56 protein-coding genes, 1 tRNA gene, 1 other RNA gene and 1 pseudogene (2 of these 59 running past the window's edge) are annotated in these 54730 nt (G+C 66.1%); 23 read left to right on the forward strand and 36 right to left on the reverse strand.

What is annotated here, in order from left to right; translation table 11 throughout:
- The 3 genes from AC3WT0_RS04050 to AC3WT0_RS04060 all read left to right on the forward strand — a co-directional run.
- Positions 1-520, forward strand: the 3' portion of a protein-coding gene (locus AC3WT0_RS04050) for a lipopolysaccharide biosynthesis protein (protein ID WP_492751673.1). Its footprint begins 986 nt before the window's first position; 520 of the gene's 1506 nt are visible here — the last part of the coding sequence; the start codon falls outside the window, past its left edge; it ends in the stop codon at positions 518-520.
- 207 nt (positions 521-727) lie between these two features.
- Positions 728-1498 (forward strand): sterol desaturase family protein, encoded by a 771-nt coding sequence (locus AC3WT0_RS04055; protein WP_492751674.1) that lies wholly within the window; start codon positions 728-730, stop codon positions 1496-1498.
- A gap of 150 nt (positions 1499-1648) precedes the next feature.
- Complete coding sequence (locus AC3WT0_RS04060; protein WP_492751675.1) at positions 1649-2803, forward strand: N-acetyltransferase; 1155 nt, start codon at positions 1649-1651, stop codon at positions 2801-2803.
- A gap of 133 nt (positions 2804-2936) precedes the next feature.
- Here the strand turns inward: AC3WT0_RS04060 and AC3WT0_RS04065 are convergent, their stop codons facing one another.
- The 3 genes from AC3WT0_RS04065 to xth all read right to left on the reverse strand — a co-directional run bounded on the left by AC3WT0_RS04065 (position 2937) and on the right by xth (position 5244).
- Positions 2937-3365, reverse strand: coding sequence for a hypothetical protein (locus AC3WT0_RS04065; protein WP_492751676.1), 429 nt, complete (start codon positions 3363-3365; stop codon positions 2937-2939).
- A 344-nt stretch (positions 3366-3709) separates the two neighbouring features.
- Positions 3710-4471, reverse strand: coding sequence for a glutaminyl-peptide cyclotransferase (locus tag AC3WT0_RS04070; protein WP_492751677.1), 762 nt, complete (start codon positions 4469-4471; stop codon positions 3710-3712).
- Positions 4468-5244, reverse strand: a complete 777-nt coding sequence (gene xth, locus AC3WT0_RS04075) for an exodeoxyribonuclease III (protein WP_492751678.1) — start codon at positions 5242-5244, stop codon at positions 4468-4470. The genes AC3WT0_RS04070 and xth overlap by 4 nt, the downstream gene beginning before the upstream one ends.
- A gap of 113 nt (positions 5245-5357) precedes the next feature.
- Here xth and AC3WT0_RS04080 point away from each other — a divergent pair, with 113 nt between their 5' ends.
- Complete coding sequence (locus tag AC3WT0_RS04080; protein WP_492751680.1) at positions 5358-5948, forward strand: hypothetical protein; 591 nt, start codon at positions 5358-5360, stop codon at positions 5946-5948.
- 16 nt (positions 5949-5964) lie between these two features.
- Here the strand turns inward: AC3WT0_RS04080 and erpA are convergent, their stop codons facing one another.
- From erpA to glnE, 4 genes are all read right to left on the reverse strand, one after another.
- Entirely contained in the window at positions 5965-6282 is a 318-nt protein-coding gene (gene erpA / locus AC3WT0_RS04085; RefSeq protein WP_492751682.1) for an iron-sulfur cluster insertion protein ErpA, read from the reverse strand.
- Between the two features lie 58 nt (positions 6283-6340).
- Positions 6341-7063 (reverse strand): M23 family metallopeptidase, encoded by a 723-nt coding sequence (locus AC3WT0_RS04090; protein ID WP_492751684.1) that lies wholly within the window; start codon positions 7061-7063, stop codon positions 6341-6343.
- Positions 7064-7326: 263 nt separating this feature from the next.
- A complete protein-coding gene (locus tag AC3WT0_RS04095) occupies positions 7327-7785 on the reverse strand; it encodes a peroxiredoxin (RefSeq protein WP_492751685.1) in 459 nt (152 codons plus the stop codon).
- Entirely contained in the window at positions 7782-10475 is a 2694-nt protein-coding gene (gene glnE / locus AC3WT0_RS04100) for a bifunctional [glutamate--ammonia ligase]-adenylyl-L-tyrosine phosphorylase/[glutamate--ammonia-ligase] adenylyltransferase (protein WP_492751687.1), read from the reverse strand. The genes AC3WT0_RS04095 and glnE overlap by 4 nt, the downstream gene beginning before the upstream one ends.
- A 116-nt stretch (positions 10476-10591) precedes the next feature.
- On the opposite strand from glnE, the gene AC3WT0_RS04105 reads away from it, so the two are divergent.
- Positions 10592-10753: a hypothetical protein gene (locus AC3WT0_RS04105; protein ID WP_492751689.1), complete on the forward strand. Its 162-nt coding sequence runs from the start codon at positions 10592-10594 to the stop codon at positions 10751-10753.
- A 67-nt stretch (positions 10754-10820) separates the two neighbouring features.
- On the opposite strand, the gene AC3WT0_RS04110 is transcribed toward AC3WT0_RS04105, so the two are convergent.
- From AC3WT0_RS04110 to AC3WT0_RS04120, 3 genes are read right to left on the reverse strand one after another with little or no spacing between them, the layout of a single operon-like run.
- Positions 10821-11483, reverse strand: coding sequence for a sigma-70 family RNA polymerase sigma factor (locus AC3WT0_RS04110; RefSeq protein WP_492751690.1), 663 nt, complete (start codon positions 11481-11483; stop codon positions 10821-10823).
- Between the two features lie 49 nt (positions 11484-11532).
- On the reverse strand, positions 11533-11664 hold the full coding sequence (locus AC3WT0_RS04115; RefSeq protein WP_492751692.1) for a hypothetical protein: 132 nt from the start codon (positions 11662-11664) through the stop codon (positions 11533-11535).
- A gap of 60 nt (positions 11665-11724) precedes the next feature.
- Positions 11725-12522: a response regulator gene (locus AC3WT0_RS04120; protein WP_492751694.1), complete on the reverse strand. Its 798-nt coding sequence runs from the start codon at positions 12520-12522 to the stop codon at positions 11725-11727.
- Positions 12523-12769: 247 nt separating this feature from the next.
- On the opposite strand from AC3WT0_RS04120, the gene AC3WT0_RS04125 reads away from it, so the two are divergent.
- From AC3WT0_RS04125 to AC3WT0_RS04135, 3 genes are all read left to right on the forward strand, one after another.
- Positions 12770-12940 carry a NepR family anti-sigma factor gene (locus AC3WT0_RS04125; protein ID WP_492751696.1) on the forward strand — a complete coding sequence of 57 codons (171 nt, stop codon included), beginning with the start codon at positions 12770-12772 and terminating at the stop codon, positions 12938-12940.
- 45 nt (positions 12941-12985) lie between these two features.
- Positions 12986-14533 (forward strand): sensor histidine kinase, encoded by a 1548-nt coding sequence (locus tag AC3WT0_RS04130; protein WP_492751698.1) that lies wholly within the window; start codon positions 12986-12988, stop codon positions 14531-14533.
- Between the two features lie 294 nt (positions 14534-14827).
- Positions 14828-14959: an entericidin A/B family lipoprotein gene (locus tag AC3WT0_RS04135; protein ID WP_492751700.1), complete on the forward strand. Its 132-nt coding sequence runs from the start codon at positions 14828-14830 to the stop codon at positions 14957-14959.
- A gap of 5 nt (positions 14960-14964) precedes the next feature.
- Here the strand turns inward: AC3WT0_RS04135 and AC3WT0_RS04140 are convergent, their stop codons facing one another.
- Positions 14965-15525 carry a DUF6456 domain-containing protein gene (locus AC3WT0_RS04140; protein WP_492751701.1) on the reverse strand — a complete coding sequence of 187 codons (561 nt, stop codon included), beginning with the start codon at positions 15523-15525 and terminating at the stop codon, positions 14965-14967.
- Between the two features lie 90 nt (positions 15526-15615).
- Here AC3WT0_RS04140 and AC3WT0_RS04145 point away from each other — a divergent pair, with 90 nt between their 5' ends.
- The gene (locus AC3WT0_RS04145) at positions 15616-16179 is read left to right on the forward strand and encodes a helix-turn-helix domain-containing protein (RefSeq protein WP_492751702.1); all 564 of its coding nucleotides are present in this window, start codon (positions 15616-15618) and stop codon (positions 16177-16179) included.
- 199 nt (positions 16180-16378) lie between these two features.
- Here AC3WT0_RS04145 and AC3WT0_RS04150 read toward each other — a convergent pair whose 3' ends face one another.
- Positions 16379-18346, reverse strand: a complete 1968-nt coding sequence (locus tag AC3WT0_RS04150) for a ribonucleoside-diphosphate reductase subunit alpha (RefSeq protein ID WP_492751704.1) — start codon at positions 18344-18346, stop codon at positions 16379-16381.
- A 357-nt stretch (positions 18347-18703) separates the two neighbouring features.
- On the opposite strand from AC3WT0_RS04150, the gene AC3WT0_RS04155 reads away from it, so the two are divergent.
- A complete protein-coding gene (locus AC3WT0_RS04155; protein ID WP_492751705.1) occupies positions 18704-18967 on the forward strand; it encodes a hypothetical protein in 264 nt (87 codons plus the stop codon).
- Positions 18968-19051: 84 nt separating this feature from the next.
- Here AC3WT0_RS04155 and AC3WT0_RS04160 read toward each other — a convergent pair whose 3' ends face one another.
- Both AC3WT0_RS04160 and AC3WT0_RS04165 read right to left on the reverse strand, forming a co-directional pair.
- The gene (locus AC3WT0_RS04160) at positions 19052-19384 is read right to left on the reverse strand and encodes a YbaB/EbfC family nucleoid-associated protein (protein WP_492751706.1); all 333 of its coding nucleotides are present in this window, start codon (positions 19382-19384) and stop codon (positions 19052-19054) included.
- Position 19385: 1 nt separating this feature from the next.
- Positions 19386-20978: a DNA polymerase III subunit gamma/tau gene (locus tag AC3WT0_RS04165; protein WP_492751708.1), complete on the reverse strand. Its 1593-nt coding sequence runs from the start codon at positions 20976-20978 to the stop codon at positions 19386-19388.
- 231 nt (positions 20979-21209) lie between these two features.
- On the opposite strand from AC3WT0_RS04165, the gene AC3WT0_RS04170 reads away from it, so the two are divergent.
- Entirely contained in the window at positions 21210-21866 is a 657-nt protein-coding gene (locus tag AC3WT0_RS04170; protein ID WP_492751710.1) for a PEPxxWA-CTERM sorting domain-containing protein, read from the forward strand.
- A 48-nt stretch (positions 21867-21914) separates the two neighbouring features.
- Here the strand turns inward: AC3WT0_RS04170 and AC3WT0_RS04175 are convergent, their stop codons facing one another.
- Positions 21915-22649, reverse strand: a complete 735-nt coding sequence (locus tag AC3WT0_RS04175) for a queuosine precursor transporter (protein WP_492751712.1) — start codon at positions 22647-22649, stop codon at positions 21915-21917.
- A 59-nt stretch (positions 22650-22708) separates the two neighbouring features.
- Between AC3WT0_RS04175 and AC3WT0_RS04180 the strand changes: the two genes are divergently transcribed.
- Positions 22709-22785 (forward strand) — tRNA-Arg (locus AC3WT0_RS04180).
- Between the two features lie 138 nt (positions 22786-22923).
- Here the strand turns inward: AC3WT0_RS04180 and AC3WT0_RS04185 are convergent.
- The 4 genes from AC3WT0_RS04185 to AC3WT0_RS04200 form a co-directional block, all read right to left on the reverse strand.
- A complete protein-coding gene (locus tag AC3WT0_RS04185; RefSeq protein ID WP_492751714.1) occupies positions 22924-23172 on the reverse strand; it encodes a hypothetical protein in 249 nt (82 codons plus the stop codon).
- 57 nt (positions 23173-23229) lie between these two features.
- Entirely contained in the window at positions 23230-24483 is a 1254-nt protein-coding gene (locus tag AC3WT0_RS04190) for a dihydrolipoamide acetyltransferase family protein (protein WP_492751716.1), read from the reverse strand.
- A 110-nt stretch (positions 24484-24593) separates the two neighbouring features.
- Complete coding sequence (locus AC3WT0_RS04195) at positions 24594-25598, reverse strand: alpha-ketoacid dehydrogenase subunit beta (RefSeq protein WP_492751858.1); 1005 nt, start codon at positions 25596-25598, stop codon at positions 24594-24596.
- A 35-nt stretch (positions 25599-25633) separates the two neighbouring features.
- Positions 25634-26917 carry a thiamine pyrophosphate-dependent enzyme gene (locus tag AC3WT0_RS04200; RefSeq protein WP_492751718.1) on the reverse strand — a complete coding sequence of 428 codons (1284 nt, stop codon included), beginning with the start codon at positions 26915-26917 and terminating at the stop codon, positions 25634-25636.
- A 319-nt stretch (positions 26918-27236) separates the two neighbouring features.
- On the opposite strand from AC3WT0_RS04200, the gene AC3WT0_RS04205 reads away from it, so the two are divergent.
- Complete coding sequence (locus AC3WT0_RS04205; RefSeq protein ID WP_492751719.1) at positions 27237-28388, forward strand: acyl-CoA dehydrogenase family protein; 1152 nt, start codon at positions 27237-27239, stop codon at positions 28386-28388.
- Between the two features lie 101 nt (positions 28389-28489).
- Here the strand turns inward: AC3WT0_RS04205 and AC3WT0_RS04210 are convergent, their stop codons facing one another.
- The 7 genes from AC3WT0_RS04210 to AC3WT0_RS04240 all read right to left on the reverse strand — a co-directional run bounded on the left by AC3WT0_RS04210 (position 28490) and on the right by AC3WT0_RS04240 (position 34933).
- Positions 28490-29128, reverse strand: a complete 639-nt coding sequence (locus tag AC3WT0_RS04210; protein ID WP_492751720.1) for a hypothetical protein — start codon at positions 29126-29128, stop codon at positions 28490-28492.
- 2 nt (positions 29129-29130) lie between these two features.
- Positions 29131-30774, reverse strand: coding sequence for a helicase HerA-like domain-containing protein (locus AC3WT0_RS04215; RefSeq protein ID WP_492751721.1), 1644 nt, complete (start codon positions 30772-30774; stop codon positions 29131-29133).
- A 201-nt stretch (positions 30775-30975) separates the two neighbouring features.
- Positions 30976-31791, reverse strand: coding sequence for a ferredoxin--NADP reductase (locus AC3WT0_RS04220; RefSeq protein ID WP_492751722.1), 816 nt, complete (start codon positions 31789-31791; stop codon positions 30976-30978).
- Between the two features lie 273 nt (positions 31792-32064).
- Positions 32065-32162: signal recognition particle sRNA small type (gene ffs, locus AC3WT0_RS04225), an RNA gene on the reverse strand.
- 244 nt (positions 32163-32406) lie between these two features.
- Positions 32407-32742, reverse strand: coding sequence for a 2Fe-2S iron-sulfur cluster-binding protein (locus AC3WT0_RS04230; protein WP_492751724.1), 336 nt, complete (start codon positions 32740-32742; stop codon positions 32407-32409).
- Complete coding sequence (locus tag AC3WT0_RS04235; protein WP_492751725.1) at positions 32739-33860, reverse strand: cysteine desulfurase family protein; 1122 nt, start codon at positions 33858-33860, stop codon at positions 32739-32741. The genes AC3WT0_RS04230 and AC3WT0_RS04235 overlap by 4 nt, the downstream gene beginning before the upstream one ends.
- A complete protein-coding gene (locus AC3WT0_RS04240) occupies positions 33857-34933 on the reverse strand; it encodes a cysteine desulfurase family protein (RefSeq protein WP_492751726.1) in 1077 nt (358 codons plus the stop codon). Before AC3WT0_RS04240 ends, AC3WT0_RS04235 begins: the two co-directional genes overlap by 4 nt.
- A 100-nt stretch (positions 34934-35033) precedes the next feature.
- On the opposite strand from AC3WT0_RS04240, the gene AC3WT0_RS04245 reads away from it, so the two are divergent.
- Positions 35034-35687: an alpha/beta hydrolase gene (locus tag AC3WT0_RS04245; RefSeq protein ID WP_492751728.1), complete on the forward strand. Its 654-nt coding sequence runs from the start codon at positions 35034-35036 to the stop codon at positions 35685-35687.
- A gap of 149 nt (positions 35688-35836) precedes the next feature.
- On the opposite strand, the gene AC3WT0_RS04250 is transcribed toward AC3WT0_RS04245, so the two are convergent.
- From AC3WT0_RS04250 to AC3WT0_RS04280, 7 genes are all read right to left on the reverse strand, one after another.
- Positions 35837-36805: a hypothetical protein gene (locus tag AC3WT0_RS04250; RefSeq protein WP_492751729.1), complete on the reverse strand. Its 969-nt coding sequence runs from the start codon at positions 36803-36805 to the stop codon at positions 35837-35839.
- 203 nt (positions 36806-37008) lie between these two features.
- On the reverse strand, positions 37009-38208 hold the full coding sequence (gene metK / locus AC3WT0_RS04255; protein ID WP_492751730.1) for a methionine adenosyltransferase: 1200 nt from the start codon (positions 38206-38208) through the stop codon (positions 37009-37011).
- Positions 38209-38272: 64 nt separating this feature from the next.
- Complete coding sequence (gene lnt, locus AC3WT0_RS04260) at positions 38273-39766, reverse strand: apolipoprotein N-acyltransferase (protein ID WP_492751731.1); 1494 nt, start codon at positions 39764-39766, stop codon at positions 38273-38275.
- Between the two features lie 71 nt (positions 39767-39837).
- Complete coding sequence (locus tag AC3WT0_RS04265) at positions 39838-40593, reverse strand: hypothetical protein (RefSeq protein WP_492751732.1); 756 nt, start codon at positions 40591-40593, stop codon at positions 39838-39840.
- A gap of 69 nt (positions 40594-40662) precedes the next feature.
- Complete coding sequence (locus tag AC3WT0_RS04270) at positions 40663-41940, reverse strand: acetamidase/formamidase family protein (protein WP_492751733.1); 1278 nt, start codon at positions 41938-41940, stop codon at positions 40663-40665.
- Between the two features lie 61 nt (positions 41941-42001).
- Entirely contained in the window at positions 42002-42169 is a 168-nt protein-coding gene (locus AC3WT0_RS04275; protein ID WP_492751735.1) for a hypothetical protein, read from the reverse strand.
- Positions 42166-43107 carry a threonine ammonia-lyase gene (locus AC3WT0_RS04280; RefSeq protein ID WP_492751736.1) on the reverse strand — a complete coding sequence of 314 codons (942 nt, stop codon included), beginning with the start codon at positions 43105-43107 and terminating at the stop codon, positions 42166-42168. Before AC3WT0_RS04280 ends, AC3WT0_RS04275 begins: the two co-directional genes overlap by 4 nt.
- A 151-nt stretch (positions 43108-43258) precedes the next feature.
- Here AC3WT0_RS04280 and AC3WT0_RS04285 point away from each other — a divergent pair, with 151 nt between their 5' ends.
- Entirely contained in the window at positions 43259-44449 is a 1191-nt protein-coding gene (locus AC3WT0_RS04285; protein WP_492751737.1) for a type III PLP-dependent enzyme domain-containing protein, read from the forward strand.
- Positions 44450-44530: 81 nt separating this feature from the next.
- Positions 44531-45580, forward strand: coding sequence for a 1,9-bis(guanidino)-5-aza-nonane synthase (locus AC3WT0_RS04290; protein ID WP_492751739.1), 1050 nt, complete (start codon positions 44531-44533; stop codon positions 45578-45580).
- 87 nt (positions 45581-45667) lie between these two features.
- Here the strand turns inward: AC3WT0_RS04290 and AC3WT0_RS04295 are convergent, their stop codons facing one another.
- Positions 45668-46408, reverse strand: a complete 741-nt coding sequence (locus AC3WT0_RS04295; RefSeq protein WP_492751740.1) for a Bax inhibitor-1/YccA family protein — start codon at positions 46406-46408, stop codon at positions 45668-45670.
- A 109-nt stretch (positions 46409-46517) separates the two neighbouring features.
- Between AC3WT0_RS04295 and thpR the strand changes: the two genes are divergently transcribed.
- Both thpR and AC3WT0_RS04305 read left to right on the forward strand, forming a co-directional pair.
- Positions 46518-47051 carry an RNA 2',3'-cyclic phosphodiesterase gene (gene thpR, locus AC3WT0_RS04300; RefSeq protein WP_492751741.1) on the forward strand — a complete coding sequence of 178 codons (534 nt, stop codon included), beginning with the start codon at positions 46518-46520 and terminating at the stop codon, positions 47049-47051.
- A gap of 171 nt (positions 47052-47222) precedes the next feature.
- Positions 47223-48416: a hypothetical protein gene (locus AC3WT0_RS04305; RefSeq protein ID WP_492751743.1), complete on the forward strand. Its 1194-nt coding sequence runs from the start codon at positions 47223-47225 to the stop codon at positions 48414-48416.
- A gap of 48 nt (positions 48417-48464) precedes the next feature.
- Here AC3WT0_RS04305 and AC3WT0_RS04310 read toward each other — a convergent pair.
- Positions 48465-48955 (reverse strand): annotated as a pseudogene (locus AC3WT0_RS04310) (low molecular weight protein-tyrosine-phosphatase).
- 56 nt (positions 48956-49011) lie between these two features.
- Between AC3WT0_RS04310 and AC3WT0_RS04315 the strand changes: the two are divergent.
- Both AC3WT0_RS04315 and AC3WT0_RS04320 read left to right on the forward strand, forming a co-directional pair.
- The gene (locus AC3WT0_RS04315) at positions 49012-50571 is read left to right on the forward strand and encodes a spinster family MFS transporter (RefSeq protein ID WP_492751745.1); all 1560 of its coding nucleotides are present in this window, start codon (positions 49012-49014) and stop codon (positions 50569-50571) included.
- Complete coding sequence (locus tag AC3WT0_RS04320) at positions 50568-51218, forward strand: YoaK family protein (RefSeq protein ID WP_492751860.1); 651 nt, start codon at positions 50568-50570, stop codon at positions 51216-51218. Before AC3WT0_RS04315 ends, AC3WT0_RS04320 begins: the two co-directional genes overlap by 4 nt.
- Here the strand turns inward: AC3WT0_RS04320 and AC3WT0_RS04325 are convergent.
- Entirely contained in the window at positions 51205-51717 is a 513-nt protein-coding gene (locus AC3WT0_RS04325) for a superoxide dismutase family protein (protein ID WP_492751861.1), read from the reverse strand. The genes AC3WT0_RS04320 and AC3WT0_RS04325 overlap by 14 nt on opposite strands.
- 100 nt (positions 51718-51817) lie before the next feature.
- Here AC3WT0_RS04325 and wecB point away from each other — a divergent pair, with 100 nt between their 5' ends.
- The 3 genes from wecB to AC3WT0_RS04340 all read left to right on the forward strand — a co-directional run.
- Positions 51818-52948, forward strand: a complete 1131-nt coding sequence (gene wecB, locus AC3WT0_RS04330) for a non-hydrolyzing UDP-N-acetylglucosamine 2-epimerase (protein ID WP_492751746.1) — start codon at positions 51818-51820, stop codon at positions 52946-52948.
- The gene (gene wecC / locus AC3WT0_RS04335; RefSeq protein ID WP_492751747.1) at positions 52926-54221 is read left to right on the forward strand and encodes a UDP-N-acetyl-D-mannosamine dehydrogenase; all 1296 of its coding nucleotides are present in this window, start codon (positions 52926-52928) and stop codon (positions 54219-54221) included. The genes wecB and wecC overlap by 23 nt, the downstream gene beginning before the upstream one ends.
- Before the next feature lie 295 nt (positions 54222-54516).
- A protein-coding gene (locus AC3WT0_RS04340) for an NRAMP family divalent metal transporter (RefSeq protein WP_492751748.1) crosses the window boundary here: on the forward strand, positions 54517-54730 show its beginning. Its footprint extends 1082 nt past the window's final position; 214 of the gene's 1296 nt are visible here — the first part of the coding sequence; its start codon is at positions 54517-54519; its stop codon lies off the right edge, out of view.

Here is a 54730-nt window from a genome sequence, read left to right on the forward strand (position 1 = left end):
CGGGCGCGACATATTGAGCCTGTTCGCGCCCGAGGCGATGGCCGCGCTGCCGCTGCTCGTCATCCTCGTCTTCGGGCGCGGGCTGGAAACGATCGTCGGCCCCGCGACTCCGGTGATCGAGATGATCGGCCACCGCGCGCTGCCGCTGGTCAACACCGTCGCGGGCTTCGCCGCCTGGGCGCTCGTCGGCTGGTGGCTGATCCCCGGCCAGGGCGCCGTCGGCATGGCGATCGCGGTCAGCATCGGCACCGTGCTCGTCGCCTGGATGGCCAGCCTCGAGCTCAGGATCAGCGACGGGCTCAGGGTGTTCGATCGCGGCACCTGGCGCGCGCTGGGCGCGGGCGTGCTTTCGGTGCTGTTCCTCGCCGCGCTCGGCTTCATCACCTTGCCTGCGCCGGTGCGCGCGACGATGCTGCTGATCGCCTTCTTCCCCGCCTTGTGGTTCGGGCTGCGCATGGGGCTGGGCCGCGAGGACCGGCTGGCGCTCGGCAAGGTCGGCAAGCGCCTGCGGCTTGCCTGACCCCCGTCATTGCGAGCGGAGCGAAGCAATCCAGTACGATGCCGGGCGTATGGACTGGATTGCTTCGCTCCGCTCGCAATGACGGACATGGGCAAATCGTCCCACCCCGCTTGCCCTGCCCGGATTGTGGCATCATATCCCGATCAAGGCCGCAAAAGTGCCGCATTGCCTGTCCAGTGAGGCGGCATCGAATATGAGGACATTATCGTGAAAGCTGTCGACGCACAGGGCGCTGGCTTCTGGAAGAAGTCGCACCATCTCGATCGCATGACCTTGCGGGAACTGTGGATCGCCTATTTCCAGTATCCCGCGATCATCGCCTATATCCTGCTCGCCATCGCCGCGATCGGCCTGTGGGCGTGGCATCCCGCGAGCCTGCTCCAGACCGTCGCGTCGATCGTCGTCGCGATGCTGGCCTATCCGCTCGCCTGGTATCTGATCCACCGCTACGTCCTGCACAGCAACTGGATGTTCAAGGTGCCCGCGCTCGCCTCGACCTGGAAGCGCATCCACTATGATCATCATCAGGATCCGAACCATCTCGAGGTGCTGTTCGGCGCGCTGCACACCACCGTGCCCACGATCGTGCTGGTCACGGCGCCTGTCGGCTATCTGATCGGCGGGATCGGCGGCGCCGCGATCGCGACGGCCACGGGCATGCTCACCACCTGCTTCTACGAGTTCTGCCACTGCATCCAGCATCTCTCGTACAAGCCGAAGAGCAAGTGGATCGCGATGATGAAGCAGCATCACATGATGCACCACTTCCACGACGAAGATGGCAATTACGGCATCACCACCTTCTTCTGGGACAAGCTGTTCGGCACTTATTATTCGCGCTCGGGCGAGCGGAAGAAGAGCCCGACCGTCTTCAACCTCGGCTACACGACCGAGGTGGCGGAACGTTATCCGCAGGTCGCGCGCCTCTCGGGCGGCGTCGCCACGGGTCACCCGCGCTACCGCGAAAACCAGAAATAACGGTTCGCCCTCGCGGCCGGGTTCGCTCCGTTCGAGCCGGGCCTGTCGAAGCCTTCACTTTCCTTTTCGCCGGCGAAGAAGGATAGGGCTTCGACAGGCTCAGCCCGAACCGCGATGGAACGTCGCCGCCAGAACGGAATATCACCGCGCATGACCAGCCCGCTCAGCATCACGCCCGCCGACGACAAGGCCGGCCGCGCCGCCTTCGTCGATTTCGCCTTCAGCCATTATGCGAACGATCCCAATTGGGTGCCTCCGCTGCGCGGCGAGGCGATCGGGGTCATCACGCCGGGCAAGAATCCCTTCTTCGAACATGCCGATGTGCAGCTCTTCCTCGCCCGTCGCGACGGGCGCGTGGTCGGCCGCATCGCCGCGCATATCGACAGGCTCGCGCTCGCCCAGCCCGCCGAACAGGGCATGGGGCCCGGCACCGGCTTCTGGGGCTTCCTCGACGCCGAAAACGAGGCCGATGCCCATGCGCTGATCGCGACCGCCGAGGCGTGGCTGCGCGGCAAGGGCATGACGCGCGTCCTCGGCCCCGTCAGCCTTTCGATCTGGGAAGAGCCCGGCCTGCTCGTCGACGGCTTCGATCATCCGCCGACGGTGATGATGGGCCATGCCGATCCGCGCTATCGCGGCTGGATCGAAAGCGCGGGCTACGCCACCGCCAAGCGCCTGTTCACCTATGAGCTGGACATCAGCAAGCAATTCCCGCCGCTCATCCAGCGCATCGTCGCGGCCGGCGAGAAGAACCCGCGCATCCGCATCCGCCCCGTCGACAAGAAGAAGTTCGATCAGGAAGCCGCGACCATCCTCGGCATCCTCAACGATGCCTGGGGCGACAATTGGGGCTTCGTGCCGATCACCGACAGCGAGATCGCCTTCACCGGCAAGAAGCTGAAGCCGATCGTGTTCGAGGACCTGATCATGGTCGCCGAGGTCGAGGGCGAGCCCGTCGCCTTCATGATGACGCTTCCCGACCTCAACGAGCCGGTGAAGCCGCTCAACGGCTCGCTGCTGCCCTTCGGCTGGGCGAAGCTGCTGCTGTGGCTGCGCAAGCCTCGGGTGAAGACGATGCGCGTGCCGCTGATGGGCGTGGTCAAGCGCCTGCAGGCCTCGCGCCTCGCCAGCCAGCTCGCCTTCATGATGATCGAGAATATCCGCCGCGCCTCGGTGGCCAACTATGGCGCGACGCGGGGCGAGATCGGCTGGATTCTCGAGGACAATCAGGGAATGGTCGCGATCGCCGACGCGATCGACAGCCACATCAACAAGGAATATGTGATCTACGAGAAGGCGCTGTAGGGCGCACGGGCGCCCCGGCCCCTCCCGTCATCGCCGCGAAGGCGGGAGCGTGCAAGCGGCCCGTCTGCCGGCCGGGCTAGCCTTACATTGCGGCGACGATCGGGCGGTTGGCCACACCCCAGCCATCCCCGCGTTAAAGAGAATAATCGATCTTGGGCTCCCGCGCGGAGACCCACCACGTTCTGCCGGCTACGCCGCCCCCCAACGCCCCAAACAGCGCCAACCAATAACTGTCCGGTTCGCCTCCTCTCGGCAGCACGAAGATGAGGATCGGAATGGCAAAGCCGGCAACAATTCCTGCGCCAATATAAGCGGCAGCGGATTCCCGCTTTTTCCGGCTCAGTATCCACGTCAACGGCAGCCCGATAAAAAGGGCTGCTCCAAGCACAAGCACGGTCGACACAATGAGTAGAACGGCCGCGAACACAAGCAGCACCCTCCAATCGCTCCTTCCGTCCACGCCAGATGACTGCAGCCCGACCGCCAACAGAATAACGACCCACAGCGTTGGGGCGGCGCCCGCCACCGATCCATAAATCACAGATTTGGCGAACGGCCACATAAGCCCATTTCAAGCACGGGTCCGCGACTATCGCAATGCGGCCCAATCACCTAAACCTGTCCTACAGCCGCCGCACGATGCTAGGCTCGCGTCCGGCCCAATCCGCTCCGCTCTTTGACATCGCTGCCGCTCGGACGTTGAGAGAACCGCTCCAGCCTCTCAACTTTGTCAACTTCCAGGGACGGAAATCGCGCTTTTCCGCCATTCCCTACAGCAACCATCGTCACGCTGCGCACCTCGTCATTGCGAGCGCAGCGAAGCAATCCAGCTTCGCGCCGGGCATCGTCTGGATTGCTTCGCTGCGCTCGCAATGACGATGATGGAGGAAAAGCCCGCCCCGCCGCCTATGGCGCCCCGGCCGGCTTGAGGCGAACCTCGTAGAGCATCGGCCAGTTCTTGCCCGTCACGAACAGGCGGCCGCGCTTCGCGTCATAGGCGATGCCGTTCGCCACGGCTTCGGACGAACTCATATTCTTCTCGGCGAGCGGGGTGATGTCGATCCACCCCTTCACCTTGCCCGTCGCGGGGTCGATGCGCGCGATCAGGCTGGTGTACCAGATGTTCGCGTAAATCTCGCCGCGCACCCACTCCAGCTCGTTGATATTCTTGATCGGCGATCCCTCGGCCGTCACCTGCACGCGCCGCCGGACCTTGAGCGTCCTGGGGTCGAGGAAGCGGAGATAGGGCGTGCCGTCGCTCATCACGATCTCGCGCGGCGATCTGGTTAGCCCCCACCCCTCGCCGGGGTAGCGAAACTCCCCGCGCTTCGCGAGGCCGGGGAGCGACCAGCGGAAGCCCACACCCGTCTGCCAGGTCAGGCTGATCAGCTCGTTGTCCCAGTCGACAATGCCTTCGCCGAACAGGCGCGGCGGCAGCGCGATCGATCGGATCACCTTGCCGTCGGCCATGCGCACCTGCCGGATCTCCGACCGCCCTTCCAGCCCGGTGCTTTCGTAGAAAAATCCGTCGCGGAAGAAGAGGCCTTCGGTGAAGGCGCGGCGATCATGCGGATAGGCGTTGACCACATCGACCTTCTGCACCGGCAGCGCGGCAGCGATCGGCGTGGCGAAAGCGAGGGCGGCAAACGCCAGAAGACGCAGCCTCACCGCAGGCTGATCCACACCGGCGTATGGTCGCTTGCTTTCTCGCGCCCGCGATAGGCCTTGTCGATCCCGGCATCGGTCAGCCGGTCCGCAGCCTCGGGGCTCAGCAGCAGATGATCGATGCGGAAGCCCGCGTCGCGCTGCCACGCCCCCGCCTGATAGTCCCAGAAGGTGTAGGCGGCGCCTTCGGGCTGGCGCGCGCGGATCGCATCAGTCCAGCCGCGCGACAACAGGCGGCGGAAGGCCTGCTGGCTTTCGGGTTGCATCAGCGCATCGTCCGCCATCGCCCGGACGGAGAATGTGTCGTCATGCGTCGAAGTGGGGATGACGTTATAGTCGCCTGCGATCACCACCGGCTGCTCGGTGGCCATCAGCGCCTCGGCATGCGCGTAGAGCCGCTCCATCCAGCCGAGCTTGTAATCGAATTTCGGCCCCGGCTGCGGATTGCCGTTGGGCAGGTAGATGCAGACGATGGTGACGCCGTCGACGACGGCCTGGATATAGCGGCTCTGCTCGTCGCTCTCGTCGCCGGGCAGCCCGCGCGCCGCCTCGACCGGATCGGCCCCGCGCGCGAGGATCGCGACGCCGTTGAACCCCTTCTGCCCATGCCACACCGCGCCATAGCCGGCGGCGCGGATATCGGCCTCGGGAAAGGTCTCGTCGCTGCTTTTCAGCTCTTGAAGACAGACGACATCGGGCCTGCGTTCCTCGAGATACTCGATCAGCCGCGGCAGGCGCGCCTTGATCCCGTTCACATTATAGGTCGCGATCAGCATCGCCCGCTCATGCCCGAGACGATGGCCGGACGCCAGAGGGGGGGGCGATCGGCCAGCGAAGGATATGGTAGTGATGATAAGATATCATGTCGGCAGACACGAGAGGCATGAGCATGCACAAGCTGATGATCGGAATGGCCCTATTGGGGGTGCTGGCGTCGCCAGCTGCGGCGATAACCACAGCCGAGCTGCCCAAGGGCACCGTGCTTCTGACCGGCCCGACGTTTCGCGATTTCGTCGTCGGTCTCTCGATAAGCTCCGGCGATCTTCTTACAATTGGGTTCTATCCAGATGGTGAGATCGTCGCAAACCACGCCGGATTCACCTCCTCGATAACGACGGGACGCTACAAAATATTCTGGGATCGCGTCTGTTCTGATCAAATCTCGATCAGCCCTTGCCTCTTCGTCGCGCAAGTCCCGAACGGACAATATCTCATCGGGATGATCCCCAACGGCGAGAAGGTCAAAGCCGTCCACTGGAGTCCTTGGAAAATCTCGAAATCCGGAGCGCGCCCTCAGCCCAAGGCGACCGCGCAGCGTACACCCTCAACTCCATCCACACGGATCGCTCAGCAGAGTCAGGCTTATGCGACTGCGCGCATTCAACGAAAAGCACTGGTGAACAGTCGCTGGACCGCGCCTATCTGCCGGCTCAACTCCATTGAACAATGCTGGATTCCGGAGGAGAGACGGCGGCGCTAAGCGAACGCCCTAACGTTCAGACCGAGAAGCTCGATCCGCAGCCGCAGCCGGAGGCCGCATTGGGGTTTTCGACCTTGAAGGCCGCCCCGCCCAGATTTTCGACATAGTCGACCTGCGCGCCACGCACGAGATCGAGGCTGATCGAATCGACGACCAGCGTCACCCCGTCGCGCTCGACGGCGAGATCGTCGTCCTCGATCGTGTCGGCGAGGCCAAAGCGATATTGAAAGCCCGAGCAACCGCCGCCATCGACCGCAAGCCGCAAAATGGCAGGCTTGCCCTGGCGCGCGGCGATCGCCGCGACACGCGCGGCGGCGGAACTGGTGATGTCCATCTGGGCTGCTTCGGTCACGGTCGCGAGATAGGTAGCGTCGCGACGACCGGCAAGATGCTTATTCTTCGATCGGGCCGCCCTGAGCGAGCTGCGCGCCTTCCGAGGTGCGGTTGACCGCATAGCGGACGTCGGCGGTCTCGAGGAAGGGGATCGGGTTGACGGCGCGGCCGTCGAGGCGGACCTCGTAGTGGAGGTGCGGGCCGGTCGAACGGCCGGTCGAACCCATGCGGGCGATCAGGTCGCCGCGCTTCACGCGGGTGCCCTCGGCGACGAGGATCTGCGAGAGGTGGCCGTAGCGCGTCTGGATGCCGCGGCCATGGTTGAGCTCGACGAGGTTGCCATAGCCGCCGGCACGGCCCGCGCGCTCGACCACGCCATCGGCGGTCGCGTAGATCGGAGTGCCCGTCGCGCCGGGAATATCCACGCCGGCATGCATCGCGGCGCTGTGACGGAACGGATCCGAACGGACGCCGAAATAGCTGGAGAAGTTGACGTCGTTGACGGGCTTGCGCGAGGGCACGGCCATCACGCCCTGTTCCTTGCGGTCGGCGCGGGTCCACGACATGAACAGCGCCTTGAACTGGGGATCGCCGTCGTTGCTGACGGTGCGGGTGTCGACCTGCTCGAAGGGACCACCCTCGGCGGCGGTGGTCGCCTTGGCGGCGACGGCGGCCTGCGGAGCGGCATTGGCGGCGCCGGCAAATCCGATGACGAGGAGCGTGGCGGCGGCGAAGCGCGCGATGCCAGCGGCGGTCTTGCTGAGTGCGACCATCTTGAACATGCGACCTTTTCTCGCGCGCCGACGCGAGCCGACACGTGGTTTTGTTTGTCGACGGTAGCGGTAATGCCCCCCGCACCGAACGGAACCATGTCTGTCCGGAGGGGTTAATGAGATCAACACAAAGTGGGCGATCGCGCGTTGGACCGCTTGGTGGGTGCGGTGAGTCGTTGAACCATGGATGAACGGAGCGCCACGGCGCCGCGAATCATAATATTACATTTAGCTATTAGGCCGCGTCGGCGCGCCTCGAATCGGGGCGCGGATCAGGCCGTGGCGGCGGCGAGAACGGCCTCGGCATGGCCGGCGACCTTCACCCTGCGCCAGATTCTGGCGATCCGCCCTTCGGCGTCGATCAGGAAGGTCGTGCGTTCGATCCCCATATATTTGCGGCCGTAGAGGCTCTTCTCCACCCACACGCCATAGGCTTCGCACAGCGCGCCTTCGGGATCGCTGGCGAGCGCTACCTTCAGATCATGCTTGGCGACGAACTTGGCGTGCGACTTCACGCTGTCCTTCGACGCGCCGAGAATATCCACGCCGGCCGCAGCGAAGCGATCGGCAAGCGCCGAGAAATCCAGCGCCTCGCGCGTGCAGCCGCTCGTATCGTCCTTGGGGTAGAAATAGAGGACGAGCTTGCGACCCCGATAGTCGGAAATGCGGCCGGTGCCGCCATCTTCGGTCTCGAACGCCACGTCGGGCGCGGCCTGGCCTTCCTCGATCATCCGTTTCGTTCCTCATGCCGCGCGACGATTCGCGCCCATTGGGCGCCGACGCTCTGCCGCGCCCGGTCATAAGCCGCAAGCAGTTCGCTCCAGTCGCCATAGCCGCAGGCGCGCGCGACCAGCGCCTGCGATGCCGGCGCGGGATCGTTGCCGGCAAGGCGCAGCGTCACCAGCAGCCGGGTCAGCATGTCATGCGCCTCCCCGAAGCCCGGATCGAGATATCCAGCGGCGACCAGCCCCGCGATCGCATCGGGCAGAAAAGGCGAGAAGCCGATCCGATGCTCGAGCTGGGCGACATGGACACAGAATTCGAGATCGACGAGGCCGCCCGTCACCAGCTTGGCGTCGAGCGGGCCGAAGGGCGGCTTGTGCTTCGCGATGTCGGACCGCATGCGGATCGCGTCGGCATCGACCACGTCCGGATCGCGCGGGCGCGCCAGCGTTTCATCGACGATCGCCTGCGCGGCGGCGCGTGCGGCGGGCGATCCGAACACCGGCCGTGCGCGGGTGAGTGCCATATGCTCCCATGTCCACGCCTGCTCGCTTTCATATTGCGAGAAGCTGTCGAGCGAGACGGCTAGCAACCCTTGCGCGCCCGACGGGCGCAGTCGCGTGTCGACTTCATAGAGCGGCCCGGCGGCCGTTGCGACCGACAGCGCGGCGCTCACTCGCTGAGCGAGGCGGTTGTAGTAGAGCGTCGCCTCCAGCGGCCGCCGCCCGTCCGACATGCCGGTGAAATCGCCGGTGAACAGATAGATGAGGTCGAGGTCCGATGCATGGGTGAGCATGCCGCCGCCGAAGCGTCCGAGCGCGAGCACGACCAGCTCGCTGTCGGGGACGCGACCGTGCGCCGCCTCGAACTCCGCGACGGCGGCCCCGCCCAAAACGTTCAGCGCCGCCTCCGCGACGCGCGCATAGCCGGCCGCGACGTCGAGCGGATCGGAAAGCCCGGCGATGAGCTGGACGCCGAGCGCGAAGCGCTTCTCGTTGACGCGCCGCCGGGTACGATCGAGCACCGCCTGATAATCGTCGCCCGCCTCCCCCGCCGCAAAGGCCGCAGCGAGCGCATCGACATCTCCGGGAAGCGCGAGCGCGCTCGCGTCGATCAGCCCGTCGAGCAGTTCGGGGCGGCGGCCGAGCAGTTCGGCCAGCGTCGGCGCGTGGCTCAATATCTCGGCCAGCATCCGCATCAGCGCCGGGCGCGCCTCGATCAGCCGGAAGAAGTTGATCGCGCTCGGCAGCCCCGCGACCATCCGATCGAAACTGTTGATCGCGGCCTCGGGATCGGGCGCGGCGCCGAACGCTTCGACCAGCGCAGGCAGCACGGCCTCCAGCGCGGCGCGCGCGGTTTCGCTGCGCAAGGCCCGCAATGTCCCGTCGCGCCAGTGCGTGATTCGCGCTGCTGCGGCATCGCCGGTGAAGCCGGCCTGCGCCAGCGCCTCGCCCAGCCCCGCGCGATCGCGCGGCAGGCGCCGGTCGCTGCGATCGTCGAGCGCGTCATAGATGCGTCCCACCGCCTCGACATGCGGGGCAAGCAGCGCGATCAGCGCCCCGCCATCGGCCAGCCCGTGCAGGCGCGCGACATTGTCGAGCGCATCGCCCTTGTCCGGCAGCGCATGCGTCTGCCGGTCGTCGACCATCTGCAGGCGATGCTCGATCGTCCGGAACAGCCGATAGGCTTCGGCCAGCCGCGCCGCGTCGACGGCGTCGATCCGTCCCGCGTCGGCCAGCGCCTTAAGCGCCGGCAGTGTCGCCCCGGCACGCAGCGAGGCATCGCGCCCGCCATGGATGAGCTGATGTATCTGCGCGAAGAATTCGACCTCGCGAATGCCGCCGCGCCCGCGTTTCAGGTCATAGCCGGGGCCGAAATGCTGGCCCTGTGCATAATGATCGCGGATCCGCCCCGACATCGCCCTGATCTCGTCGATCGCACTGAAATCGAGATTGCGACGCCACACGAAGGATCGGATCGCATCGAGGAAGGACTGGCCGAGCGCCTTGTCCCCCGCGCAGGCGCGTGCGCGGATGAAGGCAGCGCGCTCCCATGTCCGCGCGCTCGATTCATAGTAACCGATCGCCGCTTCGTAAGGCAGCACGATAGGCGTGACTTCGGGCGTCGGCCGCAGCCGCAGATCGACGCGGAAGACATGCCCGTCGCCATCGCGCGCCTGCAACAGTTCGACGACGCGCCGGCCAAAACGGACCGCGCCCTCGCCCACATCCTCGCGCGCCAGATGCGGCAGCGTCGCGGGATCGAAGAGCAGGATCGGATCGATGTCCGACGAGAAGTTGAGCTCGCGGCTGCCATGCTTGCCAAGCGCGATCACCGCGAATCCCGCGACCGGCGCATCGGGCACGCGCTCGGTTATGGCGGCTGAAATCGCATCGTCGAGCGAGCGATCGGCGAGATCGGACAAACCCTCGACCACCGCCTCGAACGGCAGCGCTCCTGCAAGATCGCCGACGGCAAGCGCGAGCATCACCCCTTCGCGCCGTCGCCTCAGCCGCCGCGCCACGGGCGCATCGGGCTCGTCATCCGCCCAGGCCAGCGCCAGCGCTTCGTTGATCCTCGCCCCCGCAAGCAACGCGGCAAGATCGGGCCGTCGCCCAAGCGCGTGGCGCAGGAAGGGCGCATGCGCGTCTGCGCGCGCAATTGCGTCCTCAAAGGATGTTTTCGACAAGCTCTCCATATCGGGGCTTTGGACCGGACGCCGTGCGCGTTCAATGCCCGGCTTCGTCCGATCGGATGACAACGCTTTCATGTGCCCGAAAGCAACTGCTTGGCCCCCCGCGCGTTCTGAGGGGCATGAGCAGGATCAACCAGAACGTGGCGCGGGCGGCCCATATGGTCAGGGTACGCGCCTCGACGCAGGCCGGGGTCGGCAATGCGCTGCGCAAGGCCTATGACGGCCAGCGCGACGGGTCGCTGCCTGCCGATCTGATGGAGTTGCTCGCCAAGCTCAGATAAGGCGCGGGCGGGCGGCAATCATCGAAGACGATCGGGAAGCCTCGCCGGGATCGGCGCGGCCTCCTGATCAATCGTCCTCGCTCTCGTCGCCTTCGTCGACACGGCCGACTGCGCCGTGGCTGAGATCGTTCACCTCGTCCATGATCGAATCGAGCACGCTGCGCCCGCCATTTTCCGGGCCTTGCCGGCGTGACGGGAGCGAGCCGTCGTTGAGCAACGCCTCGAGCGCGACGCGGCCGCGCGCGACGCGGCTCTTGATCGTGCCGACGGCGACGCCGCAAATCTCTGCCGCTTCCTCATAGGCGAATCCGCCCGCGCCGACGAGGATCAGCGCCTCGCGCTGGGGTTGCGGCAGGTGCATCAGCGCGCGCTGCATGTCGGCCAGCTCTATCTGCTTGTCCTGCCCCGCAGGTGCGGCCAGGATGCGTTCGGCGGTCAGATCGTCCCACTCGCCACGAAAGCGGGCGCGGCGCATCTGCGAGAGATAAAGATTGCGCAGGATGATGAAGGTCCACGCGCGCATGTTGGTGCCGGCCTGGAAGCGCTTGCGCGCTGCCCATGCCTTCATCAGCGTCTCCTGGACGAGATCGTCGGCAAGATCGCGATTGCCCGACAACGAGCGCCCGAAGGCGCGGAGATGCGGGATGACGAGGCCGATCTCGGCCTTGAACTCGTCATCCGACAACGTCTCGTGCTGCACGGGTTCGGCATCCGTCGAAGCCACAGTCATCGGCGCATCCGGTTCGCTGTCGCGCGCGGCGGATGAAAACATGCCGCGCTCAGACCAGCACCACGGCCAGCATCGCGACGATCGCGAGCGCCAGCGAGGCGATCAGAACATAGCGCACCACATGCGGCGTGCTTCCCGCGCGCGCCTGCTGCGCGCTGCGATGAATTTCCCGACCTGACATGACCCATCCCATCTATCGTTATGAGAGGCCAACGAGCCGCACGCTTGCGAGTTCCATCCGTCACGCAGCCGGAACGGTTTCCCGATCGAAGAACAGCGCCTGCGCGATGGCGGCCTTCACCGTCGCGCGCTGGAAGGGCTTGGTGATGAGGAAGGTGGGTTCGGGCCGCTCGCCGGTCAGCAGCCTTTCGGGGAAAGCGGTGATGAAGATCACCGGCACGCTGAATTCGGAGAGGATATCCTTCACCGCATCGATGCCCGAACTGTCGTCGGCAAGCTGGATGTCGGCAAGCACGAGGCCCGGCCGCTCGGCGCGCGCCTCCGCCACCGCCTCGTCGCGGGTCACGGCGATTGCGGTCACCTCATGGCCCAGATCGCGGACGATCGTCTCGAGATCCATCGCGATCAGCGGTTCGTCCTCGATGATCAGCACCTTGGACCGCGTCTGCCGCTCAATCTCCGCCAACGCGTCAGAAACGAGCGCCTCGATTTCCTCGGGCGTCGTGTCGATCAGATAGGCCGCATCCTCGGGTGTGAAGCCTTCCATGGCCGTCAGCAGCAGCGCCTGGCGCGGCAGCGGCGTCATCTGGCCCAGCCGCGCGCGGGCGATATCCTCGTTCGCGTCGTCGCCAAGGGCGATCGGGCGTTCGTCGGGATTGGCCGACGTCCAGATCACCTGAAAGGTGCGATAGAGGCCAAGCCGCGGATCGACGTCGCGGGGGAACTGGTCGGGCGCCTCGACGATCGCCTCGAGCGCCGCCTTCACATAGGAATCGCCCTGCGGCTGGCTGCCCGTGAGCGCGCGCGCATAGCGGCGAAGGAACGGCAGATGCGGCGCCAATTGCTGACCAAGCGACATATAAAACGGCTCTCCTCGTCGAACCCATTCAACCCCGAAGTGCGGCAACACTGTCACAGTTCGGCACGCGCTTGATCAAAGCGCGTTTGGCATGGAACAAACAATCCCGAATTTGGTTTCATCGCAACGATCCTGCGCGCGAGTCCCCATGCTCTTACCATCGCAGGACTGAGGCGATGATGAGAAAAACGGTTGAAAAGCGTTGAATCAGATGCTTGACGCAGAACGGGTTGATAGGGGGAGTGCCTTGGCTTCGGACAGCGTGAAAAAAGGCACGACTCCACGCGGCAAGGGACGGCGACGGGATGATGAAAGCGCGAACGGCAGCGTCGGTCGTGCGTTGCGGACCGTCTATCAGCAGACCGTCGACGAGACGGTTCCTGACGACATGCTGGAGCTTCTGCGCAAGCTCGGCTGAGCGATCGTCGTGAATGCGCCGCTCGACTCCGAGGCGACCGCGGATATGTCGGACCGGCTGGCGCGGCTTTCGACCGGCGCCAAGATGTTCGCCCTGCTCAGCCTCGCGCTCTTTCCGCTCGGGCTGATCCTTTTTCTCGCTTCGCTCCAGACCAATCGCAACGTCGATCTCGAACGCCGCTCCGCCCTGCGCGTGGCGGTCAGCGAAAGCGCTCGGCGGCTCGGCGCCGAAATCGCCGTCGATACCGGAACGCTGCGCGGGGCCACGGAATTGCTGGCGCGCGGCGAAGCACCCGAAATTGCGTGCGGGCGCGTGCGCGACACGCTGTCGACGGCGAGCGGCGAGCCCACCGCTTTCGTGATATCCGGTCCCGACGGCCGCGCACTGTGCGGAACGCCGGGCGTCGCCGCGCCGCCGCCGCGCATGACCGAGGCCGACAGCAATCAGGATGTCGCGATCGACACGCAAAAGGCGTTGCTGCGGATCGACCTGCCCCCGGCGGGGGGCTATCGCGCATCGGCGATCTACCCGCGCGAACAGCTGGCGCGCATTGCGGCGCCCGCCGATTTCGCGGCGGGCTACCGTCTCGATATCGGATCGGGGCCGCAGTTCATCCCGCTGATCGACACGTTTCGCGCGGGCGCGTTCGAACGTACAGCGACGATGACCGTCGCGGTGCCGCGCATCGGCGCGTCGCTGACGATGGAGGTCCACGCCGCGCCTTTCACCTCGTCGCAGATGCTGACGATGCTGATGCCGATCCTGATGTGGGCCTCGGCCGCGGCGATCGGCTGGCTTGTGGTCGATCGGATGCTGCTGCGTCCGCTGGGCGAGTTGCGCCGGGCGATCGCATCCTATCAGCCCGGCCTGCCCTTCGGCGCCGGACGCCGGCTGACCACGCCCGCCCGCGAGATTCGCGAACTGGGCGAAACTTTCCGTACGATCACCGAGACGGTGGCGGCGCACGAAGCCGAGCTGGCGCTGGGCCTCAGCCGCCAGACCCGGCTGACGCGCGAAGTGCATCACCGCGTGAAGAACAATCTCCAGGTCATCGCCAGCCTGATCAGCCTTCATGCGCGATCGGCCAGGTCGACCGAGGCCGCGAACGCCTATGCCTCGATCCAGCGCCGCGTCGATGCGCTCGCCGTGGTCCACCGCAACCATTATGCCGAGCTGGAGGAAAATCGCGGCATCCCCCTCCGCTCGCTGCTGGGCGAACTTGCGGCCAATCTGCGCGCCACCGCCCCCTCGACGGGCGGCCCGCTCCACATCCACATCGAGGCCGCACCTTATTACGTCACGCAGGATGTGGCGGTTGCGCTTGCCTTTATCGTTACCGAGCTTGTCGAGCTTTCGATGCTGGGCGGCCCTGCGATGCCGATCGTCATCCGGGTCGGGGACGGCGATGAAGGCGGTCGCAGTCGTCTTACCGTTCGCTCCGAAGCATTGGCCGGCCGCCATGCAGACAGCAAGCTCAAGCAGAAATATGCCCGCATTCTCGAAGGCCTGGCGCGGCAGCTCCGCTCGTCGCTTGTCTTCGACGCCAGCGAAGGCAGCTACAGCCTGGGCTTCGCCAATAGCGGAATCGAATGAGGCGACGGCATTTCGATGCCCGAACGGAAAATTGCCCGCCGCTAAAAATATTCCGAAATCGATGGAACCCGTGCGCGGGAAGCACGTTGTGCTGTTCGGATAGTGACCTTTGCCCCCCCGCTCTCGCTATCCAAGACACGGGCCCGAAACAGCCGAATTCCCCCCCTCGGCGTTTCGGGCCCAATATTTTTTCCGGCCTTTTTATCGATCCTTGCGGTTGAGGAACGAAACCTCGACTTCGCGCATTTCTTTCCGGCGCGCGCCGTCGGGCGTGCAACGAATGGGAGACAAGTTATGCTTCGCAAGTTGATGACCGCCGCCGTGATTGCGGGCGCCATTGCGGTTTCCGCATGCAACACCGTGTCCGGCGCCGGCGACGATCTGAAGTCGGCCAGCAAGACGACCAAGGACGCGATCAACAAATAAGCGCTTCAGCGCTCGCCGCCGCCGGCCCCGGTTCTTGCCCAGGCCGGCGGCGCTTTCGTGCTCCCCGCCAACCGATAGAAATCGGCGATCCGGTCGAGCGCCAGCCCCAGCACCAGCTTGCCCGCGCGCGCCGGCCAGCCCAGTCCGCGCTCCGCCCCCGCCAGCCCCTCGCCCGCGCAGATCACGCGCCAGGCGATGTCGCTCAATCCGGGGCCCGCCGCATCGACCGCCGCCTCGAAGCGCCGCTTGGCGCTGATCTGGGCGATCGTCGCGGCCGCCGGATCGAAGCCGGAGCGCCGGCCGCCCACCGCGGCCGTCGGCGACCAGTTCATCGCCACGCGCGGCGCCAGCCCGGCGCGCTCCCAGTCGGCGCGCAGCAGCTCGCCGGCATCGAGCTGGCGCGTGCTGATATGCCCGCGCGCATGCAGCCAGGTCAGCGGCGATTCGGCGAGGTTGACGGTGACGCTGCGCCGCTCGCGCTTCCCCGCCCCGGTCGTCCCCCGCCCGCTTTTCGCGCCGCCGTCCGCGCGCATGCCACGCTCCACCAATTTCACGCCGGTCGCCATCGTCGCCTCCTTGCCCGTCGAGCGACTCTATTGCCTTAACGGCAATATTGTAGGAAAGAGAAAAACCGATATGGTTATACGGAGCACATCATGATCACCGCCATCCGCGAAGTGCGCCGCGCCAAGGGGCTGACCCTCGCCGAAGTCGGCGCGCGCTGCGATCCGCCGACCACCGCGCAGACGATCGGCCGGCTGGAGACGGGCACGCGCACCGTGTCGGTGGGCTGGCTCAATCGTATCGCTAAGGCGCTGGGCGTCGACGCCGCCGATCTCGTCACTCTCCCCGACCGCCCCGATATCCCCGTGGCGGCGATCCTCGGCCATGACGGGGCGCACGCCCCGCGCGCCGAGGCGCGTGTGATCCCGCCCCAGCCCGCCCCTGCGCTGATTGCGGTGATCGTCGAGAGCGGCGCCGGTGACTATCGCGCCGGCGACGAAATCTGGTGCGAGCGCCTCGGCCCTGAAACCTTTGCCGGCGCGCTCAACCGCGATGTGCTCGTGCCGCGCCCCGCCGGGCGCTTCGCCTTCGGCCGGCTCATCGGCCGCGACGACGGCAAGCTCCACCTCCTGCCGCCAGGTGCTGGCGCGCGCCAGCAGGTGATCGCCGATCCCCCCTGGCTCGCGCGCGCCGTGAAGCTGGTGAGGCAGCTATAGACGAACGCGCGTCCGTTCGCGTGTCGCCGGTGTTTTTGCGCTGAATAGCAGGCCGCGCGCCGGGAAGCCCGCCTCGCGCCTGTCGTCGAGACCGAACATCCCGCCCCGGCACGATATCGAGGAGAAGAAATCCGGGCTTCGTCCCCTCAATCACCCCGTCATTGGCACGCCAGAGTGCCTGCCGTGGCCAATGACCCCGTCATTGGCACGCCAGGCACTCGTCATAGTCCTTCGCCTCGACCTCGATCTGCTTGAGATCGATGGTGTTGTCGGCCTCGACGCCACCCGCAAAGCCCGCGCGCTGCACTGACTTGGAGCGGAGATAGTAGAGCGACTTGATGCCCAGTTCCCACGCACGGAAGTGAAGCATCAGCAGATCCCACTTCTCGACGTCGGCCGGGATGAACAGGTTCAGCGACTGCGCCTGATCGATATAAGGCGCGCGGTCGCCGGCCAGTTCCAGGATCCAGCGCTGGTCGATCTCGAAGCTGGTCTTGTATGTGTCCTTCTCTTCCTGGCTCAGGAAATCGAGATGCTGGACCGACCCGCCCTTCTCGAGGATCGTGTTCCACACCGCGTCGCTGTTCTTCGATTTCTCGGAAAGCAGCTTTTCCAGATAGGGATTCCTGATCGAGAAGCTGCCCGACAGCGTCTTGTGCGTGTAGATGTTGGCCGGGATCGGCTCGATGCACGCCGAGGTGCCGCCGCAGATGATCGAGATCGACGCGGTCGGCGCGATCGCCATCTTGCAGCTGAAACGCTCCATCACCCCGCGATCGGCGGCGTCGGGGCACGGCCCGCGCTCGACCGCCAGATGCATCGAGGCTTCGTTCACCTGCGCCGAGATGTGCTTGAAGACCTTGAGGTTCCAGCTTTTCGCCATCGCACCCTCGAAGGGCAGGCCGCGCGCCTGGAGGAAGCTGTGGAAGCCCATCACGCCGAGGCCGACCGAGCGTTCGCGGCTGGCCGAATAGGCGGCGCGCTCCATCCCCGGCTCGGCGCGCTCGATATAGTCCGACAGGACGTTGTCGAGGAAGCGCATGACATCCTCGATGAACTGCTTGTCGCCGTTCCACTGGTCCCACGTCTCGAGGTTGAGCGACGACAGGCAGCAGACGGCCGTGCGGTCATTGCCCAGATGATCACGTCCCGTGGGCAGCGTGATTTCCGAGCAGAGGTTCGAGGTCGAGACCTTCAGCCCCAGCTCGCGATGATGCTTGGGCATCGTGTTGTTCACCTTGTCGATGAACACGATATAGGGCTCGCCCGTCGCCAGCCGGGTTTCGACCAGCTTCTGGAACAGCGCGCGCGCATCGACCTTGCCGCGCTCCGATCCGTCCTTGGGGCTGGTGAGCGTCCATTCGGCGCCGTCGCGCACCGCCTCCATGAACGCATCGGTGATGAGCACGCCATGATGGAGGTTGAGCGCCTTGCGGTTGAAGTCGCCCGACGGCTTGCGGATCTCGAGGAACTCCTCGATCTCGGGATGCGAGATGTCGAGATAGCAGGCGGCCGATCCGCGACGCAGCGAACCCTGCGAAATCGCCAGCGTCAGCGAATCCATCACGCGGACGAAGGGAATGATGCCGCTGGTCTTGCCGTTGAGGCCCACGGGCTCGCCGATGCCGCGCACGCCGCCCCAATAGGTGCCGATGCCGCCGCCGCGCGAGGCGAGCCAGACATTCTCGTTCCAGGTGTCGACGATGCCGTTGAGGCTGTCGGACACTGAGTTGAGGTAGCAGGAAATGGGCAGGCCGCGCCCGGTGCCGCCGTTCGAGAGAACGGGCGTGGCGGGCATGAACCACAGCTTCGAGATATAGTCGTAGATGCGCTGGGCGTGCGCGGCATCGTCGGCATAGGCCGAAGCGACGCGGACGAAGAGATCCTGATAGGATTCGCCCGGCAGCAGATAGCGGTCCTTCAGCGTCTCCTTGCCGAAATCGGTCAGCAGCGCATCGCGGCTGTGATCGACATCGACCGGAAAGGGGCGCGGACGCACTTCCTTCGACCCGCCTTCGGCAGGCGCGGCTTCGGCCTCGGCCGCCTTGGCGGCGATGGCTTCGAGTTCGGTTGTGCTCACGTCGTTCGCGCTTCCCTGCGTATCTCTGAAATCCACGTCCGACCCCCGCTCGTTCACTATCCGTTCGACTCGGGGGCGAACCCCCATCCTATCACCCAAGAGGCGGGAACGGGGTGCGAAAATCGCCTAATCCCCGCTTTCCACAGGGCAAAGGCAGCTGGCACGCGATATGGGGTCGCATGCATCAAACCACTAGCCCTTGGGTTTTGCTCCCCGGCTCAACACCATTGATAGTGTCACAACCGCCGCGAGACGCAAGACCGTAAATGACGGATTGAAGACTCGGTTCATCGCCACAGGGATTCGTTTCACCGCACCCCACCCCCCGCGACGCGTGGTCGCTCCAGCCTTTCCGGATCGCGCAAGAGAACGTGGGGGGAACGAAAAAATATGCCCCCAAAATATGTCGCACCGCCAAAATCGCGCCGGCCGCTGAATCTGAGCATGGACACCATCCGCACCCTCGCGCTAGCCAGGAGAGGCGCGCCGCGAACGGCCGCGACAGTCGAAATCCCAACCGGAGGGCCGCGCATGTCCCATTGGACCGATGACCGAGATACGAAGGTCGGCGCCATCCTCGAAGGCCTGAACACGCTGACCGAGCTCGACCACCTGTCGAAAGAGATTAAGCAGCTCGCGGCGGAGATGGTGCTGAGCGCCTTGTCCAACGCGGGCTTCATCATCCGGCGAATGGACGATGGCGCCTGACGCGGTGAGCAGGATCGAGAGGCCGGGCGCAACATGCCGTGCTCGCTCCGGCCCCATGGCCGGCGGTGGAATGCCGCCGCAGGCCTAGAAAGGCAGGTTGAACCCCGGGGGCAGCGGCAGGCCGCTCTTCATCTTGGCCATTTCCTCGGACGAGGCGGCATCGGCCTTGGTGCGCGCATCGTTGAAGGCGGCGGCGATGAGATCCTCGAGCATCTGCTTCTCGGTCGGGGCGAGGAGCGATTCGTCGACCTCGACGCCGATCACGCGGCCCTTGGCGGTCGCGCGGACCTTCACCAGCCCGCCGCCCGAGGCGCCTTCGACCTCGATCTTATCGAGCGCGGCCTGCGCCTCGCCCATCTGCTTCTGGATGTTTTCCGCCGCTTCCTGCGCGGCGCGCATCATCTTTTCGAGGTCCATGTCATGCGCTCCTGATATCGCCGGGCGTGTAGTCGATCAGCTCCGCGCCTGGGAAGGCCTCCATCGCCGCGCGCACGATCGGTGTGGCCAAAATCGCGTCGCGCGCCGCGCTTTCGACCGCGCGCTCCTGATCGAGCAGCGGCAGTTCGGCCGGGCCGTCCTCGCTCGTCACGGTCCAGGTGACGCCGGTCAGCGCCTTGAGCGCGGCGCCAAGATCGCGCGCAAAGTCGCTCGGCAGCGGCTTGGCCGGGCGATAGGCGATCTCGGGCGGGGCATAGCGCTGGAGCCCGACGAAATCGTGGAGCTGCTGCGCAAGCTGATGCCGGCCGCCATTGGTAAGCAGATCGACAAGCGCGCGGAAATCGACGGGCAATGGTGGCGCGGCCTGCGGCGCAGGCGCGCTCTGCTGTGCGGCAGGCGCAGCCGGCGCGGCGCCCGACAGGCGCTCGGCGAGCGCGCCGGGATCGGGCAGGCCGCTGGCGTGGATGACGCGCAGCACCGCCATTTCGGCGGCCTCCAGCGGCAGGGCGGCGCGCGCCGTTTCGTCATGTCCCTTCAGCAGCAACTGCCAGAGCCGGTGGAGCGCGGTGAAGCTCATCCGGCTCGCCCAGTCTGCATAGGCCTCGCGCTCCTCGCCCGACTGCGCGGGATCCTCGCCTCCACCGACGCGCGCGACGGTGATGCCGTGGACGATCTCGAGCAGCGCGCGGAGCACCGCCACTGGCTCGACGCCCAGATCATGCTGCGCGCGCAGCGCGGCGAGCGCGCCGGGCGCGTCGCCTTCGAGCACCTGCCCGAGCAGCCGGCGGATCGCCCCGCGATCGGACAGCCCCAGCATCTCGCGCACCTGCAGCGCGGTCACGCCGCCGCTGCCTTCCATATCGGCGTGGGCGATCGCCTGATCGAGGATCGACAGCCCGTCGCGCGCAGACCCTTCGGCCGCGCGCGCGATCATCGCCAGCGCCTCGGGCTCGGCCTTCACGCCCTCGGCCTCGACGACCGTGCCGAAATGCCGGGCGAGCATCTCCGCCGGGATGCGCCTCAGGTCGAAACGCTGGCAGCGCGACAGCACGGTCACCGGCACCTTGTTCACCTCGGTGGTGGCGAACAGGAACTTCACATGCGGCGGCGGCTCCTCAAGCGTCTTCAGCAGCGCGTTGAACGCGTTCTTCGACAGCATGTGGACTTCGTCGATGATGTACACTTTGTAGCGCGCCGAGACGGCGGCATAGCGCACGGCCTCGATGATCTCGCGCACGTCGTCGACGCCGGTATGGCTGGCGGCGTCCATCTCGACCACGTCGATATGCCGCCCTTCGGCGATCGCGACGCAAGGCTCGCACACGCCGCACGGATCGATCGTCGGCCCGCCCTGCCCGTCCGGCCCGATGCAGTTGAGCGCCTTGGCGATCAGCCGCGCGGTCGACGTCTTGCCGACACCGCGGACGCCGGTGAGCAGGAAGGCGTGCGCCAGCCGGTCGCGCTTGATCGCGTTGCCCAGCGTCTGGACCATCGCGTCCTGCCCGATCAGCGCCGAAAATGTCTGCGGACGATATTTGCGCGCGAGCACGCGATAGGGTTGGGAATCAGCCATGACGATGCACAGTAGCTCGCCCGGCGCGCGCTGTCGAAGCGATGCGCATGGTTTGCGCGATGCTGTCAAACATGGTAAATCCCGTCGAAATATCTGACAAAAAACGGTCGCAACAGCCTAACGGATCCCAGCGAAGCACGGGATTCGGCCGTTGGTCGGCATCTTGCTGCCAGCGGAATGTTCGTTCCAAGGGGTAGAGTGATGCTCAAAAAAACTTTGTTTGCACTGGCCATGACCACGGCCATCACGTCGCCGGCCTTCGCCGCGACCAACCTGCTCGTCAACGGCAGCTTCGAGGATGGCTTCAACGGCTGGACCGTTGGCGGCACCACCGATTATCCGCCGTCGGTCATCGATTATAACTCCAGCGCGGGCTACCCGACGGGCGCCTTTGGCGAGCCAGTGGGGCCGGACAACGCCGTCGGCAATCCCGGCCTCGACGCCGTGGGCGGCCATGCCGCCTATTTCGTGTCGGACATCGCCAATCCGCAGACGCTGACCCAGACGGTCACGCTGCAGGCGGGCGTCACCTACACGTTCGGCTTCGATGTCTACAAGCCCGCCAACGGCAACGCGAACCCCAATGGCGCGGCGTTCAGCGCCTCGCTCAACGGCGTCGAGTTCGCCAGCTTCACGGCAAGCGAGCTGCCGGTGCAGACCTGGCAGCATTATTTCGCGACGACGAGCTTCGCGGCGCCCGCGACCGGCGACTTCACCTTCAGCTTCACCAGCAATGGCTTTCCGGCGAAGGATTTCGTAATCGACCGCGTCTATCTCTCGGCGCTGCCGGTTCCCGAGCCGACGACCTGGGCGATGCTCATCGCGGGCTTCGGCCTTGTCGGCGGCGCGATGCGCACCCGCCGCCGCGCGGGCTACACGCTGGCCTGACCGTTCAAAGCGCCCCCGCCCGACATGGCCGGGCGGGGGCGTTCGGTCTCAAACCTTTGCGCTGAACGGCGTGAAGTCCGTCCCGTCATCGAAGATGTCGACGCCCTCGCGCCGCTTGAGGAAGCCGACGACGACATAGGTGACGGGAGTCAGCACGACTTCCCACAGCACCTTGAGCGCCCAGTTGGTCACCATCACGGTCAGCACCTGCCCGGTGCTCCACACGCCGAGAAAGGCGATCGGATAGAAGATCGCGCTGTCGACCGCCTGGCCGAATATCGTCGAGCCGATCGTCCGCGTCCACAGCATCCGGCCTCCGGTCCAGATCTTCATCCGCGCCAGCACATAGCTGTTGACGAACTCGCCCGCCCAGAAAGCGGTGATCGAGGCGAGCACGATGCGCCAGACCTGCCCGAACACCTGCTCATAGGCGGCCTGCCCGTCCCACCCGGCGGCAGGCGGCAGCGCAACCACCACCCAGCTCATCACCGCCATGAAGATCAGCCCCGCGAACCCCGCCCAGATGCAGCGGCGCGCGCGGGCATAGCCATAGACCTCGGTCAGCACGTCGCCGATCACATAGGAGACGGGGAAGAACAGGATTCCGGCCCCGAACACGAAGCCGCCGATGCTTGCCGGCTTGGCCGCGCCAATGACGTTCGACAGCAGCAGGATGACGACGAAGGCCGCCATGACGAAATCGAAATAGCGGAAATGCCGGCCGGCGATCGCGCCGGCGCTGACATGGTGGCTGGCGGGCACGGCCGCGGCGTCGTTGATCATGGGCGCAAAGACTATCCTTGTTTCGCCCGCGCGCAATCCGGGCTATGCGCGTGCGCGACGCGCCCGTAGCTCAGTTGGATAGAGCACGAGCCTTCTAAGCTTGGGGCCGCAGGTTCGAATCCTGCCGGGCGCGCCAATATCTTTCTTGCCTCAATCGCCGGCGCGGACATCCGTCCGCTTGGCTATCCTCGCATAAGCTCGGGCGGCCGGTCGGCCTTGCGAACCCGGACGGGTTCGAAGTCGCTCCTGCCGGGCGCGCCATCCCTCGGTCCGATCAGTTGCCCTGCTCGCGCGCGAGGCGGCGGGCTTCCTTTTCCTGACGTTTGCGTTCCTTGGCGTCGCGCTTTTCCTGCTTGCGCATCGCCCGGCCGCGATTGCGATCGGCTTCTTCCTGGCTGGTCGTCATCCAGTCGGCGGTCTTGCCGACCGCGCGGACCGGTAGCGTCGCGACATTGGCGGCGGTGCGCACGACGCAACCCGACAGGAGCAGCGCGGCAAGCGGAAGCAGGACAAGGATACGCATCCCCGCCTCCTAGCCGCACCGCGCCTCACCCGCCAGCCATGGTCCGGCGAAGCGCCTTCAATCCGCGAAGAGCAGAACCGGCGTCTCGAGATATTTCTTCACCAGCTGGACGAAGCTCGCCGCGTCCCAGCCGTCGACCACGCGGTGATCGCAGGAAATGGACAGATTCATCAGCTTGGCGCGAATGATGTCGTCGCCCCGGAAGACCGGGCGCTCGACGATCTTGTTCGGCCCGATGATCGCGACCTCCGGGCGGTTGATCACCGGCGTCGTCGCGATGCCGCCGAGCGGCCCGAGCGAGGTGACCGTCAGCGTCGAGCCCGAAAGCTCGTCGGACTTCGCCTTGCCGGTGCGCGCAGCATCGGCGAGGCGGCCGATCTCGCCGGCGAGTTGCCAGACATTCTTCGCCTGCGCGTCGCGGATGACCGGAACCATCAGCCCGGCGTCGGTCTGCGTCGCCATGCCCAGATGCACGGCACCGTGCCGCGTCACCACGCCCGCCTCGTCGTCGTAGCGCGCGTTTATCATCGGAAATTCGGGCAGCGCCTTGCAGATCGCGACGATCAGCAGCGGCAGCATGGTCAGCTTGGGCCGGTTGCCGCGATTGGCGTTCAGGTCGCCGCGCATATCCTCCAGATCGGTCACGTCGATCTCGTCGACATAAGTGAAGTGCGGGATATGGCGCTTCGACGCGGCCATGTTCTCGGCGATGCGGCGACGCATGCCGATGACCTTCACTGCCTCGTCGGCGCGCGCTGCGCCTGCGGGGCGGAAGCCCTGGCCGGTATTGTAGGTGAGATAGGCGTCGAGATCGGCGTGACGGATGCGGCCGCCCTCGCCCTTCACCTGCGCCAGATTGATTCCCAGCGCGCGGGCTCGATCGCGCACGGCGGGCGAAGCAAGCACACGCTCCGCAGCATGAGCCGGCGGCGCTGCGGCAGGTTCGGGCGCAGGCGCCGGAGCGGGCTGGGGCGTCTCCGCCGCCTCGACCGGGGCCGGCGCAACCTCGACGACCACGACTTCGACGTCCTCGGCAGGCGCTTCGACGGCGGCAGGCTCGTCGACATCGCCCTCGACCTCGATGACGGCAAGCGCGGAGCCGATGGCGACGACATCGCCGACCTCGCCCGCAATCTCGACGACGACGCCGGCAACGGGCGATTCCATCTCGACCGTCGCCTTGTCGGTCATCATGTCGGCGAGCTTGCCGTCTTCCTCGATGCGGTCGCCGGGCTTAACGTGCCAGTGGACGATTTCGGCCTCGGCGATACCTTCGCCGATGTCGGGCAGGCGGAATGTGTAGCGGGCCATTCAAACTCTCTCCCGTTCATCCCGAGCGAAGTCGAGGGACATGGGGGGCAGGACAAACGTGTCGCGACGACGCTCGACACGAACGGCGATAGGGACGATCCGCATCGCGATCAGTCCTTCAGGATCTTCTTGAGCGCCTCGCCGATGCGGACGGGGCCGGGGAAATAGGCCCATTCGAGGCTGTGGGGATAAGGCGTGTCGTAACCGGTGACGCGCTCGATCGGCGCTTCGAGATGGTAGAAGCAGCGCTCCTGCACCTGCGCGGACAGTTCCGCGCCGAAACCGCCGGTGCGCGTTGCTTCATGGACGATCATGCAGCGCCCGGTCTTCTTCACCGATGCCTCGATCGCGTCGATGTCGAGCGGCACCAGCGTGCGCAGGTCGATCACCTCGGCATCGACGCCCTGCTCGGCGACCACGCCCTGCACGACATGCACCATCGTGCCATAGGCGAGGATCGTCACCGCCTCGCCCTCGCGCACGACCTTCGCCTTGCCGAGATCGATGCGGTAATAGCCCTCGGGCACTTCCGACGAGTCATGCTTGGCCCAGGGCGTGACCGGGCGGTCATAATGGCCGTCGAACGGGCCGTTGTAGATGCGCTTCGGCTCGAAGAAGATCACCGGATCATTGTCCTCGATCGCGGCGATCAGCAGCCCCTTCGCGTCGTAAGGCGTCGAGGGAATGACGGTCTTCAGGCCCGAGACATGGGTGAAGATGCCCTCGGGGCTCTGGCTGTGCGTCTGGCCGCCGAAGATCCCGCCGCCGAAGGGCGACCGCACCGTCATCGGCGCGGTGAACTCGCCCGCCGAGCGATAGCGCAGCCGCGCCGCTTCCGACACGAGCTGGTCGAGCGCGGGATAGATATAGTCGGCGAACTGGATCTCCGGCACCGGCCGCAACCCATAGGCGCCCATGCCCACCGCGACGCCGATGATGCCGCATTCGCTGATCGGCGTGTCGAACACGCGCGTCTTGCCATATTTCTTCTGCAGCCCCGCCGTCGCGCGGAAGACGCCGCCGAAATAGCCGACATCCTCGCCCATCACGACGACGTCGGGGTCGCGTTCCATCATCACGTCCATGGCGCTGTTGATCGCCTGGATCATGTTCATCCGGGTCACGCCGGTGGTTTCCTCGGCCGCGTCGCTCATTCGCCTGTCTCCAGCCCCGCGGCGCGGGCTTCGTCGAACATCTGCTGGCGCTGCTCGCGCAGGTGCGGGGGCAGTTCCTCGAACACGCCCTCGAACATCGTCGCCATCGGGTGGTGCAGGCCGTGGCCGAGCACGCCGTTCTTCTCGGCCTCGCGCGCGGCGGCCTTCACTTGCTCGGCAAGTTCCAGGTCCATCGCGGCGTGGCGCTCCTCGTCCCATTCGCCAAGCGCGATCAGGTGATCCTTGAGCCGCGCGATCGGGTCACCGAGCGGCCAGATCCGCGCTTCCTGCGCCGATCGATATTGCGAGGGATCGTCGGAGGTCGAATGACCCTCGGCGCGGTAGGTGAAATGCTCGATCAGCGTCGGCCCCTGATTGGTCCGCGCGCGCTCGGCCGCCCATTCGGTCGCGGCATAGACCGCCAGCGCGTCATTGCCGTCGACGCGCACCCCTGCGATGCCATAACCGATCGCGCGCGCCGCGAAGGTCGTCGCCTCGGCGCCCGCAAAGCCCGAAAAGCTGCTGATCGCCCACTGGTTGTTGACGACGTTCATGATCACCGGCGCGCGATAGACGCTGGCGAAGGTGCAGGCCGAATGGAAATCACCCTCGGCGGTCGATCCCTCGCCACACCACGTCGCGGCGATGCGCGTGTCGCCCTTGGCCGCGCTCGCCATCGCCCAGCCCACGGCCTGCGGATATTGCGTCGCGAGATTGCCCGAAATGGAGAAGAAGCCCTTCTCCTTCACCGAATACATGATCGGCAGCTGCTTGCCTTGCAGCCGGTCGCCCTTGTTCGAGTAGATCTGGTTCATCATGTCGACCAGCGACCAGTCGCGCGCGAGGAGCAGGCCCTGCTGGCGATAGGAAGGGAAGCACATGTCGTCGGTCGCCAGCGCGAAGGCCGCGGCGACCGCGACCGCCTCCTCGCCCGTCGACTTCATGTAGAAGCTCGTCTTGCCCTGGCGCTGCGCGCGATACATGCGCTCGTCGAAGGCGCGGGTCAGCGCCATGGCGCGCAGCATGGCGCGCATCCGGTCAGGCGATAGGCGCGGGTTCCACGCACCGCCCGCTGTGCCGTCGAGGTCGAGCACGCGGACGAGGTCATATGCGAGTTCGTGGAAGCTGTCGGCGGGCGCATTGGGTGCCGGACGCGTGGCCGCGTCGACGGTCGGAATGGAAAAGTCAGCGAAATCAGCATCATCGCCCGGGCGGAATCGCGGCTCGGGGACGTGCAGGCTGAGCGGCTTCAGGTTCGTGCGAAGGGAATCGTCAGACATTCTCACTCCAGGACACCCGATGCCGGATCGATTCATGCCGCTCCGGACTCGGCGCCGAACGTTGTTATAAAATTACAACGCCCGTTTCCAGTCCCCTTTATCGCGCCGACCGTCCACCCCGCTTGACGAGCACGGAAAGCGCCGCTCACATGGCGCGGGAGTCTGATCCACTGAAGTGGAAGCGGCACCGGCCCACTCCCCCGCCCGCCCCCCACAGCATATCGTGGATGGGAGGCCGGGCGGGGGAGTGGGCCGGCGCCGCACCTGATCCAGCTCTGCTGGATCAGACTCTAAAACGACAAGAGAGGATGCCCCTGATATGACGCTGAACGTCGCCGGCCGCACGGCCTATAGCGAAGAGCATGAGGCCTTCCGCCAGAGCGTGCGGAGCTTCCTGCAGAAGGAAGCCGTGCCCCACGTCCAGCGCTGGGACGAGCAGGGGATCGTCGACAAGTCGATCTGGCCCAAGGGCGGCGAGGTGGGCATGCTCTGCCCTACCGTTCCCGAGGAATATGGCGGGCTCGGTCTCGATTTCGGCTATAACGCGGTGGTCGACGAGGAAGTCGCCTATGCCGGCGCACCGCTCGGCTTCTCGCTCCAGTCCGACATCGTCGTGAACTATATCGTCAAATATGGCTCCGAGGAGCAGAAGCGCCACTGGCTGCCCAGGATGGTCTCGGGCGAAGTCGTCACCGCCATCGCGATGACCGAGCCGGGGACCGGCTCCGACCTGCAGGGCATCCGCACCACCGCGAGGAAGGACGGCAACCATTATGTCGTCAACGGTTCCAAGACCTACATCACCAACGGCCAGAATGCCGACCTGATCCTCGTCTGCGCCAAGACCGACACCGAGGTGCAGCCCGCGTGGAAGGGCGTGTCGATCATCCTCGTCGAGGCCGACCGCGAAGGCTTCAAGCGCGGGCGCAACCTCGACAAGATCGGCATGGACGCCGCCGACACGTCAGAACTCTTCTTCGAGGATGTCCGCGTGCCGATCACCAACTGCCTCGGCGAAGAGGGCAAGGGCTTCATCTACCTGATGAGCGAGCTGCCGCAGGAACGCCTGTCGATCGCCGTCTCCGCGCAGGCCTCGGCGCAGCGCGCCTATGACGACACCGTCGCCTTCGTGAAGGATCGCAAGGCGTTCGGGAAGACGGTGTTCGATTTCCAGAATACCCGCTTCACCCTCGCCGATCTCAAGAGCAAGCTGCAGGTCGGCTGGGCGCATCTCGACTGGGCGCTGAAGCGCCACTACGCGCGCGAACTGACCCCGGAGGAAGGCGCCGCCGCCAAGCTGTGGCACACCGAGCTGCAGTGGGAAGTGATGGACAAATGCCTGCAGCTCCACGGCGGCGCGGGCTATATGAACGAATATCCCATCGCCCGCGCCTGGCGCGGCGCCCGCGTCACCCGCATCTTCGGCGGCACCAACGAGATCATGAAGGAACTGATCGGCCGCTCGCTCTAGCGGCGCCCTCCGTCATTGCGAGCGCAGCGAAGCAATCCAGAGATGCCGAACATCGCCCTGGATTGCTTCGCTGCGCTCGCAATGACGCAAACAACAGGCCCTCAGTTCAACCCGCGCTTGAAGTGGATCACGCGGTCGTAGCGCTTCATCACCAGATCCTCGCCCTCGATCGCGACGGGCTGGGATTTGAAATCGGCCTTGCCGACGTCGTTCGCCTCGAAATGGAAGATGAGCCGGTGGCCGCCGGGCTTCATGGCGAAGGGCGCATAGGGAATGGTATAGACGGGCAGATCGGGCACGATCGTCTCGACGATCTTGCCGGGATCGATCGGCACGCGCCCATCCTCGTCGGCCTCGATATATTTGATCGCCGTCTCGCCCTGATATTTGACCGCGAGCGTCAGGCTGAAATCGCCGAGCGCGTCGGGCTCGTCGAGCGAGGCATAATAGGCGCCGCCGGCCGCCGGCTCGTCCTTCACCAGCTTGAAGCGCGGCGGCACGACGACCGGCTCGGTGGTTAGCAATATCTGCCCGTCCTTCTCCACCCAGCGCCCCTGCGCCTGCTCGTCGAGCGCGCCATAGCTGAGGCCGAAGCGGAACTTGCCGTCCGCCTTGAGGTCGAGCCCCGCGACCAGCTCAGGCTCGGTCGCATTGTAGAGCCCCGCGCGCGGCGACGGCGCGGCAGTAGCGGCCGTCGCGCACAGAAGCGCGATCGACGCCCCCAAAGTGAAAGGCTTCATCCTCACCGCCCCTTGAACAACCCGCCAAGCACGCCGCGGATCAGCCCGCCGACGATTCCGCCGCTGCTGCTGCGCGACGACGTGCCGAACACCGCCTTGCTGACTTCGTTCGCCACCTGACGGCCGATCGCCGAACTGGCCGATCGCGTCGCCGATGTGACTGCCTTGTTCCAGGGATTGTTGGCGGCGTCGCGTTCGGCCTGGCGCTGCGCCTGCTGGGCCTGGCGATCGGCGGCGATGCGCGCGCGTTCGGCTTCCTTGGCGGCGCGGGCATCTTCCTTCGCCTGCTGCGCGGCGGCCTTGTCGGCCGCATCCTTCGCCTGCGCCTCGGCAGCGGCGGCGGCGGCCTCCTGCGATTTGGCGGCGAGCAGTTCCTCGGCCGATTCGCGATTGACCAGCGTGTCGTACTTCGCGCCGATCGCGTCGGTCTGGATCATCACCTTGCGCTCGTCGGGGGTCAGCGGCCCCACGCGCGAGCAGGGCGGCTTGATCAGCGTGCGTTCGACCGGCGAGGGCGCGCCGTCGGGCTGGAGCAGCGAGACCAGCGCCTCACCCACCTTCAGCTCGGTGATGACCGTCGCGACATCGACGCCCGGATTGGCGCGGAAGGTCTGCGCCGCGGCCGACACCGCCTTCTGATCGCGCGGCGTGAAGGCGTTGAGCTTGTGCTGCACGCGATTGCCGAGCTGCCCTGCCACCGTCTCGGGAATATCGATCGGGTTCTGGGTGATGAAATAGACGCCGACGCCCTTGGAGCGGATCAGCCGCACCACCTGCTCGATCTTCTCGAGCAATGCCTTGGGCGCATTGTCGAACAGCAGATGCGCCTCGTCGAAGAAGAAGGTCAGCACCGGCTTGTCGGGATCGCCGACCTCGGGAAGATGCTCGAACAGTTCGGACAGCAGCCAGAGCAGGAAGGTCGAATAGAGCTTGGGGCTCGCCATCAGCTTGTCGGCGGCAAGGATGTTGACGATCCCCCTGCCCTTGTCGTCGCGCTGGATGAAATCGGCCATGGCGAGCGCCGGCTCGCCGAAGAAATGATCGCCGCCCTGCGACCGGAGCTGGAGCAGCGCGCGCTGGATCGTGCCGATGCTCTGCTTGGAAACATTGCCGTAAGTCGTCGTCAGCTCGTCCGCGCGTTCGGCGCAGTGGACGAGCATCGACTGGAGATCGTCGAGGTCGAGGAGGAGAAGCCCGTCCTTGTCGGCGACGGTGAAGGCGATGGTCAGCACGCCTTCCTGCACTTCGTTCAGGTCCATCAGCCGCGACAGCAGCAGCGGCCCCATTTCCGAAACGGTGGTGCGGATCGGATGCCCCTGTTCGCCGAACAGGTCCCAGAACTGCACCGGATTGTCGGCATAGGCCCAGTCGGCATAGCCGATCTCGGCGGCGCGCGCGGCGAAGATCTCGTGCGTCTTGGCGGTGGCCGATCCCGCCATGGCGAGACCGGAAAGATCGCCCTTCACGTCGGCGACGAACACGGGGACGCCGGCCTGCGAAAATCCCTCGACGATCCCCTGCAGCGTCACGGTCTTGCCCGTGCCGGTCGCGCCCGCGATCAGTCCGTGGCGATTGGCGCGCTTGTAGTTGAGGATCTGGGGCTTGCCGCCGCCACTGCCGATGAAGATCCCGGTCTCGTCCGCCACGCGATTCTCCCCAACACCAAACTTCGGGGAGCTTAGTAGCGCCGTTCGTCGCCCGGTGAAATCGTCATTGCGAGCGCAGCGAAGCAATCCAGAAATGCCCTGACCGCTCTGGATTGCTTCGCTGCGCTCGCAATGACGTGTGTCGGCGGCGTCTGGGAATCTCGGAACCCGCGCATCCCGCCCGCGCGGAAAGCCCCTTCGTCAGCCGACGAAGGCGCGCTCGATCACATAGTCGCCGGGCTTGGCGTTGGATCCTTCCTCGAGGCCGAGGCCATCGAAGCGCTCGCCCAGTTCCTTGATCATCGCCATGCTGCCGCACATCATCACGCGGTCATGCTCGGGATCGATCGCGTTCGGCCCCAGCGTGTCGGTGCTGAACAGGTGGCCGTTGTCGATCAGCGCGCCGATGCGGCCGCTGGTGTGGAACGGCTCGCGCGTGACCGTGGGAATGTAGGAGAAGCGGGTCAGCGCCTCGTCCTGCACCAGCGGATCGCCGGCAAGCTGGCTTTCCAGCTCCTCGCGATAGGCGAGGTCGCTCACCCGGCGCACCGAGTGGACGAGGATGATCCGTTCGAACCGGTCGTAGATTTCGGGGTCGCGGACGATGCTGAGGAAGGGCGCGAGGCCCGTGCCCGTCGCGAGCAGGAAGAGGCGCTTGCCGGGGCGCAGCGCGTCGGCGACCAGCGTCCCCGTCGGCTTGCGGCCGAGGAACAGTTCGTCACCGACCTTGATCTGCTGGAGGCGCGAGGTCAGCGGGCCGTCCGGCACCTTGATCGAGAGGAATTCGAGCTCCTCGGCATAGGCCGGGCTGGCGAGCGAATAGGCGCGCAGCAGCGGGCGCGCCTCGCCCGGCAGGCCGAGCATGACGAACTCGCCCGAACGGAAGCGGAAACTTGCCGGGCGCGTGATCGTGAAGCTGAAGAGGTGCTCGTTCCAGTGACGGACATTGGTCACCGTCTCGACGGTGAGCGCCGCCGACGGCGCGAGGCGTTCCGCTTCGTTCAGCCGGTCGCTCATGCCAGGGTCTCCCGATCAGCGCCCCAAGCCGCAACGTCGTTGAACACCGCAGAAACCTCCTCAATCATCCGGGCAGGATCACAAGCCTGCCGCCCTCGCCTCCCAAATGGGCAAAGGCAAGTGAATAAGCTGCAACGCAGCATGAGATCATTGAAAGCGGCCTGTCACGCCGCGCGATCGGCCGCGCCATCGCACAAGTCCGGTAAAATGCCAAGAGTTTCCTGCAAATGATAACTATTCGCAGATCAATCCAGCCTATCGCCGGACATGGTCATGGGTGGGAGCCGGAACGACCCGACACGAAATCGTTGCGGCTGCTTCCTTCCGGATCTGACCGGGTTGGCGACGGCATCGTCCGCCCGACTCCCGCGCGCCATATGGCCGCTCGCGCGCCGAAGCGCAAGGTTGGGCGGGTTGGCCTGGCACATGCGCAGGCGCCCGTCCTTTCGATGCCGCCCCGCGCCCGCCAACATCGTCCCATTCCGGCACGCTGCCATTTGATGTCGCGCTTTTACAATCCCGGCCTCGCGCGATCGGTTATCGCCTCCCTGTCCTGAGTTTAGCGAGACCCACCCGCAGGCGCGGCCGCCACAGCGGCGGTCGCGTCCGCGACGCTCACCGTCCCTGCATGTTCCGGCTTTCCGCCGGCATGCGGACGGTGAGCGCACCCATCGCGTCGTCGAGCCAGATCTGGCAGGCGAGCCGGCTCGTCCGCGTCGCGCCCGCCGCGAGATCGAGCATATCCTCCTCCATCTCGGTCGCCGGCTCCAGCCGCGCGAAATCCTCGCGATCGACGATGACATGGCAGGTCGAACAGGCCATCTGGCCTTCGCATGTCCCTTCCAGCGGCTGGCCGTCGGCCTGCGCGACGTCGAGCAGCCGGTCGCCCGCCGCCGCCGTCACCTCGCTCACCGATTGTCCGTCGGCGCTGACGAAACGCACGCGGATCATGCCATCACCCGCAATTGCCGTTCCGCTGCCGCAACGATCAGGTCGAGCGCCTCGGCAAGCTCCGCTTCGCGCGTATAGCGCCCGAAGCCCAGCCTGATGCTTTCGCGCGCCGCACGATCGTCGAGCCCGATCGCCTTCAGCACGTGGCTCGGCCGCCCCGATCCGCTCGCGCAAGCCGATCCCGCCGAAAAGGCGACGCCGCGCACCTCCGAAATCAGCCGCGCCGCATCGATCCCCGCCAGCCGCACGTTGATGTTACCGTGATAACGTAGCAGGAAATCGCCGTTGAGCGTCCACCCCGCCAGCCGCGCGCGCGCCGCCGTCCACAGCGCCTCGACATGCGCATGATCCTCGTCCCGCCGCTCCGCCGCCAGCTTCGCCGCCGCGCCGAAGCCTGCGCACAAGGCGGGCGACAGCGTGCCGGAGCGCAGCCCGCCTTCCTGCCCGCCGCCATGCATGACCGGCTCGATCGCGACGCCGTCGCGCACCCACAGTGCGCCGACGCCCTTGGGGCCATGGATCTTGTGCGCCGATAGAGCGACCAGATCGGCATCGGGCACGTCGATCCGCCCGAAGCCCTGCACCGCATCGCAGAGGAAAACCGCGCCCGCCGCCCTCGCCAGCGCGGCGAGTTCGGCGACCGGCTGGATCACCCCGATCTCGTTATTGACCAGCATCGCCGCGACGATCGCGGTGCGTTCGTCGATCAGCGCGCGCGCCGCGTCGAGATCGACCAGCCCGGCCGCATCGACGCCGAGCAAGGTCACGTCGAAGCCCTGCCGCCCCAGCCATTCGACGCTGTCGAGCACCGCGGCATGCTCGGTCGCGATCGTGACGATCCGCCGCCGTTCGCGCGGCGCGGCGAAGGCGACGCCCTTCAGTGCGAGATTGATCGCCTCGGTCGCCCCGCCGGTGAAGACCAACCTCCCCCCGGGCAACCCCAGCGCCGCGTCGATCGCATCGCGCGCAACCTCGACCGCCGCCCTGGCCGCGCGACCCATGCGGTGGGGCGAATGGGGATTGCCGAATCCGTCGCGCAGCCAGGGCTCCATCGCCGCGATCGCCTCGGGCGCCATCGGGGTCGTCGCCTGATAATCGAGATAGATGGGCGCACTCATGCCGCGCGCGACCGCGCATCGGCGGCGATGCGCTGCCATTGTTCGAGGAAGCGATAGACGTCGGCACGCGACGTATCGGGGCCGAAACTCACCCGGATCACCTCGCTCGCCTCCTTCTCGTCCCAGCCCATCGCCGCGAGGACATGGCTGGGCTTGAGCGTTCCCGACGAACAGGCGCTGCCGGCCGAAACGGCGATGCCGGCGAGATCGAACTGGATGAGCTGCGCCGAGGCCGCGACGCCCGGCATACGATAGGAAGCGATAGCCGGCGATCGTTCGCTGCGCTTGGCGATCACCTGCCCGCCCGCCGCCTCGATCGCGCCGTCGAGATGCGCGCGCAGGTCCGCCGCACGCCCGATCCAGCCGCGCCCGGCCTCGAGCGCCGCCGCCATCGCGAGCGCGCCGGGCAAATTCTCGGTCCCCGCGCGATAGCCCTTCTCCTGCCCACCGGTGGCGCGGAGCATCGCGAGATCCTTGACGAGCAGCGCGCCCACACCCGGCGGCGCACCGAACTTGTGCCCGGAGATCGAGATGAGATCGGCGTCGGGCAGCGCCTGCTTGCCCGCCGACTGCGCGCAGTCGGCGAAAATCACCCCGCCCGCGCCGCGAACGACCGGCGCCAGCGCCGCCAGCGGCTGGATCACCCCCGTCTCGTTGTTGACCGACTGGATCGCGACGAGCGGGTTGCGCGCGCCCAGCGCGCCCAGCCGCCCGACAAGCGCGTCGCGCGCCACCGTGCCGTCCGCCTGCACGGGCAGGAAGAAGGCGCCCGGGACGACGCGGTGCACCGCGTCATGCTCGACGCCCGAGACGAAGACCGCATCATTTTCCACGCGCGTCAGCGCGATCGCGATCGCCTCGCTCGCCCCGCTGGTCAGGATCAGCTCGCCGTCCCAGCCGAGTGCGGCCTTGATCCGCTGGCGCGCATCCTCGAGCGCCGCGCGCGCCGCGCGCCCCTCGCCATGCGGCGACGAGGGATTGGCCCAGCGCGCCAGTCCGTCGAGAAAAGCATCGCGCGCCGCGGCGATCACGGGAGTCGTCGCGGCATGATCGAGATAAAGGCGCTTGGCCAAGGCTGCTCCGAAAGATTGCGAATTGGCGACCCACAATTATATAGGCTTCATCTTCCGCGCCACCCGCGCGGCCCGTTAACTTTATTATTCAGCAGGTGAGATGCCCGAAGTCATCATTCCCGGCCCCGAGGGTCGCCTCGAGGGACGCTTCAGCCCCCCGCCGCGCCCGCGCGCGCCGGTTGCGCTGATCCTTCACCCGCACCCGTCGAGCGGCACGATGAACAACCACATCGTCCAGTCGCTTTACCAGACCTTCGTCAAGCGCGGCTTCGCGACCTTGCGCTTCAATTTCCGGGGCGTCGGCAAGAGCCAGGGCACGTTCGACAACGGCGTCGGCGAGCTTTCGGACGCGGCCGCCGCGCTCGACTGGGTGCAGAGCTTCCATCCCGAAGCGCAGCAGACCTGGATCGCCGGCTACAGCTTCGGCGCGTGGATCGGCATGCAGCTGCTGATGCGCCGCCCTGAAGTGCGCGGCTTCATTTCGGTCGCGCCGCCTGCGAACATGTACGACTTCACCTTCCTCGCGCCCTGCCCTTCCTCGGGAATCATCATCCAGGGCGACGCGGACGAAGTGGTCACGCCGTCTGCGACGCAGAAGCTGGTCGATAAGCTGCGCACCCAGCGCCATATCACCATCCATCATGACGTGATCCCGCGCGCCAACCATTTCTTCGAGCATGAGATGCCCGATCTGATGAAGAGCGTGGACAATTATCTCGACATGCGGCTCGACCCGAACTGCCCGATCAAATGAGCGATCGGGGGCCGTGTATCTGCGGCTCCGCCTTCCCCTCCCCGTCATTGCGAGGAGGCAAAGCCGACGAAGCATCCAGTGCGATGTCGAAAATCCCTGGATTGCTTCGGCCTGCGGCCTCGCAATGACGGGATAATGCCCGACCATTTTCACCGCCGGCAGGGCCTGCCCTCATATTCCTGCCGGTTGAACACATAAGCCTTGCCGTTGAAGCGCAGGACCGGGAAGCAGAAGCCCGGACCGCCAATCTCGATATCCGGCCAGCCGCCGACGCCTTTGGTCTTCAGGAAACTGGCGATGCCCGTGCTTTCCGCGCCCGGCACCTTTACCCACTGGCCGTTCGCCTGCCGCGACACCAGCACGAAGCCGTTGCCGGTATTGCCGTAGCAGAACAGCCCGCCCTGATTGACCACGGCTTCCAGCCGACCGTCGCCGTTGAGATCGCCGGCGATCTCGATGCTTGCCGGCTCCTTATTGGGATCATCGGCGCACAGCGACCAGCCGCCGGCGATCCGCGTCGCGCCGGCTGCGCGGAAGATCGCATCGCCCTCGGCCGCAGTCATCTTGCCACCGGCGGCGGGCGGCGACGGGGCCGGTTCGGGCGCAGGAGGTGGCGGTGCGGGGCGCGGCGCTGGCCGCATTCCTGCCTGCGGGGCAGGCGCAGGCCGCGCCGGCGCAGCGACACCGCCGCACGGCCCTGACGGCGCATAGCGCGTCCCGTCATAAGCGTAAGGGCGGCTGCACGTACCCTGCGTCACGATCATGTCGAGCCAGCCGCGCGTGCGCGAAGCCTGCGCGCTGATCCGTCCGACGCCGCTAATCGTCTGGCGCCAGCTCTTTCCGTCTTTGGTCAGCACCGCGAAATAGCTGCCCGCGCCTTTGTAGCATTCGGCGTTGTTGTCGATGACGAGCGCCTCGGGCTGCCCGTCGCCGCTGATGTCGACGAAGGTGATGTTGGGGTTGGCCGGCCGGCCACAGGCGTTGGTCGGCTGATCGGCGCGGATCGGGAAACCGGCGGCGCCGTAAAGCTGAGCCGCCTCGCTGCGCGTCATCGCGGGCGGCGCAGCGGCCAGCGGCGAAGTTGCGGCCAGCAGCGCGATTGGAACCAGTCTGTTCACGACACCCCCCATGGCAACGGACAAGTCACTGTAACTTGCCCGTTCACCATGAACAGGGGATGAGTGGGAAAGCCTGAAAGAACGTCGGCCCGCTGCCCCGCCCGACACCCCTGAACGGGAGATCGGTTGGGGCAGCGTGCCGGGGCCATTTCGGGGGAATGCGCCCGCGGACGCATTCCCAATCGCATCAGGCCCAAATCACCTCAGGCCAGCGCAGCCTTCAGCGCGTCGACCAGATCGGTCTTTTCCCACGGGAAGAAATCGCCCTCGGGGGTGCGGCCGAAGTGACCATAGGCCGCCGTCTTCTGGTAGATCGGCTTGTTGAGGCCGAGGTGGAGGCGGATGCCCTTCGGCGTCAGCTTCACCAGCGTGGGCAGCACAGCCTCGATCGCCGATTCGGCGACGGTGCCGGTGCCGTGCGTGTCGACATAGAGCGACAGCGGCTCGGCGACGCCGATGGCGTAGGAGAGCTGGATCGTGCAGCGGCGGGCGAGCCCGGCGGCGACGATGTTCTTCGCCATGTAGCGCGAGATATAGGCGGCCGAACGGTCGACCTTGGTCGGGTCCTTGCCGCTGAACGCGCCGCCGCCATGGGGCGAAGCGCCGCCATAGGTGTCGACGATGATCTTGCGGCCGGTCAGCCCGGCGTCGCCGTCGGGGCCGCCGATTTCGAACAGGCCGGTCGGGTTGACGTAAATCTGCTCGTCCTCGGGCAGCCAGCCATCGGGGAGCACGTCGGCCATCACGCCCTTCACATAGGTGCGCAGTTCGGCGCGGCTCTCGTCATTGTCCATGCCGGGGGCGTGCTGGGTCGAGACGACCAGCGCGGTGGCGCGCACCGGCTTCTCGTCGACATATTCCAGCGTGACCTGGCTCTTCGCGTCGGGCTCGAGGAAGTCGACGACCTTGCCGTGGCGGTCGGCGGCCATGCGCTCGAGGATCTTGTGCGAATAATAGAGCGTGGCGGGCATCAGATCCGGCGTCTCGTCCGACGCATAGCCGAACATGATGCCCTGATCGCCGGCGCCTTCGTCCTTGTTGCCGCTCTCGTCCACGCCCTGCGCGATGTGCGCGGACTGGCCGTGGAGATTGTTCTCGAAACGGAAGGTCTGCCAGTGGAAGCCGGCCTGCTCATAACCGATGCGCTTCACGGTCGCGCGGACGGTGGCCTCGATCTCTTCCTGAGCGCCCGGCGCCCAAGCGCCATTCTCATAGACGCCCTTGCAGCGGATTTCGCCGGCGAGGACGACGAGCTGGGTGGTCGTCAGCGTCTCGCAGGCGATGCGCGCTTCGGGATCCTTGGAAAGGAACAGATCGACGATCGAATCCGAAATCTGGTCGGCGACCTTGTCGGGATGACCTTCGGAAACCGACTCGGATGTGAAGAGGAATTTGCTGCGCATCGTTGGTCCTGCGTGGTGAAGGATGATGTCGAGAGACGGATATAAAGATTTCGTTATATGCGCCCTAGCGCGCCCGGCGGCGCATTGCAACGGCCAAGGCGGCGAGCAGAAGCGCCAGTGCGAGCGAAAGAAGGTTACCCACGCGGGCGAACAGGGTCGGCGGAGCCAGAGGCGGAACGCGCATCTCGATATAGCCGCCGGTATCGCGCGGGATGCGCTGCAGGATCACGCCATTGGGATCGACCACCGCCGAAATGCCCGTTGGGGTCGATCGCACCACCGGCACCCCGTCCTCGATCGCGCGCAGCCGCGCCTGCGCCAGATGCTGCGGCGGCCCCCAAGCGCCGAACCAGGCGTCGTTGGAGGGATTGAACAGGAAGAGCGGGCGGTTGCGTTCGTCGATCACATGGCCGGGAAAGATGATCTCGTAGCAGATCTGCATGCCGACCTTGCCGAAGCCCGGAATCTCCAGGCTCTGCGGACCCGGACCAGGCCAGAAATCGAGATCGCCCGGCACCAGCCGCGACAGGCCGATCGCCGAAAGGATCGGGCGCATCGGCAGATATTCGCCATAGGGCACGAGATGAGACTTGTCGTAGCGCCCGGTGATCCGCCCGTCGGACGCCAGCGCGAACAGGCTGTTGCGCGCCGCGATCACGCGATTCTGGTCATCGCCGATCAGCGACACGCCGCCGGCAAGCAGCATGTCCCGCGGCCCGAGCAGGCTCGCGATCCGCAGTCGCGCATAGGACTCGAACTCGATGAATTCAGGGATTGCCGCTTCGGGCCACAGGATCAGGCGCGGCGCAACGCCGGGCGCGCCCGAAAGCCCCGCGAGCTTGCGGAAATTGGCGCGATCATAGGCGGCGCCTTCCTTCTCCTGTTGCGGTATATTGGGCTGGACGACGCGAACCAGGGGGCCATCAGGTCCTTTGGGCAGGGCTTGCAGCGCGGCAAGCGCCGCGACGAAGATCGCCACGATCGCGATCCCCCCTGCCTTCCAGCGGCGCTCGAACAACAGCAGCAGCCCGCCTGCCGCGATCATCGCGAGCCCGCCCAGCCCGAACGTGCCGATCCAGCGCGCGCTTTCGGCAACCGGGAGCAGCGGCAGCCACACAACGCCCAGCGGATTCCACGCAAAGCCGGTGAACATCGTCGCGCGCAGCCATTCGGTGACGATCCAGCCGGCGGCGAAGACGGGGACGATCCGTGCGCTGTCGCCGCGCCCGAAGCGCCACGCCAGCCCGGCCGCCAGCGCCGGATAGACAGCGAGGTAAAAGGACAGCAGCACGACCGCGAGATAGCCGAGCTGTGCTGGCATCTTGTCCTGAAAGGTGAAGGCGTGGGCGATCCAGTTGAGCCCCACGGTAAAATGCCCGACGCCGAACCAGTAGCCCCGCCCCAGCGCCTGCCACAGCGTTCCAGCCTGCGCCGTCACCGCAATCAGCAGCGCGAAACAGACCAGCGTCACCGGCCACAGGTCGAGCGGTGCGAACCCGGTCGCGGACAGCGCGCCGAGGCCGATCATCGCCGGAATCATCATGCGCCGCATCTTCATCGTCCGCGCCTATCGCGGTTCCGGACGCCCAGCACAATGGCTGGCATCAGAAGCGGATAGGGCGTCATCCCTCAGCGCTTGTCCGGCCTTTCGGTGAAATCGAAATGGATGCGGACCCATGCGCCGATCTGCGCCTTACCGCCGATGCGCGGCGGGCGCACGCGGAACTGCCATGCGGCCTGGCGCAGCATCCGGGCCAGCCGCGATCCCGGCGGCGACTCTCCCAGCTCGCGGCAATCCTCGACGCGATAATCGGGCGCGGTGCGGCAAGCGATCTCCGCCCAGCCGCCTTCGGGCGTGCCGGTGGGCGGTCGATAGAGCGCAAGCTCCGCGTCCCTCGGCTCGCGATACCATTCGGCATTATAGAGGCGCTCGCCGTTCGGCCCCTCGCCCGGCCCGACGGTCGAATCATTGTCCGCGCCCGACGACTGCCCCTGCCCCGGCTTTCCGGCCTTCGCGATATTGGCGATGTTGGCCGAAGCGAATTCGTTGCGGTTGAGGATGATCATCTCAGGCGGGAACGGCGTCGGCGGCGAAGGCGGCACGACGGCGGGGGCCGGTATCGGCGCTGGCTTGGGCGGCGACTGGCCAGCATTGGCTGGCTTCTCGCGCGTCACCTTGCGTGTCGGCGCCTCGGAGACTTCGGGCATGACATTGAAGGTGATCAGCGGCTTGTCTGGCTTGTTGATCAGCGGCCCGAGCACGCCCATGCGCATCAGCATCACGACAAGGATGGCGTTGATCGCAAGCGCGAGCAGAGCGGCGACGATCCGCCCTTCGCGGCGGCCGCCCGGCTTGTAGCTGTACTGATCGGAAGCCGACGGCATGCGGCGGTTCACCTAGTGACAGCCGCCCGCCCCGCCAACTGATTCTTTGTTCATGTAAGATGAGGCACGTCAGTTGCGCGCCGGGAGCAGCGCCTTGTCGATCCGCGCCGACACGCCGACGCTGCGCCCCGCGAGATTGGCGACGTCGTAGCGCACGGCAGTGCCCAGCAATTGCGCAGCTTCGGACAGGTTCAGCCCGTAATCCTGCTGGAGCCACTGGATCAGACCACCCGTCGCCGCCTTCAGCGCTTCGTCGAGCGATCCCGCCTGCCCCAGAGCCATGATCTGCGTCGGCGATTCGACGCGCGGCAGGTTTATCGCCTTGCCCTTGACCAGATCGACGCTGAACTCGACGTCGAGCGAGGTTTCCAGCGCATATTGGCTGGTCTCCCCGTCGCCCTGCAACGCATGGCCGTCGCCAAGATAAAGCAGCGCGCCCGGCTGCTGCACCGGCAGATAGACTGTGTTCCCCGTGACAACCTCGTTGAAATCCATGTTCCCGCCGAAGCGCGCCGTGTCACCCGTCGATACCGGCGGCGATCCGAACCCCGGCGCGACCGCCAGCCCGCCGAGCATCGGCTTCACCGGCACCCACAATCCCGCCAACGCTCCGCTCGCGCCTTCGGGCGATGCGCGGCCATTCGCACGATCGAGCTTCCATTTCACCGGCTTGCCGAGATCGGCGCCCTTCGCGGCCAGAGAGTTCGGCAGCGCGCGGCCGACGATCATGTCGAGGCTGTCGGCCCAGTCGCGGTTGAGCGACAGCCGCCGGATATGGACGACCAGCGTGTCGCCGGGTGCCGCGCCCGCGACGAAGAAGGGGCCGGTCTGCGGATTGCCGAACAGCGCGCGAGTCACGCCGCGCGCATCGACCCCGCCCGAATCGATCGTCTCGGTGCGCACGACGTCGCCTGGCCAGATGGTCAGCACCGGCGATCGGCCGGCATCGAAGCTGTTCGAGAAAGTGACGGGCCGGTAATCGATCGTGCGCGGGCCGCCCGCCGGCCGATCGGGAATCCGCCGCGCCGAGAAGCGATGCTTCGCGCGCATATCGGGGCGGTTCGTATCGGGAAAATCGGCCTCGCCCGACAGGGCGGCGCCCGCTCGGCGCGCGTCGAAACTGTACGTCGCGCCGCGGCTATCGGTGACGGTGAAGACGATCCTGTTCCCCGACACCCGCCCCGTCAGCCGGTCTCCGTCGAGATCGCCGGACAGTTGTCCGCCCGCGCGATTGAGCGTCAGCAACTGATGGCTGGGATTGCCCCACAGATCGGTCGTGACGACCCAGCTTTCTGCGTGCGCGGCAGTGGCCGTCAACGCAATCCCGCACAGCAACAGCCTTTTCATGCGCCCGCCCTTATCGACTACATATGTAGTCATAAAAGCATGCTTCAGACTGTCAACGGATTCACAGCGTCCAGATCAGGACGTTGAGCAGCATCACCAGTGCCGCGCCCAGCATCAGCCAACCCTGCTTGCGATTGTCGCCGCCCTTGCGCAGCAGACGGATGCCGCCGACCGCCAACACCGCCACCGCGAGCATGACGATGCTGTAGAGCAGGTCGCGCCCCATCATGCGGCGATCATGCGGGTGAAGGTCGCGGGATCGACATTGCCCCCCGACAGGATGATGAGCGTGCGATCGTCGACGGGCACCTTGCCGGCCAGCGCGGCGGCGAGCGCAACCGCACCGCCCGGCTCGACGACGAGTCGCAGCGCGCGGAAGGCATGGGCCATAGCCGCGCCGATTTCGGACTCACTCACCCACAGCCCGCGCGCGTCGCGCGCCTTGAGCACGTCGAACGTCAGCTGAGCGACGCGGAACGTCTGGAGCGCGTCGCACGAGGTAGGCGGCGCGGGCGTCTCGACCGGCACGATCTCGCCCACCTCCAGCGAGCGCCCCATGTCGTCCCAGCCCTCGGGCTCAACGATGACGATCTCTGCCTCGGGGAGCGCGAGCGCGATACCCGCCGACAGTCCGCCGCCGCCGCAGGGAATGATCACGCGCGTCGGCGGCGCGGGAAGCTGCGCCAGCGCCTCGAGGCCGGCGCTCCCCTGCCCTTCGACCACCCACGGATCGTCGAAGCTCGGGACCAGCGTCGCGCCGCGCTCGCCGGCCAGCCGCGCGGCGATGGCCTCGCGGCTTTCGGTCAGCCGGTCGTAGAGGATCACCTCCGCCCCCAGCGCACGCGTCGCGGCCAGCTTGGCCGCCGGCGCATCGGCCGGCATGACGATCGTCGCGGCCATCGCCAGCCGGCGCGCCGCCCATGCGACGCCCTGCGCATGATTGCCCGACGAAAAGGCGACGACTCCCCGCGCGCGTTCGGACTCGGAAAGATCGGTCAGCCGGTGCCAGGCGCCGCGCAGCTTGAACGCGCCCATGGGCTGCAGCGATTCGGCTTTTACCCAGGCATTTGCGTCGCCGATCGCCACCGGGAATACCGGCGTCGGCGGCCCGATTTTCTGCAGTTTATCCAATGCGTTAACTACGCCATCTCGCACCGGTTGTCGCATTTTCATCACATCCTGTCGGTGGCCTGAAATGGCACGCGATTCAATCTCTTTACAGGGGGGGTAGCTGTTTCTATATCGCCCGTCCGCTGCCCCATGGGACTTCCACCGCAAGGCAGTGATTTTTGAACGCTACCACTGGAGGTCCCTTGAGTTGCACAAGCACCATAGCGCGCTGGGGCTAGCTGCCGCCCTTCGACCGGTTCAGCCGGTCACGCTCGTTCGTCCGCACGCCGCCCGGCGCGCCGCCCGCTTCTTCGTCGAGAAGTTTCCGGGCCGCTCTGTCTACGCGGTAAAGGCGAATCCCTCCCCCGACCTGCTCAAGGTCCTGTGGGAGAGCGGAATCACGCACTACGACGTCGCCTCGATCGCCGAGGTGCGGCTGGTCGCCGAAACGCTGCCCGAAGCCACGCTGTGCTTCATGCATCCGGTGAAGGCCGAGGAAGCGATCGCCGAGGCTTATTTCACCCACGGCGTCCGCGTCTTCTCGCTCGACACGATCGACGAGCTCGAAAAGATCATGCGCGCTACCCGGGACGCGACCGATCTCACGCTGTGCGTTCGCCTGCGCGTCTCCTCGGAACATTCGAAGCTCAGCCTCGCCTCCAAGTTCGGCGCCGCGCCGGAAGAGGCCAAGGCGCTGCTCTTCGCCGCCCGTCAGGCGGCGGACTCGCTCGGTATCTGCTTCCATGTCGGCAGCCAGGCGATGACGCCCGAGGCCTATGGCAATGCGATCGAGCGCGTGCGCATCGCCATCGTCGATGCGGCGGTGACGGTCGACGTCGTCGATGTCGGCGGCGGCTTCCCCTCGGTCTATCCGGGGATGGAGCCCCCGCCGCTGGAACGTTATTTCGAGACGATCCACCGTGCCTTCGAAAGCCTGCCGGTCAGCTATTCGGCCGAACTGTGGGCCGAGCCGGGCCGTGCGCTGTGCGCCGAATACAGCTCGCTCATCGTCCGCGTCGAGAAGCGCCGCGGCAGCGAGCTGTACATCAACGACGGCGCCTATGGCGCGCTGTTCGATGCCGCGCATGTCGGCTGGCGCTTCCCGGTCACGCTGCTGCGCGAGCCGGAATCGGATGCGCGCGACATGGCGTTCAGCTTCTACGGCCCGACCTGCGACGATCTGGACCATATGACCGGTCCGTTCATGCTGCCGGCGGATACGCGCGCAGGCGACTATCTGGAGATCGGGATGCTCGGCGCCTATGGCGCGGCGATGCGCACCGGCTTCAACGGTTTCGGCGCGACCGAGACCATCGTCGTCGACGATGAGCCGATGGCGTCGCTCTACACGGGCACCGACGAGCGCACCGCGGTTCCGTCGAACGTCGTCACGCTGTAACAGTCACCCATCAACAACCGTCATCCCGGTGGAACGATCCACCGGGATGACGGCTATTTGCTTGTCACCGGAGTCCTGCCAATGACCACCACGATCAACGACACGCGCAAGGCCGAGCTTCTCTCGACCACTGTCGAGCATGTCGACATCCGCAGCTTCGACGCGCGGCCGATCATCGACTCGATGGAGAAGATGAGCTTCACCAGCCGCGATCTCGCGCGCGCCACCCGCATCTACAACCAGATGCTCGAGGACAAGGATTGCTCGATCTTCCTCGTGATCGCGGGCTCGACCTCGGCGGGCGGCTGCATGGATCTCTATGCGGAACTGCTGCGCTCGAACATGATCGACGGCGTGGTCGCCACCGGCGCGTCGATCGTCGACATGGATTTCTTCGAGGGCCTTGGCCACAAGCATTATCAGGCGCTCGAAGTGCCCGACGACAACACGCTGCGCTCGCTCTACATCGACCGCATCTATGATACCTATATTGACGAGGAGCAGCTTCAGGACTGCGACCACACGATCTTCGAGATCGCCGAGTCTCTGGAACCCAGGCCCTATTCGTCGCGCGCCTTCATCCGAGAGATGGGCCGTTACCTTTCGGAGCATGGCAAGAAGGAGAACAGCCTCGTCAAGCTCGCCTACGAGCATGACGTGCCGATCTTCTGCCCTGCTTTCGTCGACAGCTCGGCCGGCTTCGGCCTCGTCAAGCACCAGGTCGAGCGCGCCAAGGCAGGCAAGCCCTATATGGTGCTCGACGCCATCGCCGACTTCCGCGAACTGACCGACATCAAGATCAAGGCGGGCACCACCGGCCTGCTGATGATCGGCGGCGGCGTGCCGAAGAACTTCATTCAGGACACCGTCGTCTGCGCCGAGATCCTCGGTCACGACGATGTCGAGATGCACAAATACGCCGTGCAGATCACCGTCGCCGACGTGCGCGACGGCGCCTGCTCCTCCTCGACGCTCAAGGAAGCGGCGAGCTGGGGCAAGGTCGACACCACGCTCGAGCAGATGGTGTTCGCCGAGGCCGGTTCGGTGATGCCGTTGCTGGCGTCGGACGCCTGGCACCGCGGCGCCTGGAAGGATCGGCCGAAGCGCGCCTGGGGCAAGATCTTCGGCTGATCTCGCCAGAGGCATACGGCACATAAAAGGAAAGGCCCGGCGGATCGCTCCGCCGGGCCTTTTTCTTCGTGCCTTGCCGGCTGGCGCTTAGCGGCGATCGCCCATGAAGCGCAGCAGGAACAGGAACATGTTGATGAAGTCGAGATAGAGCGTCAGCGCACCCATCACCACCGACTTGCCGATGAACTCGGTGCCCTGTACATGGGCGTATATGCTCTTGATCTTCTGCGTATCGTAGGCGGTGAGGCCCGCGAACAGCAGCACGCCGATGCCGCTGATCACCAGATCAAGCCCGCTGGACTTGAGGAACAGGTTGACCAGCATCGCGACGATCAGGCCGACGACACCCATGATCAGGAAGGTGCCGAACGCCGACAGATCACGCTTGGTCGTGTAGCCCCACAGGCTGAGGCCCGCGAAGGCCGCGGCCGAAGCGAAGAAGGTCTGCGCGACCGACGCACCGGTATAGACCAACAAGACCGTCGACAGCGACAGGCCCATCAGCACCGCATAGGCCCAGAACAGCGCCTTCGCCGTCCCTTCCGAAATGCGGTCGATGCCGAATCTCAGCCACATCACCACGCCCAGCGGCGCGAGGATGACGACCCACTTCAGGATGCCGCCATTGATGAAAAGCTGCGCGGCGGGCGAAGTGACGCCGCCCCACGAGAAGGCAAGCGCGACGATGCCCGTCAGCAGGACGCCCGACGCCATATAGTTGTACACCGACAGCATGTACGACCGCAGACCGGCGTCAAATGCGGCATCCTGCGTGGCCGATGCCGGACCGCCATAGGCAGTCGTGCGGGGATCAGACCAGTTTGCCATTGCGAATAAACTCCTCTTCCCGGCGAAAGGCCGGACCCTCATAATATCGGTGGATTACCTGTTCCTTTCAAGCGAAACCGGTTCCGCAACATTTCGTAATGATAACGTCATGCACCGTCTGTTCGTCGCCATCCGTCCTCCTGCCGAGATCAGACGCGCGCTGACCGCGCTGATGGGCGGGGTCGCGGGCGCGCGATGGCAGGACGACGACCAGCTTCACATCACGCTGCGCTTCATCGGCGAGGTTGACGGGCGCATGGCGGACGATATCGCGGCCGCGCTCGGCACCGTGCATTGTCCGCCGCTCGAACTCGGCGTTTCGGGCGTCGGCATGTTCGACCGCAAGGGACGCATCGATACACTGTGGGCCGGTATTACGCCGCGCGACGCGATCGAGCGCCTGCACCGGAAAATCGATCAGGCGCTCGTCCGCGTCGGACTGCCGGCGGAGACGCGTGCTTATCTGCCGCACATCACCCTGGCGCGCTTCGGCCGCGAGGCGGGGCCGCTCGATGCGTTCAACGCGCTGCACGGCGGCCTCTCGCTGCCGCCGTTCCACGCCACGCATTTCTGCCTCTACGAAAGCCATATGGGGCACACGGGCAGCAGCTACGAGATCGTCGAACGCTACCCGCTCGGTTAAGGCCGACTGACATTCTGCGCACGACTACTGGGCTGGGCTGCAATGCGATTTATCTGCCCTCGGCGCGGCAATCCCTGCACATCCGCTTCACAGAGTCGCATTTATGACATTGCTGCAAAATCCTGTGCAAGCCATATGCGACCCATAAGCCTATGTTTTTTTGGGAGTGTCATGCAAAAATTGGCGCGTTTGACGTTCTATGTGGAACCGGTAACTTATCGGCAGGATCCATTATTTCTCTCGCCCTGGATTGAATGGATTGCACGGATCATCCGGGCTAACGCCGACAGGACTGGACTTTCCTTCAGTATCGCCTCAAGCCCTTGGTTGTGTCGCGCGCTTCAAAACCGCGTCGGCCCGATTTCAACCTTTTCGATCAACCCGATCGATGTATTGTCCCCTTTCGGAATGAACCGCGTTCGCTATGGGCAAGACCTTGCGCGACGCAAAGAGGATGCGGTCGAAAATCAGGCGCTGCAGGAAATCATTTCCTCCATGGTGGCAGAGCTTGAGCCGGATGCTATCCTGTCATTTACCCAGAATCGTTATCTCGCAAGCCTTTCGCCGGAGATCACGACTCTATTCTCCGAAATGCAGCCCTTGCCCCGAGCGATGGGCACCGGCTTCTTCCTTGACCCATTTGGCCATCAGACCGAGAGCCTCCTGGTGCGCGCGGCGCAGCGTATTCGGTCGCTCGAGCTTCCGATCGGACTGGAAGCGGCAATCCAGCGGGATTGGGAGGTTCGCTTCACGGAGCCCAATCTCAATGATCCGGAAACGGCTGAAATGATAAATTGGTTCGCCGCCGCAGCCGGCGGCGCGCCCGTTGCGATGTTTGCGATGCAGCCGCCCGATTGGCTAACCTTCGAGGGGTTAGGACGCGGCACCACGCCCGAAGATCTGCTTCTGGCATCTCTAGATGCGCTGCCATCCGGGTGGCGTGCGGTGGCGACCTACCATCCCGGCCATCAGTTGTCGCGCACGCTTGAAGAGAGCATCGCAGAGCAAATGCCCAACCTACTGTTGCTGCCGGAGCGGTGGAAACAGGGCCGGTCGGAGTGGCTAATTCAAGCCATTGATGCCGTAATAACTGTCTCGTCAGTTGTCGGATGGTCAGCCCTTCTGGCCGGCAAGCGATCCGCAACCCTCGGCCGATCAAATCTGGCGGGATTCGCCTCGACCAGCATCGAATATATCGACACATCACTCCCCCTCTCGTCACGTTCTAGATTAAATCTGGCGACATTTCTTAGTTATCGCTATTGCATTCCTGAACAAAAATTCCTTGATGAACCAGATTATTTGCTAGATACGGTCTCACATATAAGGAAATATGGAGAGGAATATTTTTTCGATGGACTTTGATTTTGAAATAATTATTTAGATTTATTGACACGTTTCCGCGATTTTTGCTTAAAAAATCTCAATCCAATCTCTCTCGCGGATGATCGCGCCCGCCAGCCCCTTGGCCCCCGCCACCGCCTCGTTCCAGGTGATGTCAAACGCCGCGTCCGCCCCATAATAGGGATCGGCGACCGACTGGCTCTCGCGTCCCGCGACATGATCCAGCAGCAGGCTGAGCCGTGCCGTCGCTACGGCAGGGGCGATGCCGCGCAGATCGCGCAAATTGGCGGCATCCATCGCGACGATGCGATCGAAGCGGGTGAAATCGGCCTCGGTGACCTGCCGCGCTCGATAGGTCGAGATGTCGATGCCATGACGCTTCGCGACCGCGGATCGGGCGGATCGCCGCGATGCCAGCTGCCCGTGCCGGCCGAGTCGACCAGCGCATCGATGCCCCGCGCCTCCGCCTCGGCGCGAAAGGCGGCTTCGGCCAGCGGCGAACGACAGATATTGCCGAGGCAGACGAACAGTATGCTCACGCCCACATTTTCCCCTTCCATCCAGATGATTGAGCCTGCTAGCCGTGATGTCGACACAGAATAACGAGGAGAGCGACATGGCGACGAGCGAGGCGCAGGCGGCGACGCCACCCACGGAGCGTTACGCCTGGTATGTGCTGACCGTCCTCGTCATCGTCTACATGCTCAATTTCATCGATCGGCAAATTCTCAGCATCCTGGCCGAGGACATCAAGCGCGACCTGCATCTGGGCGATGCCGATCTGGGCTTCCTCTACGGCACGGCCTTCGGCGTCTTCTACGCGCTGTTCGGCATTCCGCTCGGGCGGCTCGCGGATAACTGGCATCGCGTACGGCTGATCACGATCGGCCTTGCCGTCTGGTCGGCGATGACGACGCTCTCCGGCTTCTCGCGCACCGGGGCGCAGCTTGGCGCGGCACGCATCGGCGTCGGCGTCGGCGAGGCGACGGCGTCGCCCAGCGCCTATTCGCTGCTGTCCGACTGGTTCCCGCGCGAGAAGCGGGCGACCGCGCTCGCCATCTATTCGTCGGGCCTCTATCTCGGCGGCGGCCTCTCGCTCTTCATCGGCGGGGCGATCGTCCAGAACTGGAACCAGGCTTTCCCCGGCGGCGGGCCGCTCGGCCTTGTCGGCTGGCAGGCCGCCTTCCTCGCTGTCGGCCTGCCCGGCCTGCTCGTCTCGCTGTGGGTCGCGACGCTGCGCGAGCCGTTGCGCGGCCAGTCGGACGGGATCGTCACGCCGCCCAGCCCGGCCCCGTTCCGCGGCTTCGTCGAGGAACTGTGCACCGTCATCCCGCCGCTGACGCTGATCGGCGCGGCGCGGCGCGGCATGACGGCGCTCGCGATCAACCTGCTCGCCGCCGCCATCGTCTTCGCGATCGGTTTCGCGATGACCCGACTCACCGGCGACACCGCGCAATGGGCAGCGATCGGGCTGGGCGCCTATGCCGTATTCAGCTGGGCCACCGCGCTCAGGACGCGCGACAAGCCGGCCTTCGCCCTGATCTGGGGCAATCCCACCTTCCTGCTGGTGGTGGTCGGCTACGGACTCATTGCCTTCACCGCCTATGCCGTCAGCTTCTGGTCGCTGCCCTATGCGGAGCGCGTCTTCCATGTCTCGAAGGCGACGGCGGGCTTCATCATCGGCGCCAGCGGCGCGGCGGGCGGTTTTCTGGGCGTGATCATCGGCGGGCGTCTCGCGGACCGGCTGCGCAAGACCAATCCCGCCGGCCGCCTGATCGTCGCGCTGCTCGGCGCGACCTTGCCTGCGATCCTGCTGGTGATCAGCTTCACCACCACCAGCCTGCCGCTCTACTATGCGCTCCAACTGCCGATGACCGCACTGTCGAGCCTCGCGCTCGGCGCGTCGGCGGCGACGACGCAGGATCTGGTGCTGCCGCGCATGCGCGGGGCCGCGACCGCGACTTTCTTCATCGGCACTACGCTGATCGGCCTTGCGCTCGGGCCTTATATGGCAGGGCGCGTTTCGGCGTGGACGGGGAGTCTGTCGACTGGCGTGCTCTCGCTGCTGCTCGTCGCGCCGATCTCGATCGCCTGCCTGATCCTCGCCTACCGCAAGCTGCCCGCCGCCGAAGCGGGCCTGATCGAACGCGCCCGCGCGGCCGGGGAGCCCATCTGACACGCTACGATGGCAGGGCGCGCGGGCTCGCCTATGCGCTTGCGGCGCTCGCCGGCTATGTCGACGCGTTCGGATTCATGCATCTGAGCGGCTTCTTCGTCTCGTTCATGAGCGGCAATTCGACACGCCTCGCCGTCGGCACCGCGCACAATTTTACCGAAGCGCGCACTGCCTTCGGGCTGATCGCGGGTTTCGTCTGCGGCGTGGTGATCGGATCGCTTGCCGGCCGCGCCGCCGGGCCGCGCCGACAGATTGCGGTGTTGCTGCTCGTCTCCGCGCTCCTGACCGTCGCCGCGACGCTGGGGGCGCTCAGCATCCCTGGCACGGCGCTGGCGCTCGTCCTCGCCATGGGCACCGAAAACGCTGTGTTCGAGCATGACGGCGAAGTGCGCATCGGCCTGACCTATATGACGGGCACGCTCGTCAAATGCGGGCAGCGCATCGCCGCCGCGCTGACGGGCGGCGACAGGCTCGGCTGGCTGCCATTTCTGACGATGTGGCTGTCGCTGCTCGCCGGCGCGGTGGCGGGCGCGATGGTATTCCCGCGCCTCGGGCTTTCGGGCCTTTGGATCGCGGCGGCGGTGGCGCTGGCCTCAGCGCTGTTCGCCGCCGCTTTCCTGCCCGACGAAGGGCTTATTTCGCGCTGAACACGCCGCAGGCGATGCGGCCGCCGCTATTGCCCGCCGGATCGGTCTTCAGATCGTCCTCGCCAGCATGGACGACGAACGCCGCCCCGTCGACGTCGAGCAGCGCTTCCTCACCGGTCGCGATCGTGCCGCCGGGGACGAGGAACTTGACGACGCCCTTGCCGTCCGCACCGACCTTCAGATTAGGCAGGTCACCCGCGTGCGGACCCTGCGGGTTCATGCTGCCATGCATCTTGCCGGTGGGGTTCCAGTGGCCGCCGGCGGTGGTGAAGCCCGGCGCCTCGCACTTGCCGAGCGTGTGGATATGCACGCCGTGGAGGCCCGGCGTCAGCCCGGTCGCCTTGTAGACGACCTCGAGCCCCTTCGCCGTTTCGGTCGCGGTGACGGTGCCGTGCGCGACGCCGTCGGCTCCGCTGACCGTCGCGGTGGCGCCGGGCTTCGCGGCCGCAGTCAGCGCCAGCATCGCCGCCGCACTCATCAGGATCGTCGCGCTCTTCATCATCTGCTCCTCCATAGGCGTGTTCCGACAACGGCCGGGGGGCCGAACGGCTCCCTCTCTACAGCTTGTTAAGCGCAAGCATCTATGGGCGAATGCCGTCATGGCAAAGATCATCGTCCTGTTCGGCACGCGCCCCGAGGCGATCAAGCTGTTTCCCGTCGTCCACGCACTACGGGCGAAGCCGGGCATTGAGGTTTGCGTCGTCGTGACGGCGCAGCACCGCGCGATGCTCGATCAGGTGCTCGCGGTCGCGGGGATCGCGCCCGATTACGATCTGGACATGATGCAGCCGGGGCAGAGCCTGGATGCGCTGACCGCGCGGCTGATCGTGGCGATCGGCGCGGTGCTCGATGCGGAGCGGCCCGACCGGGTGATCGTGCAGGGCGACACGACCAGCGCGATGGCGGGAGCGCTCGCCGCGCATTACCGCCGGATTCCGGTCGCGCATGTCGAGGCGGGACTGCGCAGCGGCGACTTGATGCACCCCTGGCCCGAGGAAGCGAACCGCAGGATCATCAGCGTGATCGCCGACCTGCATTTCGCGCCGACCGAAAATGCGGCGGCGGCGCTGGTGCGGGAGAATGTTTCCGAATCCTGCTTGGTTGTCACGGGGAACACAGGGATTGACGCGCTGTTGGAGATGCGGGCGCGGATCGGGCGGGAACCGGGGCTGGCGGCCGGACTCGATACGATAGCGGAACGATACAGGGAAAAGCGCGTGATTGCGGTCACCGCGCACCGGCGCGAGAGTTTCGGGCAGGGAATGACGGACATCGCGGCGGCCCTGAGGCGGATCGCCGCGCGCGACGACGTGGCGCTCGTCATCCCGCTCCACCCCAATCCGCAGGCCGGCGCGGTGCTGCGCGCAGCGCTGGAGGATCTGCCCAACGTCGCGCTGATCGAGCCGCTCGACTATCCGCATTTCGTGCGGCTGCTCGACATGGCCGAAATCATCCTGACCGACAGCGGCGGCGTGCAGGAGGAAGCGCCCGCGCTGGGCAAGCCCGTGCTCGTCATGCGCGAGACGACCGAGCGCCCCGAAGGCATCGAGGCGGGCACCGCACGCCTTGTCGGCACCGATCCCGAACGCATCGTCCACGAGATATTTACCCTGCTCGACGACAAGCAGGCCTACGCACGCATGGCCCGCGCCCACAATCCCTATGGCGACGGTCAGGCGAGCGCGCGTATCGCAAGGGTCGTCGTCGATGGTTTCGGATCAACCGCCTAAGGTCGTCGTCATGGGGCTCGGCTATATCGGGCTCCCGACCGCTGCGCTGATCGCCCGATCGGGGGCGAGCGTGCTGGGCGTCGACGTCGATGCCGCCGTGGTCGAGACGGTCAATTCGGGGCGCATCCATATCGAGGAGATCGACCTGGCCGGGCTGGTGCAGGGCGTGGTCGAGCGCGGGCTGCTGCGCGCGGCGACGCAGGCCGGGCCGGCCGATATCTTCGTCATCGCCGTCCCCACCCCGATCGGCGCCGATCACGCGCCCGACACCAGCCATATCCTCGCCGCCGCGCGCGCGATCGCGCCGGTGCTGCAGCCCGGAAACTGCGTCATCCTCGAATCGACATCGCCCGTCGGCACGACCGAGGCGCTGCGCGACCTGATCGCCGCCGCGCGCCCCGACCTGCGCCTGCCCGGCCGCGCGGGCGACCATGCCGACATCGCCATCGCCTATTGCCCCGAGCGCGTGCTGCCCGGCCGCATCCTCGTCGAGCTGATCGACAATGACCGCTGCATCGGCGGCATCACCCCGCGCTGCGCGCGCAAGGCGCTGGGCTTCTATCGCCGCTTCGTGCGCGGGGCATGCGTGACGACGACGGCGCGGACCGCCGAGATGGTCAAGCTGACCGAGAACGCCTTCCGCGACGTCAACATCGCCTTCGCCAACGAATTGTCGCGCGTCGCCGACGCGACCGGGCTGGACGTGTGGGAAGTGATCCGCCTCGCCAACCGCCACCCGCGCGTCAACATCCTCCAGCCCGGCCCCGGCGTCGGCGGGCACTGCATCGCAGTCGACCCCTGGTTCATCGTCCACGCGGCGCCCGAACATACGCCGCTGATCCGCACCGCGCGCGAAGTGAACGACGCCAAGACCGACCATGTCATCGCGCGCGCCGAAGCGCTGGCGGCGGAGCATGCGGCGGCGCGCATCGCCTGCCTTGGCCTCGCCTTCAAGGCCAATATCGACGATCTGCGCGAAAGCCCGGCGCTGCGCATCGCGCTGAGCCTCGCCCGCCGCCACGGCAAGCGGCTGAGCATCGTCGAGCCGCATATCCCGGCGCTGCCCGCCGCCTTCGCCGGAACGGGCGCCGAACTGGTCGACATCGATCAGGCGCTCGGCAACTGCGACCTGCTGATCGTCCTTGTCGACCATGACATCTTCAAATCGGTGCCCGTCGACGAGCGCGCGGCCAAGATCGTCTATGACACGCGCGGCATCTGGCCGGACCAGCCGCGCCGCGAGCCGGCGGCGGCGCTGAAGCTGGCGGTCTGAGGACTTCGGCTCCGTTCGTCCCGAGCGCAGTCGAGGGACGACCGCGCGACGCCCCACGTCCCTCGACTGCGCTCGGGACGAACGGTGGGGGGGGGGGGGGGGCGTCATCGCGAGCGTAGCGACGCAATCCAGTGCGGTGTCGGGCATTCTGGATTGCTTCGTCGGCTTCGCCTCCTCGCAATGACGGGAGGGGGTTCTGCCCCATACTTGTCGCTTATGGCTGGCCGGCCAAACATACTGTAGTGCCCGCGCGCCGATCCTCCCCTATGCCGGGCGGGCGAGGGAGACGATGCCGATGGACATGCAGAGCGAAGCCGAGAGCCCCCCTGCCCGCTGGCGGCTGCGCGACTGGCGCAACCCGCTCAAGCGGCTCGGCCCCGGGCTGATCACCGGCGTCGCCGACGACGATCCCAGCGGCATCGCCACCTATTCGCAGGCGGGCGCGCAGTTCGGCTTCAACATGCTGTGGACGATGGCGCTGTCCTACCCGCTAATGTCGGCGGTGCAGC

Source organism: Sphingomonas sp. EU05-FHT14C10 (assembly GCF_058790595.1).

Bases quoted from the DNA above. Each gene is read 5' to 3' on its own strand.
- AC3WT0_RS04120 (WP_492751694.1), bottom strand. From the start codon at position 12,522: ATGTCGCTTGGTCAGCAATTGGCGCCGCATCTGCCGTTCCTTCGCCGC.
- wecB (WP_492751746.1), top strand. From the start codon at position 51,818: ATGGCAAAGATCATCGTCCTGTTCGGCACGCGCCCCGAGGCGATCAAG.
- AC3WT0_RS04325 (WP_492751861.1), bottom strand. From the start codon at position 51,717: ATGAAGAGCGCGACGATCCTGATGAGTGCGGCGGCGATGCTGGCGCTG.
- AC3WT0_RS04145 (WP_492751702.1), top strand. From the start codon at position 15,616: ATGATCACCGCCATCCGCGAAGTGCGCCGCGCCAAGGGGCTGACCCTC.
- glnE (WP_492751687.1), bottom strand. From the start codon at position 10,475: ATGGAGAGCTTGTCGAAAACATCCTTTGAGGACGCAATTGCGCGCGCA.
- lnt (WP_492751731.1), bottom strand. From the start codon at position 39,766: ATGAAGATGCGGCGCATGATGATTCCGGCGATGATCGGCCTCGGCGCG.
- AC3WT0_RS04130 (WP_492751698.1), top strand. From the start codon at position 12,986: ATGTCGGACCGGCTGGCGCGGCTTTCGACCGGCGCCAAGATGTTCGCC.
- erpA (WP_492751682.1), bottom strand. From the start codon at position 6,282: ATGGACATCACCAGTTCCGCCGCCGCGCGTGTCGCGGCGATCGCCGCG.
- AC3WT0_RS04230 (WP_492751724.1), bottom strand. From the start codon at position 32,742: ATGATCCGCGTGCGTTTCGTCAGCGCCGACGGACAATCGGTGAGCGAG.
- AC3WT0_RS04220 (WP_492751722.1), bottom strand. From the start codon at position 31,791: ATGAGCGACCGGCTGAACGAAGCGGAACGCCTCGCGCCGTCGGCGGCG.
- AC3WT0_RS04105 (WP_492751689.1), top strand. From the start codon at position 10,592: ATGAGCAGGATCAACCAGAACGTGGCGCGGGCGGCCCATATGGTCAGG.
- xth (WP_492751678.1), bottom strand. From the start codon at position 5,244: ATGCTGATCGCGACCTATAATGTGAACGGGATCAAGGCGCGCCTGCCG.
- AC3WT0_RS04065 (WP_492751676.1), bottom strand. From the start codon at position 3,365: ATGTGGCCGTTCGCCAAATCTGTGATTTATGGATCGGTGGCGGGCGCC.
- AC3WT0_RS04275 (WP_492751735.1), bottom strand. From the start codon at position 42,169: ATGATGGGGCGCGACCTGCTCTACAGCATCGTCATGCTCGCGGTGGCG.
- AC3WT0_RS04110 (WP_492751690.1), bottom strand. From the start codon at position 11,483: ATGACTGTGGCTTCGACGGATGCCGAACCCGTGCAGCACGAGACGTTG.
- AC3WT0_RS04305 (WP_492751743.1), top strand. From the start codon at position 47,223: ATGCAAAAATTGGCGCGTTTGACGTTCTATGTGGAACCGGTAACTTAT.
- AC3WT0_RS04235 (WP_492751725.1), bottom strand. From the start codon at position 33,860: ATGAGTGCGCCCATCTATCTCGATTATCAGGCGACGACCCCGATGGCG.
- AC3WT0_RS04265 (WP_492751732.1), bottom strand. From the start codon at position 40,593: ATGCCGTCGGCTTCCGATCAGTACAGCTACAAGCCGGGCGGCCGCCGC.
- thpR (WP_492751741.1), top strand. From the start codon at position 46,518: ATGCACCGTCTGTTCGTCGCCATCCGTCCTCCTGCCGAGATCAGACGC.
- AC3WT0_RS04280 (WP_492751736.1), bottom strand. From the start codon at position 43,107: ATGCGACAACCGGTGCGAGATGGCGTAGTTAACGCATTGGATAAACTG.
- AC3WT0_RS04090 (WP_492751684.1), bottom strand. From the start codon at position 7,063: ATGTTCAAGATGGTCGCACTCAGCAAGACCGCCGCTGGCATCGCGCGC.
- AC3WT0_RS04095 (WP_492751685.1), bottom strand. From the start codon at position 7,785: ATGATCGAGGAAGGCCAGGCCGCGCCCGACGTGGCGTTCGAGACCGAA.
- AC3WT0_RS04185 (WP_492751714.1), bottom strand. From the start codon at position 23,172: ATGCGTATCCTTGTCCTGCTTCCGCTTGCCGCGCTGCTCCTGTCGGGT.
- AC3WT0_RS04150 (WP_492751704.1), bottom strand. From the start codon at position 18,346: ATGGGGGTTCGCCCCCGAGTCGAACGGATAGTGAACGAGCGGGGGTCG.
- metK (WP_492751730.1), bottom strand. From the start codon at position 38,208: ATGCGCAGCAAATTCCTCTTCACATCCGAGTCGGTTTCCGAAGGTCAT.
- AC3WT0_RS04175 (WP_492751712.1), bottom strand. From the start codon at position 22,649: ATGATCAACGACGCCGCGGCCGTGCCCGCCAGCCACCATGTCAGCGCC.
- AC3WT0_RS04270 (WP_492751733.1), bottom strand. From the start codon at position 41,940: ATGAAAAGGCTGTTGCTGTGCGGGATTGCGTTGACGGCCACTGCCGCG.
- AC3WT0_RS04080 (WP_492751680.1), top strand. From the start codon at position 5,358: ATGCACAAGCTGATGATCGGAATGGCCCTATTGGGGGTGCTGGCGTCG.
- wecC (WP_492751747.1), top strand. From the start codon at position 52,926: ATGGTTTCGGATCAACCGCCTAAGGTCGTCGTCATGGGGCTCGGCTAT.
- AC3WT0_RS04295 (WP_492751740.1), bottom strand. From the start codon at position 46,408: ATGGCAAACTGGTCTGATCCCCGCACGACTGCCTATGGCGGTCCGGCA.
- AC3WT0_RS04160 (WP_492751706.1), bottom strand. From the start codon at position 19,384: ATGGACCTCGAAAAGATGATGCGCGCCGCGCAGGAAGCGGCGGAAAAC.
- AC3WT0_RS04060 (WP_492751675.1), top strand. From the start codon at position 1,649: ATGACCAGCCCGCTCAGCATCACGCCCGCCGACGACAAGGCCGGCCGC.
- AC3WT0_RS04290 (WP_492751739.1), top strand. From the start codon at position 44,531: ATGACCACCACGATCAACGACACGCGCAAGGCCGAGCTTCTCTCGACC.
- AC3WT0_RS04210 (WP_492751720.1), bottom strand. From the start codon at position 29,128: ATGAAGCCTTTCACTTTGGGGGCGTCGATCGCGCTTCTGTGCGCGACG.
- AC3WT0_RS04245 (WP_492751728.1), top strand. From the start codon at position 35,034: ATGCCCGAAGTCATCATTCCCGGCCCCGAGGGTCGCCTCGAGGGACGC.
- AC3WT0_RS04170 (WP_492751710.1), top strand. From the start codon at position 21,210: ATGACCACGGCCATCACGTCGCCGGCCTTCGCCGCGACCAACCTGCTC.
- AC3WT0_RS04205 (WP_492751719.1), top strand. From the start codon at position 27,237: ATGACGCTGAACGTCGCCGGCCGCACGGCCTATAGCGAAGAGCATGAG.
- AC3WT0_RS04195 (WP_492751858.1), bottom strand. From the start codon at position 25,598: ATGAACATGATCCAGGCGATCAACAGCGCCATGGACGTGATGATGGAA.
- AC3WT0_RS04200 (WP_492751718.1), bottom strand. From the start codon at position 26,917: ATGTCTGACGATTCCCTTCGCACGAACCTGAAGCCGCTCAGCCTGCAC.
- AC3WT0_RS04190 (WP_492751716.1), bottom strand. From the start codon at position 24,483: ATGGCCCGCTACACATTCCGCCTGCCCGACATCGGCGAAGGTATCGCC.
- AC3WT0_RS04315 (WP_492751745.1), top strand. From the start codon at position 49,012: ATGGCGACGAGCGAGGCGCAGGCGGCGACGCCACCCACGGAGCGTTAC.
- AC3WT0_RS04115 (WP_492751692.1), bottom strand. From the start codon at position 11,664: ATGTCAGGTCGGGAAATTCATCGCAGCGCGCAGCAGGCGCGCGCGGGA.
- AC3WT0_RS04140 (WP_492751701.1), bottom strand. From the start codon at position 15,525: ATGGCGACCGGCGTGAAATTGGTGGAGCGTGGCATGCGCGCGGACGGC.
- AC3WT0_RS04135 (WP_492751700.1), top strand. From the start codon at position 14,828: ATGCTTCGCAAGTTGATGACCGCCGCCGTGATTGCGGGCGCCATTGCG.
- AC3WT0_RS04155 (WP_492751705.1), top strand. From the start codon at position 18,704: ATGGACACCATCCGCACCCTCGCGCTAGCCAGGAGAGGCGCGCCGCGA.
- AC3WT0_RS04165 (WP_492751708.1), bottom strand. From the start codon at position 20,978: ATGGCTGATTCCCAACCCTATCGCGTGCTCGCGCGCAAATATCGTCCG.